The organism is Nesterenkonia sp. DZ6, from assembly GCF_022565835.1.
GTDB lineage: Bacteria > Actinomycetota > Actinomycetes > Actinomycetales > Micrococcaceae > Nesterenkonia.
Genome location: NZ_JAJOYW010000003.1, coordinates 1 through 56,433, shown reverse-complemented (window position 1 = coordinate 56,433; position 56,433 = coordinate 1). Strand labels below are relative to the sequence as shown.

The following is a 56,433-nucleotide window of genomic DNA, read 5'->3' as shown; positions in this document are numbered from 1 at the left end:
CCCACCACAGGTTCTGCTTCATCTTTCTGTAGCTGGCCTCGGAGAGCCTGAAGACGGAGAGCACGGAGCGAGGATCGGAGCTCGCCAGGATCACCCCGGCGGATCCGATGGCCACGTCGGTGCCCGCGCCGATGGCGATGCCGACATCGGCCTGCGCCAGGGCAGGAGCGTCGTTGACGCCGTCACCCACCATGGCCACCTTCTTTCCCTCTGCCTGGAGCTCGGCGACCTTTGCCGCCTTGTCCTCGGGTCGGACCCCGGCGAAGACTCTGTCGATGCCCAGATCTCGGGCGACGGTGTCGGCAACTGCCTGGGCGTCCCCGGTGATCATCACAACCTCGACGCGTCGGGCATGGAGCGCCTCGATGGCAGCGTGGGACTCGGGTCGGACCTCATCAGCGAGCCGCAGCGCTCCGATCACCTCACCGTCCATCAGCACGTGGAGGATGATCGCGCCTTCTTCGCGCCACTGCTCGGTGACCGTGAGCGCGTCCTGTCTGCGCTGGTCCAGAAGATGCGGACCCCCGACCTCCACGACGCTGCCGTCAACGGTGGCGCTGACCCCCACGGCGGGAGATGAGGAGAAGTCTCTGGCCCGCGGCACGTTCAGGTCCCGGCCCCGTGCAGCGCCGATGATCGCCCGGGCCAACGGGTGTTCGCTGTCTGACTCTGCGGCGGCGGCGAGGGCAAGGACGTCGTCGTCCCGGTGATTCCCCACGGGGTGGACCCCTGTGACGGTGGGCTCCCCCTTGGTGAGCGTGCCGGTCTTGTCGAAGAGCACCGCGTTGACCGTGCGCATGGACTCCAGGGCCAGCCGGTCCTTCACGAGAACGCCGCCCCGGGCGGCCCTCTCGGTGGCGATCGAGACCACCAGCGGGATCGCAAGACCCAGCGCGTGGGGACAGGCGATCACCAGCACGGTGATCGTGCGGACAACCGCAGCCTCGGGCATGCCCAGCGCGGCCCAGCTGAGTGCAGTCAGGACCGCAGCCCCCAGAGCGAACCAGAACAGCCAGCCTGCAGCCCTGTCCGCGATGCGCTGAGCCCGGGAGGAGGAAGCCTGAGCATCCGCCACGAGCTTCTGGATCCCGGCCAGAGCGGTGTCTTCCCCGATAGCCGCGACTTCGACGCGCAGCCCGGAGTCTGTCGCCACGGTGCCGGCGACGACGTGCTCGCCGGTCCCGCGGCGGACCGGCTTCGATTCACCGGTGACCATGGATTCATCCATCGAGGCGCTTCCGTCGATGATCCTCCCGTCGGCCGGGACCGAAGAGCCAGGCCTGACGATCACCACATCGCCGACGGCCAGAGCGGCCGGAGCGACCTTCACGACGTCGTCGCCCTGGACCTTCTCAGCCTCATCGGGCAGCAGCGCTGCCAGGGAGTCCAAGGCAGAGGTGGTCTGAGCCAGTGAGCGCATCTCGATCCAATGTCCGAGCAGCATGATGACCACCAGCAGGGCCAGCTCCCACCAGAAGTTCAGCTCATGGTCCAGGATCCCCAGCGTCGCACCCCAGGACGCGATGAAGGCCACGGTGATGGCGAGCCCGATGAGCAGCATCATCCCGGGCTGCCTGGCGCGGACCTCCGAGGCTGCTCCGGTCAGGAATGGGCGACCGCCCCAGAGGTAGACGATGGTGCCCAGCACAGGAGACACCCACCACACCCAGGGGGCGTCTGGGAGCGTATAGCCGAGAAGGTGCGCGAACATCTCGTTGAAGCCCACCACCGGCACGGCCACCACCACCATGATCAAGAACAGCCGGCGGAACTGACCGACATGATCCCCATGGTCGTGGCTGTGACCTTCGTGTCCGGTGTGACTCGACGGAGCCTCATGGCCGTCATGACTCGGATGATGACCATGATCATGGCCATGGTGCGGGGTGTCCGCGGCGGGACCAGGTCCAGCCTGCTCGGGTGCTCGCGACGAATTGTCCATGTCTGCATTTATACCCCTGGGGGGTATATGAGTCAAGGTGTGGCTGTCGGGTAGAACGAGTCCACGGGGCGCGCGTGACCCCACCTGACGCGTGGACCACGCCTGGCTCGAGCTTCATGGAATCTTCATGAGATCCAGCGCGCTGCGTCGATGCGGCGCAGATAGGGTTGAGGGCTGGTCATTCCACGAGGGAAGGAGATGTACGGATGAAGCTCGTGAACCGCAGACGCCTCATCGGCGGAGGTCTGGGAGTGCTCGGGGCGGGAGCCCTGGCGGCCTGCTCGCGGGAGGCTCCGCCGGCAGCCCCAGACCAGAACACAACCTCCCCCATCTCCCACATCCACGCGATCGTCCGCGATCCGGCCGATTCGGCAGTGGTGCTGCTAGCCGCTCACGAAGGCCTGTTTCGGCTCCGGGAGCAGGAGTCGATTGCAGTCGGCCCCGAGATCGATCTGATGGGCTTCACCGTGACCCCCGACGGCCGCTACCTGGCGTCTGGCCACCCGGGGCCGGGGGTCGATCTCCCGGAGCCGCTCGGACTCATCGAGTCCACCGACCGGGGCGAGACGTGGAAGGTGCTCTCCCGGGGAGGTGAATCTGACTTCCACGCACTGGCGGCCAGTTCTGACCGTGTGCTCGGCTTCGACGGCGAACTGCGACTCAGCGCGGATGGTCGGACATGGGAGACCCTGCCTATCGATTCCATGCCCGCATCGGTCGCGATCGCCGAGGGCTCAGGAGCGATGTTGGCGGCCACCGAAGCGGGCGTCCTGCGATCAGATGACGGCGCCGCATGGGATCTGCTGGACACACCGCAGCTCATCCGGCTTCTGACCTGGGTCGATGACACCACGATCGTGGGTGCAAGCGTCGAGGGACACCTGCTGATCAGTCAGGACGTGGGAGACAGTTGGACCGTCAGTCAGCAATCCCTCGGTGAGGTCTCTGCCCTGGGGGCGAGTTCGACTGCCGACGGCGCCGTCGAGGTGCTGCTGGTCGTGGGCGAGTCAGTGCTTCGCACCCTCGACGGCGGGGAGACCACCGAACGTCTTCTCTGAGCTGGACTCCTAGGACCCGGTTCAGAGGTCTTTCAGGAGCTCTTCCATCTGCTCGATCTCGGCCTGCTGAGAGTCGATGATGTCCTCTGACAGCTCCAGGGCTTCGGGGTTCGCCCCGTCCTGGAGATGCTGCTCCGCCGAGGAGACGGCGCCCTCATGGTGGACGATCATCTGCTCCAAGAACATCTCAGAAGCGGCCGAGCCGGTCGATTCTTCGAGCTGGTCGAGGTCTTCCTCGCTCATCATGCCCTCGTGCTGCATAGTGCCCCCGTCCATGCCGTCGCCCATGTCGCCGTGGTCCATGTCCCCCATGTCCCCCTGGTCCGGGCCCGCTTCCTCCTGACCCCAGGCGTCCAGCCAAGATTCCATCTGCTCGATCTCGGGACCTTGGGCCTCGCGGATGTCTTCGGCGAGGGCCTCCACCTCCGGCTCCACATCGTCCTTGTCCAGCAGCATCTCCGACATGTGGACTGCCTGTCGGTGGTGCGGGATCATTCCGGAGATGTAGTCGACATCGGCCTCGTTGTACTCCGCTGCGGTCTCCTCTGCAGCCTCTCCCTGATCGGATGGGGTCTCGTCGGACTGATCCTCGGCGGTGGCGCAGCCGGTCAGCGCGACCGTGAGTGCGAACGCGCCGATGAATGCTGCGGATGTCTTGGTCTTCATGGGTTCCTCCTATGTTGAGATCACCAGTGGCTTGCTGTGGAGTCAACCGCATGGCTGGACCCGGCATTGCCCGAAAGCGTGATCTTGAAGAAACCTTCATCAAGTGCAGACCCGTTCTTGACCGGATGTTCTGCCTTCCACCTCGCCGGCATCCTCAGCGAGGACGCCGGGACAGTCTCGGCGCCCGCAGCAGAACCTCGAGGGGCCCTCGGCTGAAGCGCTTCCGCCAGAGCCAGGCGAACGCCATCAGCGCGGCCACGGTCCAGGTGCTCGCGATCATCCCCTGGACCAGCGTGTCCGGTCCCGGGCGGACGACGAATGCGAGGATCAGCAGGTGCCCGACGTAGGCAGTCAGGGCCAACTGACCCAGGAAGATCAGCGGAGACACCATGGGGTGGGACCACGCGTGGATCTTCAGGCACAGGCCGAGGACGAAGACTGCGGACCCGGTGCCGCCGATCAGCCACAGCGGCATCTGTGAATGGGCCACCGCGCTGAAGAGTCGCTCCCATGCCATATGGGTCGTCGGCTCGCCGAATGCGGCCACCAGAAGCGCAGAGAGCAGGCGAGCCGCCACTGCAGCAGCTGCGCCCCAGATGATCAGTCGAGTGCTGATTCTTGAGTCTGTGAGCTCCAGTCGACCCAGCCAGAGGCCGAGGACGAAGGGCGCCGCCCAGACGATCAACGGGTATGGGCCCGTGAGCACGATGCCGGTGAAGATCTCCCAGGGCGGGCCTGAAGCTGAGACGGGGTCTCGATCGAAGCGTCCGTCGGTCTGAGCCTGAACCGCAATCCAGATCACCGGGCCGAGGAGGGCGCTGATCCCCGTGGTCAGGAGCAGGAGGCCACCGGAGACCCGGAGAAGTGGGAGAGAGAAGAGGATCAGCAGCGCATAGATCTGCAGAATCACCGAGACGTCGTGGGCGAGTTCCTGGAGCGCCAGGCCGCCCAGGAGCAGCAGTACACAGCGCCAGAGCAGCGACACCCAGGGGAGCGGAGCGTGTTGTTCGCGAGAGCGGCGCGTCATCAAGGAGACGCCGATTCCGCCGAGCAGGACGAAGAGCAGGGACGCCCGACCATACGGAACTCGGTAGATCATCTCCAGAAGCTCGTCGTCGCCGCGGGGACCAGTGTTGACAGCAATCATGCCGATGATCGCCAGCCCGCGTGCAGCGTCCAGCGCGAGCATCCGCTGTGCGCCCGAGCGAGGCGGCCCCTTCGTGGAGGTCTTTCGCTGAGACGACACTCCGGCTCCCTGTCTGATCTGCTGGTGAGTCCCGTGACGGTGACCACGCAACTCTTGACTATATCGAGTCGCCTGCGAGGGGGCGGCAGATAATCAGATCCTTTATGGAACCTTCATCAAGTCTTGGGTGCCCTGAGGCAGCTCGACCGTGAAGACGGCTCCCTTTCCGGTCCCCTCGCTGAACGCCCAGACGGATCCTCCATGAGCGGTGACTATGGAACGCACGATCGCGAGTCCGATCCCAGATCCACCGTGGGTGCGGTCGCGTGCGCTGTCCACGCGGTAGAAGCGCTCAAAGAGGTGGGCAAGGTGTGCCGGGTCGATTCCGTGGCCGGTGTCGACGACGTCGACGGTCACATGGGATCTGGATGCCCGTGCACTGAGGGTCACCTCGTCGCCGCGCTCGGTGTGGTGCAGTGCGTTGTCCAGCAGATTGGTCAGGACCTGACCGATGCGGTCGCGATCCGCGGTGATCGTCGCGGCTCTTGCGCGGTTGCCGATCTTGATCTCGAGGTTCACCCCGGCGGCCTGATAGCGAGCGCGGATCTGGGCAGACGCGGCATCCAGGAGCTCACCGAGCTGGACCGGGGCGAGCCGCAGGTCCAGGCACCCCTCTTCTGCGGCGCTGACCAGAGAGATGTCCTCAGCAAGGCGTGTGAGGCGCTCGGTCTGTTCTCTGAGCATGACCAGGGTTTCGTCGTCGGCGTGGGCGATCCCGTCCTGCATCGCTTCGAGATATCCGTCAACCGTGGACACCGGTGTGCGCATCTCGTGGGCCAGATCTGAGAGCAGGCGCTTGCGCGTGAGCTCCGTGCGGTCCAGCTCTGCGGCCATGCTGTTGAACGCGACCATCAGCTCAGTGAACTCTGCTCCGATGCTGCTCTCCGGGACCCTCGCGGAGTAGTCGCCGTCCGTGATCTCGACGACCGCAGAGCGGATCTTGCGGATCGGCCGGACCAGCCGGCGCACGAGGATCACGGTGACGACGACGGAAGTCCCGAAGGCTGTCAGGAGGGCCAGCAGGAGGGACAGTCTCCATGCCGCATCGAATGCTTCCTCGGCGTGGGCGACGATGCCTGGATCGGGGTTGGAGGTTTCGACCATCTCCATATGGTCATCGAAGATTGCCGGTCCCACGATGAGAGCAACGACCCAGGCAGTCACCACCGCCACACCCAGCACAAGGATGAGCGCCGCCAGGATCCGGGTGCCCAGCCCGGTGAATCGCCTCTGTCCGATCAACGTGGCGGTCCCGTCTTGTACCCGATGCCACGGACCGTGTGGATGAACCGGGGGTTCGCGGAATCATCCCCCAGCTTTCGGCGGAGGTGCCCGATATGGACATCGACCAGGTGTTTGTCTCCGAACCACTCATCACCCCACACCTTGGTGATCAGTGCGCTCCGGCTCTGTGCCACTCCGGGTTCCGCGAGAAGCGTCGCCAGGAGCTCGAACTCGGTCAAGGTGAGATCCACGAGCTGACCCCGCAGTTGAACTTCACGTCCCGCCAGATCGACGCGGAGGTCCCCCAGCTGGTAGGTGACGAGGTCCGAGCCGGAGGCGTTTCGTGGCCTGCGCAGCATCGCCTTCACGCGCAGCACCAGTTCTCGTGGGCTGAAGGGCTTGGTCACATAGTCATCGGCGCCGACGGACAGTCCGATCAGACGGTCCACCTCCTCGGCGCGGGCCGTGAGCATGATGATGTAGCAGTCCGAGAACGTCCGGATCTGTCGGCAGGCTTCCACGCCGTCCAGGCCAGGCAGGCCGAGGTCAAGGATGACGACGGCGGGGCTCTGTTCGCGAACGATATCCACGGCGTGGGATCCATCTCCGGTCGCCACGACGCGGAACCCATCGCGGATGAGGTATTGCTCGATCAGGTGGACCAGTGGCGCCTCGTCGTCCACCACCAGGATCTTCATGGGACCTTCCCCGACAGCTGACATGGTCCCGATACTAGATCAGCCTGCGCGGCCCATGTCGTCGAGCCAGCTGGCGTGCCAGGCCAGGGCGGCGTTCCAGTTGATCGTCGTCTCATTGGTGGACCAGGAGTCAGACGCGTCGATGTAGCAGAACTGCGGCGCGCAGCCGGAGAGATCGCCCTGTGCCGTGGGATCGCCGAGGACGGAGTTGGCCCCGCCGGCAAGCTTGCCGGCGGGGAACGGCGGCAGCCGCTCGTGATCGGCCGCGTACCAGCGGCTGTGCATGTTTTCAGAGAAGTACGTGCCGTAGCCGGAGACGTAGGAGTTGTTGATCGCGTTGCGGCCCAGGACATAGTCGATGGCCTCGATCCCGGCTTCGCGGTACCGGGTCTCGCCGGTGAGGTCGAAGGCGGTGGCGATCACCGCGGCGTTGTTGAGCACCATATGGTTCGACCCCCAGTCGTATTCCTCCGGGGCATAGGGGTGGCCGAAGGGCTGATCCTGCTGGACCGCCAGATAGGCGTCGGCGGCGTCGACCACGGAATCGATCACCGCCTCACGGTCCTCCAGGTCGCTGTCCACGGTCGCTAGATCCAGGCGGGCGGCAGCGGCGGTGTTCTTCCAGTCGAAGGCCGGGGTGCCGAAGACCTGGTCCTCGGCGCCGCCCACATGATGCACGTTGGTGCGCACCGCGTCCTCATAGCTGGCTGACCCCGTGGTCAGGTACAGCTGCGCGGCCGCCCAATAGAACTCGTCGCTGAACTCGTGATCGTTATAGGGACCACCGCCGGGATTCGGGTCAACACCGTCGGGGCCCCGGAAGATGCTGGAGTGCTCGGCGGCGGCAGCCCAGGCAGATTCCGCAGCGTCGAGCAGCTCATCGGCGAACTCTTCGTCGTACTGGTCATAGAGGCGGGCGCCGTGAGCTGCGGCGGCTGCCAGGTTTAGCGTCGCGGCGGTGGAGGGCCGGTGCAGATACCGCGGCATCGGGTCCTCGTGCGGGAGGGTGTCCATTCCGGTCCAGGCGATGTCGTGCAGCTTGTGGTGCGCCATCCCGCCGGCATCGATCTCGACCCCGTCGATCGTCATCCAGGTGTCGGCGGGCACCTGCATGGAGAGCATCCATTCAAGGTTCCAGCGAGCCTCGTCAAGGATGTCCGGCACCCCGTTGCCCCGCTCGGGGATCAGCAGGGTCTCGTCACCCAAGGCCTCGTCCACGGCTACCTCGGCGTTCTGGCTGCGCTCATAGGTGGCCAGCAGCTGCCACACCGAGATGCCCGAGTTGACCACGTATTTGCCATGGTCGCCCGCGTCATACCAGCCACCTGCAGCATCCAGGGCGTAGCCCTCCGGGCAGCGCCACGCCTCGGGGTCGCCATAGACGTCCGCGCTGGCGTGCTGCTCCGCCCCGTTCCACACGAAGCGCTCCGCCGGCAGGCAGGGCACCTGCAGATCCCCCCGGTTGGGGACGTCGGCGTCGGGCAGGTCTTCCCATGGGGGCACGAATTCCGTGACGTGCCCGGCAGGGCGCTCGTACTCCTGCCTCTCGAGGCTCCCGTCGACCTCGATCGGTTCAATCGCGATGCCGGATCGATGCGTGTAGTAGACGTTCAGGGCATCATGGCGCAGTGAGGTGTATAAGTCCTCGGTGATGTCGAAGGGGTAGCTCTGCTCGCCCTCGGCGGTCAGCGTGTAACCCGCCCCGGAGTCGCCGTGATCGCTGAAGTCGATGGTGTGGACGTCGAGTCCCGCCGACGGGTCGAACCCTTGCGGGGTCGACTCTCCTTGCGCGGCGAGCCCGCCGTCGTCGTCGAGCAGCTGCCAGCTCACCGCTTCCGTCTGGTCGCTGACCAGCGTTGCGCGCTTTGGGCCGTCGGGCAGGTAGCCGAGCTGGTTGACGCGCACGCGTGGCCCGGTCTCATGCCCGAAATCGGCGACTGCCGATGCAGCTGAGTCGTTGCCTGCGGCGCCCGAGCCTCCCTCCGCCTGAGCACTGTCATCGGCGCAGCCCGACAGGGCGAGGACGACGGCGGCGACTGTCGCCGCCCTCATGACCGGGCGGGAGCCGGCGCTCCGAGGTGCGCTGGAGGGCATCGAGGATCCTTGGTTCGGCGGGGGACGGCCCGCATTGGTGAACGCTCAGCAGCAACACTGGTCCTGAGGCTTCTGAAGAGCAGTTTTCGGCACAAGTCGTACAGATGTCAAAGGATCCGGGCCGGGGCTGACCCGGTGGGCGGCGTACCGGCCCGATTCGCCTGCGCTCGCGCATGCGAGACCGAGTTTCTTAGAAGACTCTTATCAAGCTCCTAAGTTCACTTTATGAATACCCTTCATCCTAGAAAAGTAAGTTCCCGAAACGGTGAAACCCGTCCCCTCGAGAGAGGTCTTCGAGCATGAACATCCTCCATCACGCCGGGCCCCCCGCGTCGCTCCTCACCGAGACGAGCGCCTCGGCAGACGAGGACCGCGGAAGCGCGGCCGGTCAGCCCCGCTCCGCAGACGTGGACGGGCACGTGCGCAACGACCGGAACGAAGTGGCCAAAGCTCTGTACGAAGACCGTAGGAAGCTGTTGGCTGGCTTGATGGCGCCTGCGGCGGAGCCGTGGGAGGACCTTCCCGATGACGTGAAAGAACGGTGGCGACGCACGAGCGAAAGCGCTGGCCCAGCCGAGGAGACCGCCGGGCCCGGGCCGTGTTCCCATCATTGAAGGCGATCTCTCTGCCATGGTGAAGCTGCAGTTCCGCGCTCGCAGTTTCACAGGTTGAACCAGGAGAATCCGGTCTATGCGAATCCTTCTCGTCGATGACGAACCTGCTCTCCTGCGTTCGGTGGCCCGCTCACTGCGGTTCGAGGGATATACGGTCCACACTGCGATCGACGGACCCGAAGCGTTGGAGGCCTTAGCGGCTCACCGGCCAGATGCCGTAATCCTTGACCTGATGCTTCCGACGCTGGGAGGCCTTGAGGTCTGCCGGCGCATCCGTGCCGCGGGGGAGGTGGTCCCGGTGTTGATGCTGACGGCCCGTGACGCCGTGACCGATCGAGTCGCCGGCCTGGACGCCGGGGCCGATGACTACCTTCCGAAGCCCTTCGCCTATGAGGAGCTGCTCGCACGTCTGCGGGCTCTGCTGCGCCGATCGGTGCCCGCCAGTTCTGAGGCGCTGCTGCGCCTCGGGCAGGTGGTGGTCGACCCTGGGGCATGGCGGGTCACCGCCGGGGGAGAAGAGGTGGCGGTCACCCGGACCGAGTTCCTTCTGCTTCAGGTGCTGCTGCGCCATCCCGGACAGGTGCTGACCCGACGGGCGCTCTATGACCATGTGTGGGAGGGAGACCTCGACGAGACCTCCAATTCGCTGGAGGTCTATGTCGGATACCTGCGACGCAAACTGTCCACCGCAGGTGTCCATGGACTGATCCACACCGTGCGCGGAGTCGGCTACTCCATCCGGGGTGACGCATGAGTCTCCGGTCGCGGATCACCATACTGGTCGCGTCCGCCGTGGCGCTCGCGTTCGTCGTCGCGGCACTGCTCGCCTGGACGATGATCCGCTCGGTCATGATGACGCAGTTGGACGACACCCTTCTGGGCAGAGTGCCAGACGCCGGAGAGATCCAGTCGGTCTCCGAAGAACTTCCCTCCGGAGCCATGGCCCGCGACCGCATGCTGCGATTCAACTCGCTGACCCAGGACGATCAAGTGGCCGTCCAGTTCATCGGTCCAGATGGCTCGATCGATCGCCAACTGGCCCCTCGGTCCCTGAGCCTGGAGACCCCGGAGGTCCAGGACCTCCCTGCCCCCACTTCCGAGGAGCCGCGCCTGGACACCGTGGCGATAGACGGCGTCAGTTACCGCGTCTTGACGACCGCCGTGGGGGGCACGGGGTCCCTGATGCGTCTGTTCCAGCCGCTCACCGCCCTGGAACAGACCCTCTCGGCTGTCGCGTGGGCGTTGACCGGGATCGCGCTGGTGGGAGTCACCGTGGCTGCCGGTCTCGGCTGGTTGGTGGCGCGGACCGCCGTCCGCCCGGTCCAACGGCTGGTCGCTGCTTCGGAGGCGGTCACAGCAACCGGGAATCTCAGCCGGCGAGTTCCGGTCAGGGCGGGAGCACGGGATGAGCTGGCGCGGCTCAGCACCTCGTTCAACTCGATGCTCTCCGCGCTGGAATCCAGCCGCACGCAGCAGCGTGAACTGCTGGAGAACGCCAGCCACGAGCTGCGCACTCCGCTGACTGTGCTCCGAAACGACTTCGGCCTCCTCGCCCGCCTGGAGCGCACCGAGACTGGGAATGGGGGCGACCGGGAACAGCTGATCCAGGATCTGGATTCGCAGGTCACGGCTCTTGCCGATGAGGTCGACCAGATCGTCACCCTCGCACGCGGTGACACCACGGCGGAGCCGCCCGTCTCGGTTCCGCTCAGGGAGCTGCTCGAGCAGGCAGCGAAGCGAGTTCGCCGCTTGAACCCCCAGGTGACAGTGCACGTTGACGCGCCCCTCGATCAGGCGGTCGTCTTCCCGAACGCACTGGAACGCGCCGTGACCAACCTGGCGCGCAACGCGGTGCAGGTGAGCCCTGACGGTGCGACCGTGACGATCGCCTTGAAAGTGACGCCGGAGACCTGCTCCATCGAGGTGTGCGACGAAGGACCGGGGCTCGCCGACCTTGAGATTCCGCTGCTGTTCCAACGGTTCTTCCGCGGCACTGGTTCCCGCGAGCGACACGGATCCGGGCTGGGGCTGGCCATTGTGGAACAGGCCGCGCAGCTGCACGGCGGCCGGGTGGTGACCGGGAACAGGCCCGGGGGAGGGGCGCGGTTCACGTTCAGCTGGCCCACAGCCCACCTTCGATCCTCAACTCTTAGGAGTCCCTTAGCAAGTTCCTAGTCTGGCTTTATCGAGGCCTCACATCCTTAGAACTGAAGTTCCCGCAACGGCGAACCCAGTCACCAAGGAGAGAGGTCACCGACGGATGTATATCCTCCGCAACGCCGCGCTGAACGTCTGGCGCAACAGGGGCAGGAACATGCTGCTCGGAGTGATCATGCTGGTCGTCATCGCCACCAGTGTGATCGCCATGATGATCACATCCACCTCGTCCGGCATCATCGCGGACTATAAGGACAGATTCAGCTCCGAAGTCACCTTCGAGCCGGACATCGAACAGATTCGTGCCGAGGCGAGCGCGGAAGGTGGTGATCCCGAGGACGGCGCTCCGATGACGGCGATGCCCAGCATCGACGCCGATCAGTATCTGGCCTTCGGTGAGTCCGAGCTCCTCAGCTACGCGAGCTACACCGCCACCACCGGCATCGTGCTCGATGACCTCACGGTGGTGGACGAGGAGCTCGGCGGCGGCACAGGGATGATGGCGATGGGCGGTCCGCCCGGCGAAGAGGCTGACCCGGACCGGCTCGAGTACATGGCCTCGCTCAACGGGGGGACCTTCACCGAGTTCGACGACGGCACCCGGGCCGTCGCGGAGGGCGAGATGCCCGATGGGCTCGACGAAGCGATGGTGAGCTCCTCTCTCGCTGAGCTCAACGACCTCACCGTCGGCGACACGATCACCGCCACCGGGCAGCTGCAGAACCCGGACCAGGACCAGGACAGCCTCGAAGAGATCAGCTATGAATTGGTTGTCGTCGGCATCTATGACGACTTGACCGAGTCTTCCGGAGACTCACCGATGCAGAATGCTTACACGAACACCCGCAACCAGGTTCTCACGACCTACGAGACCGTTCTGCAGAACTACGACTCGCAGTTCCAGGGAATCCAGGTCAGCGGGTCCTACTTCCTCACCTCCCCTGACGTGCTGGAGGAGTTCGAAGGTGAGGTCCGCGCCAAGGGTCTCAGCGACAGTTACAACGTCACCACTGATGAGGCCGCCTATGAGCGGATCGTCGGGCCCGTCGAAGGACTCAGCTCGATATCGAAGGCCTTCATGATCGTGGTCCTCGTCCTGGGCGGCGCCATCATCGCGCTGCTGAGTTCGATCGCCATCAGAGAACGAAAGTACGAAATCGGCGTGCTCAGGGCGATGGGCATGAAGAAGTCGCTGGTCTCCCTCGGCCTGTGGATCGAATCGCTGATGTTGACCGCGGTCTGTCTGGCCGCAGGCCTGGGCATCGGCGCGCTGATCGCTCAACCGGTGACGGATTACCTGCTCGAGGGGCAGGTCGCAGCGGCAGAGAAATCTGCTCAGGCCGATGGCATGGGACCCGGAATGGGAGGCATGCCCGCAGGGATGGCGGGTGCACCGGGTGCCACGGGCGCAGAACCCCTGACCGCGCTGGCAGTGGGCCTCACCGCGGGCTCGATCGGGCAGATCGTCGTCGTCGCACTGCTGCTCGCGACGATCGCCGGTGGCATCGCCATCGCATGCATCACCAAGTACGAGCCCATGAAGATCTTGGCAGAGAGGAACTGACCATGACTGTCACCACGGTGAGCGCACTGACGCTCAAAGACGTCACCTATCGATACCCAGGCGCCGGCCACGATGTGCTGCGGGGCATCAACGCCGAGTTCAACAATGGGCAGGTCCATACGATCGTGGGCAAGTCCGGCTCAGGAAAATCCACCCTGCTCTCCCTCATGGCGGGCCTGGACGTCTGCGGTGGGGGTGAGATCACCTTCGAAGGAGGATCCCTCGCCTCAACCGACAGGGACAGGTACCGGGCCAAAGACATCGGCGTCGTGTTCCAGGGCTTCAATCTCGTCACGAACGCCACCGCGGTCGAAAACATCGTGCTCAGCATGAACATCGCAGGCAGCACGATCCGAGATAAATCAGCACACACGTACGCCGTGCTGGAACAGCTCGGCATCTCCGCCGAAGATGCGGGCAGACCGGTCCTGAAGCTCTCAGGAGGGCAGCAGCAGCGGGTCGGAATCGCGCGCGCACTGTCTCATGATCCAGCGGTCATCATCGCTGATGAACCCACCGGAAACCTTGACCAGAAGACCGAAGAAGAGATCCTCGGCATCTTCATCCATCTCGCTCACGTAGAAAACAGGTGCGTCATCATCGTCACACATTCCACCAGGGTCACGCAGATCGCTGACGTCATCCTCGGGATCAAGTCCGGCAAAATGGACGTCGTAGGGGGTCTGCGATGACCTTGACGCCATCAAGGATGCGGCCCCGCCTGCTGCTGCAGATCGGGGGTTGGGCCCTGCTTGCCAGCGGTCTCCTCACAATGGGGTATGCCACCTGGGCCTATAGGGAGGTCAGGTCGTACCTCGAGGAGGTCGAGGCCAGCGGCCAGGTCGTCGAGACCTTCGACGCGGTGAACTACCTGATGTCGGGCAGCGGGTTGTACCTGCTGCTCGGGGTGCTTCTCGCCGCTCACGGTGGTGTCTGCCTGGCGCTCCGGAGGGTCGTGCCGGAGAAGCCTGAGCTCCCGGTCACTGGAGATCGACCTGTCCCGGACACCGATCCGGGAGCCACACCTCCGGTGCAGAGACGTGAGGACGGCTCGGCACCGACCGAGGAGGAAGAACTCGAGGCGCTGCTCCGGCGCGTGGACGACACCCCCTGAGTGCCGAACTCCTTGCGGCAAGAAATAAACCACCGCGCACGTGGTGTTCTCCCGGACAAGACCACCCACAAGCTTGAGGATTTCTGATCGTATGGGCGACATCCACCACCTGCTGAACAACACCATCGGCTTCGGCACGGCACCCCTGGGCAACATGTTCCGGGAGATCCCCGAGGACGAGGCGCTGAGCACAATCGAGGCTGCCTGGGACGCCGGCATCCGCTACTTCGACACCGCCCCGTTCTATGGCGCCGGTCTTGCCGAGAAGCGCCTCGGCGCCACCCTCGGAAAGAAGCCGCGCGATGAGTTCCTGCTCAGCACCAAGGTCGGGCGCTACATGTCCGATGAGACCGAGGAGAAGGAGGGACTCTTCGCCGACGGGCGCAGCAACAAGGTCATCACCGACTACACCGCCGAGGCCACGCGGAAGTCGCTGGAGCAGTCCATGGAGCGCCTGGGCACCGACCGGCTCGACTTCGTGTTCGTCCACGACATCTCCCGGGACTTCCACGGCGACGAATGGATCGCGAAGTTCGAAGAGGCCCGCACCGGCGCGTTCCGCGTCCTCACCGAGATGCGCGAGCAGGGTCTGATCAAGGGCTGGGGACTGGGCGTCAACACCACGGAACCCATCGAGCTGGCCATGCAGCTGGAGGAGACTCCTCCCGATCTGAGCCTCTCGGCCACCCAGTACACGATCCTCCAGCACGAGAAGGCGCTGCAGCGGATGATGCCTCGCGCCAAGGCGCAGGGTGTCGGGATCATCGTCGGCGGACCGTACAACTCCGGAGCGCTGCTGGGCGGGGACCACTTCGACTACACCGAGGCGCCGCAGTCGGTGAAGGATCAGGTGGCCTCGCTGTCAGCCGTGGCCGCCCGCCACGACGTCGACCTCAAGGCGGCCGCGCTGCAGTTCTCCACCGCCCACCCCGCGACCGTCGCAGTGATCCCCGGTTCAAGCCGGCCGGGCCGGATCTCTGAGGACATCGCCGCGCTGTCCGCGACGATCCCCGGCGACTTCTGGGATGAGCTGGTCCAGGAAGGCCTGATCTCAGCCAAGGCACCGCTGCCGCAGGCCTGATAGCCACGGCGGTGTCTTGAGTTCGTAGTCCCAGCGTCGCCGCCGGAGGCAGTGTCGCATCGCCTCTAGCGGTCCCTCGGGGTCAGTTCTATCGTGGGTGCAATGCGTCCCGTGCGCATGGGGGCGTGTTTCAGATGAGAGCTGTCTACCGGGAGCGGAGGCGTGCAGCTGATGGAAGGACCGATCGAGAACCTGACCAACTCTGTGCCGTCATGGGGTGCGAAGATGGCGTTCGGCGAGAGCATCACGATCGGCGGTCGCGAGCTGGTTCCTGCGGCCCTGGTCATCTTCGGCTTCGGCGGTGGCGGGGGTTCGGGCAGAGTCCCGCCGAGCGGGGAGGACCCGGAAAGAGAAGGCGAAGGCAGCGGTGGCGGGGGCGGCGGCTGCGTCTTGCCGATCGGTGCGTATGTCGATGGTCCCCACGGGCCGAAGTTTCAGCCCAACCCGGTTGCCACGGTGATCGTGAGCGCGCCGCTCGTGACTGCCCTCGGCTGGGCGGTGGCCCGGATCATCACCGCCGCAGGCGGGACCGCAGGAACGCCTGCAGCCAGAGGCCACCGGCTCGTGAACCAGCAGACGCGTTCACGGAACCGCAGGACTGGCTTGGTGAGTCTGCTGAGTGCCGGAGCTCCTCGACGTCGAACCGTGGGTCTTCTCCGTGGTCGTGCACGCGGAGCGTCAGGGCCGCACGGACCTCTTCGGGGGCATCGTTCCCGATGAGAAGCCTGAGCCGGGCGTCGTCGACGGGGAACACGATCGCTGTTCCGCTCAGACGCACCTCGACCCCGAACCTGCAGTGCGGGTTGCGGTCTTCAGCTGACCTTCATCTCCCCCATCTCATCCCAGCCTGAGCCTTCGACCTGGCGAGAGATGATCTCCGGCGTCGCGACCAGAGCCTCGTGCATCGGGCTGCCCGGGGCAGTGGCAGTCCTGAAGTGCTCAGACTCCACGTGAGGTTCCGCGCCGTCGTCCTCGAAGGCCTCTACCAGCACGTACTGGTTGGTGTCGTCGAGGCTTCTGGACCATTCGAACCACTTGTTCCTCGGCTCTGCGCGCGTGGCTTCGGTGAACGCGCGGGTGATCTCCGGCCACTGCTCAGCGAGCTCCGGCTTGACTTGGAATTTCACGACGATCAGGATCATGTCTTCTCGCTCCTTCTTGGGTTTTTGGTCGGCGTCACCCGCTGCCGTTGGTGCGGGGTCCAGTCTCAGGAGAACTGCATCCCTCCGTCGACCAGCATCGTCTGGCCGGTGATGTAATCGGAGTCCTCCGAGGACAGGAAGGACACGAGGCTGGCGACATCGCTGGGTACTGAGACGCGACCAAGCAGAATGTCGCCCGCGTACTTCTTGATCGCCTCGCCCTTCTGGAGGCCCTCTTCGGCGGCGAGCTTTTCATCGATGAGGTCCCACATGGCTGTTCCCACGATCCCTGGACCGTAGGCGTTGACCGTGATTCCGTACTGGGCCCACTCCATGGCCGCGGCCTGGGTCAACCCTCGCACCGCCCACTTGCTCGCTGAGTAGGGCGACAGGAGGGCGAAGGGACGGAATGCCACGATGGAGGCGGCGCCGATGATCTTTCCACCGGTGTTCTGCCCCATCATCTGCCTGGCGGCTGCGCGGTAGGAGTGAAACACCCCCGTGACGTTGACGTCCATCACCTTCTGGAAGTCCTCAGTCTTGTAGTCCAACAGCGACTGGACCTGGGCGATGCCTGCATTGGCCACGAAGACATCCAGGGATCCCCCGGTCTCCACTGCCGTGCGGACCAGCGCATCGACCGAGGACTCCACGGTCACGTCCACCTCGGCGGCGCTCGCATGTCCGCCTGCGCCGGTGATCGTCTCCACGGTCTCGGCTGCTTCTTCCTGCATGCCTGGCAGATCCGCGACGACCACGTGCAAACCGTCCTGGCCGAGTCTCTCCGCAATGCCACGCCCGATTCCGCGTCCGGCTCCCGTGACGACGGCGACCCTCAGTTGTGCACTCATGCGCTGTTCTCCTCAGGTGTGATGGTCAGCACAGTCTGTGGTGCGTCAGTCGAGACGAGCCAGAAGCTCTCTCATCCGGTGAGAACGGTCTTCGATCCGGCGCGCATATACCGACTGCATCGGCCGGCATATTCGCGCAGAGCAGCTTCGATCTGTGGTTCCAGTCCAGCGGCTCGGCGTGCGGACATGCTGACAGCGATCGCGCCGACGTTGACTCCGCTGGCGCCGCGAACGGGTACGGCTGCGCAGGTTGTCCTAGGCAGAAACTCCTCGTGCTCCCACGCGATCCCCCGGATCGAGACGGTGTCGAGGTGTTCATCCAGCAGGTCAGGGCGGGCGATCGTGTGAGGAGTCAGGATCGGCATTCCTCGTGCATCGAGATAGGACCTCCTCTCCTCCTGCGGCATCGAAGCGAGGAGGATCTTGCCGAAGGCCGTTGCATGCGCGGCCTCATGGAATCCGAATCGCAGAGGGCGCAGCCGTGGATGCTTCTCGCAGTCGGAGAGGTGTGTGAGCACTATGTCCGAGCCGCGGTAGACCGCGAAGTAGGCAGCCGTCTCCATGGTGCGGTGAAGCTCATCCGTAGCCTGTCGGATGGGGGAGGGTGCCACCAGGCGCTGGCGGAAGGACAGCCCGAGGTCGAAGCACTTGGGCCCCAGCTCGAAACGTCCGTCCTCTTTGAGATGCACGAGGTATTGAGTCGCCACGAGCTCGCTGAGGAGGCGATAGACGCTGGGGAGCGGGATCTCCAAGCGCTGGGCGACTTCCTTGGCTGTGGCGCTCCCAGACGCCGCGACGGCCTCCAGGACAGCGAAGGTTCGGTGGATCACGGCAATGGCTGGCATGGGACCTCGTCTCGTCAGGACTCAGGAATCGTGGGCTCGAAGGGCTTGCTCGGGGTGTTCTCGCCCGGTGAGAACCTACCTGTCGAACAGTGTCCCAGATCACATACCGTTAGAGAACAATCACGAGACGATCGCGTGCAGGTCTCCACAGAAACCCCATCGTGACGGGGCCCCGGGCGGACCTGTCGGCGAGGCTGATCTACAAAGGAGCATCCGATGGTTTTCCCCGCGAAGTACCCCTCGCTCAACGCGACCGAGATGACGGAGGAGGCCCGCCAGACCCTTATCCGCGTGCTGCGCGTCGCTTTTCCTCACCAGTGCGTGCCGGACGGACCCTATGAGCGCACTGCCGACACCATCCTGACAGAGGCGCAGAACGAGACCTGGTTCCGCGTGGCGCTGACTCAAGGGCTGCTCTCGTTGAATCAGCTGTCCGATGGGGACTTCCGCAGCCTGGACGATGCCGCTGCGCTGCGGGTCCTGCGCCGCGTAGACGGCACGGAGTTCTTCGGCTTCGTCCGTCGCACCGCAGTGCTGAACCTCTATGACGATGCGGAGGTCTGGACAGCCCTCGGCTATGAGGGGGCATCGTTCGACCAGGGCGGATATATCAATCGAGGATTCAACGATCTCGGCTGGCTGCCAGATCCGCGCGTCGAGTTTCCCGAGGGGGAGACCATGCCGGAGATCGCCCCCGGTGCGACCGGGGCTCCGCGTCCGGCGGCCGGGGGACAGAAGACCGACAGCACGAATCAGCCGGGCGCGACCAGCTCGGATATGGAAGAGGTGAAGAAGTGATGTCATCCGTTCCCGAGAATCACACACCCGGAGAAAGCGTCACCGGCTACAGCGTCGCCCATGACGAGGAAGCAGTCGTCATCGTCGGGTCCGGTGCCGGCGGAGGCACCCTTGCCTACGAACTCACCTCGAAGGGGATACCTGTGGTCGTGCTCGAGGCGGGGCCCTACCTCACGCATGACGACTATTTGAACAACGAGTGGGAATCCTTCAACCAGATGGCATGGTTGGATCCCAGGACCACCTCAGGGTCCTGGCGAGTTGCTCGTGACTTCCCCAACCTCCCGGCATGGATCGTCAAAGCGGTGGGCGGGACCACCACCCACTGGTCTGGCGCGACTCCACGCTTCAAGGATCACGAGTTCAAAGCCCGCAGCGTGTACGGCCGGGTCGATGGCGCCAATCTGTTGGACTGGCCGATCGGACTCTCAGATCTGGCTCCTTTCTATGACCGCGCAGAGAAAGCGATGGGTTCCACCCACGTCCATGGCCGTCCGCCGCTGCCGGCGAACAACAACTACAAGGTCTTCGCCAACGGTGCCGAGCGTGTGGGCTATAAGTTCTACGCCACAGGCCCCTACGCCACCAACGCCGAGGAGTACGACGGGCGTCCGGCGTCGATCCAGGACGGCTTCAACTTCCAGGGAGACAAGAATCGGTCCAAGTGGTCCACCCTGGTCCGTGAGATACCGCGCGCCGAAGCAACCGGGCTTCTGGACCTGCGCCCCAACTCCCAAGCCGTGCAGATCACCCATGACGCCGAAGGCCGAGCTGACGCCGTGCTGTACCTCGACGAGGAGGGAAGCCTGCATCGCCAGGCGGCGAAGATCGTGTGCGTGGCGGGCAACTCCATCGAGACCCCTCGCCTGCTGCTGCTCTCCGCGACGCCGAGTTTCCCAGACGGGCTCGGCAACTCGTCCGGGCAGCTGGGTCGCAACTACATGCGGCATCTGACAGGCACGGTCTGGGGCCATTTCGAGGAACCGGTGCGCATGTACCGCGGAGAGACGATGGCGGGCATGATCGGAGACGAGTCGCTGCACGACCCTGATCGAGGCTTCGCGGGGGGCTACTATCTCGAAACCATCTCGCTGGGCCCGGCCTTCATGGCCGCGTTCGTCGAGCCCGGCACCTGGGGTCCAGACTTCGCGAAGCTTTTGGACGCCTACACGAACTCTGCCGGCATGTGGATCGTCGGGGAGGACATGCCACAGGAGACCAACCGGATCACGTTGAACACCACCCTCAAGGACAAGAACGGCCTCCCGGTCCCCAATGTCCATTACGACGATCATGTGAACGACGTGGCGATGCGCGAGCATGCCTACGCCGCGGGCGAGAAGGTCTATGCAGCAGTAGGGGCACGCTCTACGCACCGGACACCGCCGTACCCCTCCACGCACAATCTCGGGACCGCGCGGATGAGTGAGCGTCCCGAGGACGGGGTGGTGGACCGTTGGGGACGTTCCCACGACGTGAAGAACCTGTTCGTCTCGGACGGTTCCGTCTTCACCAGTGGAGCGGCCGCGAATCCCACCCTCACGATCGTTGCGCTCGCCATTCGTCAGGCCGACTACATCGCCGAAGAGCTCAGAGCGCAGCGGATTTGAGCCCCAGCAGGAGCAAGTCCGCTGACCATCGGGGAGGCAGCTCCACGTTGACGGAGGTCCCCGCCGATCTCGTCGACGCGCTGCGAAGCGTCGTGGGCGAGGTCGGGGTGCGTGCGACAGACCGCCTGGGGGCCGCCCATGATGCCTCGCACTACCTGCTCACTCCCCAAGCCGTGGTGCGGCCGAACTCCATCGAGGAGGTCGCCGGACTGTTCCAGACAGCTCGACACCTGGGTCTCGGGGTGACCTTCCGCTCGGGGGGAACCAGCCTGTCCGGACAGGCCGTCACGGAGAACCTGCTGGTGGATGTGCGAAGGCACTTCGGCTCCATAGAGGTGCTCGACGGCGGCGCCAAGGTGCGCTGCGGCCCCGGGGCTGTGCTGAGCCAGGTCAACGCTCGACTGCGGCGATATGGGCGCAAACTGGGCCCGGACCCCGCCAGTGAGATCGCGTGCACGATCGGGGGAGTGGTGGCGAACAACTCCTCCGGCATGGCGTGCGGGATCGAATTCAACACCTACCGGACCCTCGACTCCTGTGTGCTCGTGCTGCCCAGCGGCACCGTGGTCGACACTTCGATTGCCGACGCTGATCTGCAGCTCGCCCGCGCTGAGCCTGAGCTGCATGAGGGCCTGGGTGCGCTGCGCGACCAGCTGCGAGCCGACCCGCTCGCCGTCGAGCGGATCCGGACGCTGCATGCGATCAAGAACACCATGGGCTACGGTCTGAACTCCTTCCTGGACCACACCGACCCGGTCCGAATCCTCGAGCATCTGATCGTCGGCAGCGAGGGCACGCTGGCGTTCCTTGCGCAGGCGACCTTCCGCACGGTGGAGATCAGACCGCACGTGGCCACGGGGCTGCTCATCTACCCCGACCTTGCCGCCGCGACCGCCAGCCTGCCCGATTTGGTGGCGGCGCAGCTTGCCACGGTGGAACTCCTGGATGCGACCAGTCTGCGAGTCTCCCAGCGTGATCCGAAGTCGCCGGAGGAGATCCGGGGCCTCATGGTCGAAGATCACTGTGCGCTGCTGGTGGAGTTCCAAGAGCCCGATGAGCAGGCGCTTCAAGACCGGCTCGAGGCTGCGGCGCTGCTCTGGGAACGGCTTCCCCTGAGTCGCCCCGCCCAGCTGACCACCGACGCCGGTCGACGGGCCGCCTTCTGGCACACCCGAAAAGGTCTGTTCGCTGCTGTCGCGGGCAACCGGCCCTCGGGCACCACGGCGCTTCTGGAGGACATCGCGGTTCCAGTCGCTCGGCTCGGGGAGACCTGTACGGCTTTGACCGAACTCTTCGACACATACGGCTACGCCGACGCCGTGATCTTCGGTCACGCCAAGGACGGCAACATCCACTTCATGGTGACCGAGACCTTCGACGGGGAATCACCGGAGGAACTGGACCGATACGAGGCGTTCACCGAGGACATGGTCGAGTGTGTCTTGGCGCGCGGTGGAACACTGAAGGCCGAGCACGGAACGGGCCGGATCATGGCCCCCTTCGTGCGGCGCCAGGTCGGAGACGACCTGTATGCCGTGATGGAGAAGCTCAAGGCCCTCGTGGATCCGCACCAGATGCTCAACCCTGGAGTGCTCCTGACGCAGGATCCTCGAACCCACCTGAAACATCTCAAGACCTCGCCGAGGGTCGAAGAAGAGGTCGATCGGTGCGTCGAATGTGGGTACTGCGAACCCGTCTGTCCCAGCCGCCGGCTGACCACCACACCGCGTGAACGGATTGTGCTTCGTCGGGAGATCGCAAGGGCCGAGGCAGCCGGAGACGCAGCGCTGGCGCAGACTCTCCGCCGGGAGTATGAGTACGAGGCCGTCCAGTCCTGCGCCGTCGATGGCATGTGTGAGACGGCCTGCCCGGTATTCATCAACACCGGAGACCTGGTGCGGCGCCTGCGCGCTGAGACCCGGTCTGCGCCCGACCAGAAGGTCTGGAAGGCGGCGGCGAGGCAGTGGACGAGCGTGAGTCGGGCAGGGTCTTGGGCTCTGACGGCGGCTGACCACATGCCGTCGGTTCTGCCGCGTGCGGCGTCTGATCTCGCGCGACGTGTCCTCGGCGAGGAGGCGTTTCCACAGTGGACCGATGACCTGCCGCGCGGAGGGCGGGCTCGTCCTGTGCGGCAGGACGCCCAGGCGGAGGTGCTCTGGTTTCCCAGCTGCACGCAGACGTTGTTCGGTGCGGCTGCAGGTGCTGACCCGGATGGGCGACGCAGCGGTGTGGGCGAGGCGTTTCAGCGGCTCTGTGATGTGGCCGGAGTGCGGGTGCGCACACCCGAATCGATGCCGTCGCTGTGCTGCGGGACACCGTGGAAGTCCAAAGGCCTGTCTGAGGGGTACGAGCTCATGCGCAGCAAGGTCGCCGCCGCGGTGTGGGAGGCCTCTGACGCTGGAAGGCTGCCGGTCGTCAGCGACGCGAGCTCTTGCACCGAGGGTCTCGAGGCGCTCCTGCTGGCGTCTGGTGAGCCGGTCGCAGACATCGAGGTCGTGGACGTGGTCACCTTCGCCGCACAACGGCTTCTGCCCGCGCTGCAGGCCCGGAAGCTGCTGCCCGCGCCGATGAAGCCCTCTGTGATGCTGCACCCCACCTGCTCGTCTACACGGCTTGGACTGAACTCTGATCTCGATGTACTGGCAGCCGCTGTGGCGGGTCAGGTGTATACCCCGCAGGACTGGGGATGCTGCGCATTCGCCGGAGACCGAGGCATGCTGCACCCCGAGCTCACAGCCTCAGCGGTCGAGGCGCAGGCTGCGGAGGTGCGCAGCGTGCGTGCCGCGGTGCACGCGTCCACGAATCGCACGTGTGAGATCGGGATGACCCGCGCGACCGGTGAGCCATACAGACATATTCTTGAGCTGCTCGACGACGCGGTGCTGCCGCAAGGCCGGGGCCGAACACCGGAGGAGCCTTCGTAGACCTGTAGCGAGGTGAGGGTCGAGTGGCTCAGTCGCAAGTTCACGATTCCAGAACTGGACTGGACACCGACGAAGCGGAGGGTTTCATGCCAGCAGGTCAGTACGGTGACTCTGCTCTGTGCTGATGAAACGACGTTGAACCCGTTTCGTCACATCCTCACGCCAGGTTTCTCGCCGATATATCGTTAAGTCTGATCGGGCCCACAATGGGTGCGGCGCTTAGGAGGCTGTTATGACTGGATCATTTTCAGGCGACTCACATGGCCGGGGCATCTTCGGGGACCGTCGGCCACCGGTGGGAGGGCCACCCGCTGACCTTTGGGACGCGATGGACCAGCTGCGTGGTGCATTCAAGGACAAATCGGCTCCCCGAGCGAACCGCGGCGATGTCCGAGCGGCGGTCCTTGCTCTGCTGGCCGAGCGCTCCATGCACGGCTACCAGATCATCCACGAGATCGAACAGCGCAGCGGCGGGGCCTGGAAGCCCAGCCCAGGCTCGGTCTATCCCACCCTGCAGCTCTTGGCGGATGAAGGGCTGATCCACGCCGAGACAGAGGGTGGACGCAAGACCTACTCACTGACCGAAGAAGGCCGTGAGGCCGCAGAGGCCGCTGATCAGTGGCCTGCGCAGTGGCAGGGCCCTGGGCACCGCGGCCACGCAGTTCGCGCCCTGTCCAAGGCCGGCATGGAGCTTGCTCAGGCAGCCGCACAGGTCGGCCGTTCCGGAACCCCCGAACAGATCCACCAGGCGGAGCAGGAGCTGGACCAGGTGCGCCGGAAGCTCTACGCCATCCTTGCTCAGGACTGAACGGCGTGACTGCAGCACGTGACGCCTGGGGCCGCGGCTTCCAGGGAATCGAGTGAACCCAACGACCAGGACGCTGCGCGCCCGGTACCGTCGGATTCTCCGGTTTGCCGCACTTCATCTGATCCAGGTGTGGTGGTTCGAGCTGTTCCTGCCGCGAATCGGTCTTGCCCGACTCGCAGCAGTCGGGCGATCTCGACGAATGCGGCGTCTCGCGCAGCGGTTCCATGTCTTGGCTGTGGACCTCGGCGGGCTGATGATCAAGGTCGGCCAGTTCCTCTCCTCGCGACTAGACGTGCTGCCTCCCGAGATCACCAAAGAGCTGGAGGGGCTGCAGGACGAGGTGAGTCCGGTCGCCTTCTCTGCCATTCAGAACGCCGCCGAGAAGGAACTCGGCGTCCCGCTGGAGCAGGCGTTCGCCTACGTCGACCCGACCCCGCTTGCCGCTGCCTCGTTGGGCCAGGCGCATCGCGCCGCACCTTCGGCGCAGGACGCCGAGTTGGCCGGTTTCGAAGCCGCGGTCGTGAAGATCCAACGTCCCGGCATCGGTGAGATCGTCGACGTCGATCTGGCCGCACTGCGACGGGTGAGCCGATGGCTGTCGCGGATCCGGCTGGTGAGCAACCGGGTGGATGCGCCTGCACTGGTCGAGGAGTTCGCCGCGACCAGCATGGAGGAGATCGACTACCTCCACGAGGCTGCCAACGCTGAACGGTTCGCCGCGAACTTCGCCGAGGATCCGCGCGTCTCCGTTCCTGACGTCATGTGGGAACGCACCACGCGACGGGTCCTCGCCCTGCAGGACGTGACCGCGATCAAGATCAATGATGTGGAGAGGCTCAAGGCCGCGGGAATCGACCCAGCAGAGGTCGCCACACAATTCGCGAACGTGATGTTCGACCAGATCTTCGTCCACGGGTTCTTCCATGCCGACCCGCATCCCGGGAACATCTTCGTCACGCCGACCCCCTCGGAGGGGAATCCCCTCGCAGAGGGGGGACAGTCACCTCACTGGCACTTGACCTTCATCGACTTCGGCATGATGGGCGAGATTCCGGAGACTCTGCGGGACGGGCTGCGCCGGGTGTTCATCGCCGCAGCCTCGCGTGACGGCAAAGGGCTGGTCGACGCCATTCAAGAGGTGGGTGTGCTGCTTCCCTCGGCCGACACTGCCGAGCTTGAACGAGCGATGACACAGCTCTTCGCCCGATTCGGCGGCATGGGGTTCGCAGAGCTGAAGGAGGTCGACCCGCGCGAATTTCGGGACTTCGCCAAAGAGTTCGGTGACCTGGTTCGCTCCCTGCCATTCCAACTGCCAGAGAATTTTCTGCTGATGCTGCGGACGGTGTCTCTCATCTCGGGAGTCTGCAGCACACTGGATTCCAGATTCAACCTCTGGGACGCCATCGAGCCCTATGCCGAGCAGCTGATCCGCGATCAACGCAGACCTGCGGTCCAGGACGCCGCCCAACAGGCAGTGGCGACGGTGGCTACGGCGCTCCGGCTGCCGGGACGGCTCTCGGAAGCAGTCGACGGCATCGAGGCCGGGCGCATCGCGGTGCGCACCCCGGATCTTGATCGGCGGATCACAGCTCTGGAACGCGTAGGTCGGCGGATCATCTCAGCAGTTCTGTTCACCGGGCTGCTGGTCACAGGGACATTGCTGCGAAGCGACGACAGCCTCGTCGGCTCCGCCCTCATCGCGGCATCCCTCATCCCGCTACTGCACGCGGTCTTCCCGTCGCGCAGAGGCGGGAACTGAACGAGAGGTTCACATGCATGCCGGGCCTCGAGGGTTCGTTCGTGGCGGGAAGGGAATTCAGGTCCCACAGAAGGTGCGGTAGGGGCCAAAGCTCGCGGGCGCTTCAGAGGCGTATCGAACGAACCTTTCACGCTCGTGGTAAGGATCGGTCACGGCCTCCAGGAGTTGGTGGAACGGTGCCAAGTCACCGTCGGTTGCCGCTTCAAGGGCTTCCTCTACCAGGTGGTTTCGCGGAATGTAGACAGGGTTGACCCTGTCCATCTGCTCTGCGTTCGGGTTGAGGCCGCGCCAACCATCTAGCCAAGCGTCGAGTGCCCCCAGATCCCGAGCCTTCTGTCGAACAGGCCTCACGTCGCCGCGGGCAGCGTGGTTGAGTGCTCGGAAGAACGAGGTGTAGTCGAGCGATTGCTCCTGCAGCAGAGTCATCACGTCGTCGACCACCGGGGTGCATACCTCGTCGTCCAGGTCTTGAGACAACCCGAGCTTGGTCTTCATGCCAAGAAACCAGGCAGCGCTGTACTCGCGGCGGAATGCGCCCAGGGCCTCCTGCGCCAGGGCGATGGCCTGCTCGTCGTCGTCGTTGAACAGGGGGAGCAGGGTCTCAGCAAATCGGGCGAGGTTCCATTCGGCGATCGCGGGCTGATTTCGGTACGCGTAGCGGCCGCTCTGATCGATGGAGCTGAAGACCGCAGCGGGATCGTAGGCGTCGACGAATGCGCAGGGGCCGTAGTCGATGGTTTCCCCAGAGATGGCCATATTGTCGGTGTTCATCACGCCGTGGACAAAGCCGACCAGCATCCATTGAGCCACCAGCTGGGCTTGAGCAGAGACCGCCGCTGTGAACAGTGCGAGATGAGGATTCTCAGCGTCCGCGGCGACAGGGGCATGCCGGGCAATGGCATGATCGGCCAGACGGCGGACCAACTCGCTGCCACCGATGGCACTGGCGTATTGGAAACTGCCTACGCGCAGGTGGCTGCTGGCCACGCGGGTGAGCACCGCTCCCGGCAGCGGCTTCTCGCGCCGCACGACGTCACCGGTGGCGAGGACCGCCAGAGAACGTGAGGTAGGAATGCCGAGGGCGTGCATGGCCTCGCTGATGACGTATTCGCGCAGCATCGGGCCCAGCGCAGCTCGACCATCGGCACCGCCGCGGGCGAAGGGAGTCCGGCCTGATCCTTTGAGATGTATATCGCACAGCTGGCCTCCGACGTCGGTGAGCTCGCCCAACAGCAGCGCGCGGCCGTCACCCAGGCGCGGCGAGTATGACCCGAACTGGTGGCCAGAGTACCCCTGAGCTACTGGCGCAGCGCCGCGGGGCACTCGGTTGCCGATCAGCAGACGGACGCCATCGGGGCTCTCTAAGTCTGCGGGATCGAGCCCCAGGTGATCAGCCAGGGGTCTGTTGAGCACAATCAGCCGCGGGGCGGTGGCCACCTCGGCCGACCACGGGATCGACAGCTCCGGAAACTCCTCCGCGAAGCGGCGATCCAGTGAGATATCGGGTTGTGCTGGGGCGCTCATCGGGGGCGACTCCTCGCGTTCTTCCACATGAGAGAACTGGTCTTCCAGGGCCGGCACCGCTGTCGCAGAGCGATGTCGTGCGCATCATCGAAGTCGTGCGCTCTGAAACTCATCACGTGCATGTCTGAGAGTTGTGCAGTGTCCCGGGCATGGGCCCAGACTAGACCACGAGGTGGTGCAGGACCCTGCGGCTGGGCCCTGCCCTTCCGCTAACTCTCGCGGGGATCTTGAGGGCGGGCGCCAGGGTTGTTTCTTTCGCCGCCACACGTACACCGAGCGACGGGGTTGCCCCATACATCTCCTCGCACGCCCCCGTGAGAAGTCTGCCACGGCCAGCGTCCGGTCATTTCGAGCTGGAGGGTGAAACTCAGGAACGTACGAATAAGGACTATGAGACCGAGCGCGAGTATTGCGTCCACGGAGAACCCGATAGCTACTGTCCGGATGATGTCCGCAGCGATGAGGATCTCCAGTCCCAGGAGAATAGATCGTCCGACCCAGCGGCGGTACTCCTCGAAGACGAGGCTCTTCCGGCGAAGGTATCTCCAGCCAGCGAGTCCAGAGGCGATGCTGATTCCGACCACCATCACAACCACTCCAGCGGCATCTACGGCTTTGCCGATGGAATCAATGATCGTGTCGAAATCCATAGTTCCTCCGTAGCCCAGAATGCCGCTTGTGACCCACAGTATCTTCGGCGCATACGAACGCGCGGCTGCTCCCGACTGAGATCTGGATCTGAGAAACGCCAGCTGCGCGGAAACAACGTCGCGCGTCGCCTGAGGGAGGAAGGTGGATGCGGTCCTGGGTCAGGCAACCATCATGATCGATGGGCAGGGGACCGGGAAGCAGTTCGGTGGTCGGGTGCAACCAGCGCACGCGTGATGCCAGCTCAGCGGACAGATGGAGCAGGGGGGGACTTTGGGCCCTAGGCGGCGATGGATCCATTGGATACGCTTCGGCCATAGCTCAAGCAGCCGGGCTCTTGTTACTTCAGACAAGGGTGCCCCATGGAGCACATTTCCCGAGTAGTCATCAGCACCTCCGGGGCGTCTGGACCGATCATCGTGGGGCTGGCGGCGTTGGAGATGTACTTCGCTGGCCACCGTGTTCCCAAAGGTCTTCCAGAGATATCTCTGGCGACACCGCGTTTTCCGCGGCCGTGCGTGGCCGATGAGTCTGCCGCCATGAGAACTCGGGACCCGCAGTGGGACTCCGGCTCGCGCTCGGAACCGCGGTCGGAGAACACCTACGAACGGCGCCCGTTCCTTCGCTGGAGTTCGCTGACGGGTGCGGCCCCGAGCAGAGAGAAGAATCTCCATCCCGTCTGAAAGAACCAGAAGTTCCCGTTCCCATGACCTACCCGCGAGCAAGACCCCACGCTGACTTGTGGGGATCCTGCTGACCTGAGGATTGCGTCACTTCTTATCGGTGCTGCCAGTTGTGGGCTCCATCGGTGCCGCCAGAAGGAGATCTTGATGCCGACTGAACTACCGCGTGATGAACTGTTTCTAGTGTTCGCCCGCGTCGATGGCATGCTGCTCAGCGAGGAAACCGTTGAACACGCGGTTGAACTCCTCGCCCAGGCAGCCAAGAGAACTGTTCCGAGGGCCATCGGAGCCGGCGTGTCATTGATCAGCAGCGCCGGCAGCAGGGTGAGTGCCGGAAGCACTGACCGGGTGGTGCGCGAGGCCGATGATCTCCAGTACGCGACCGGCGAGGGCCCCTGCCTGAGTGCTTGGGCGTCGCGCATGATCGTCAACGTCAATGACGTCGAGTCCGATCGCCGCTGGCCGAACTGGTCTGCCGCCGTCGTCGGGCTGCCGGTCCGGTCGGTGCTGAGCACGCCGCTGCAGCACCAGGAGACCATTGTGGGTGCGATGAAGGTCTATTCCGCCGCGGAACATGCTTTCACACTGGAGAGTGCACGGCTGTTGACGATGTTCGCCGGGCCGGCTGCCGCGCTGCTTGCGCATGTGCAGGCGAAAGACCTCCCGGTGAAGCTCAGCGAATCCATCAGCAATGCCATGGGCCAGCGCGACATGATCAACATCGCCAAAGGCGTCGTGATGGACCAGCATGGGTTCGACAGAAACGCCGCCACCCGTCATCTGATCCAGGTGGCCCGAGCCGAATGCGTGACGATGGGGGAGACTGCGCAACGCATCATCGCCGCCGGTTGGCGGCAAGGCGGCAATCGGTCGTGAAGGATTCCAATTCACCAAAGCCGTCACGGCCTGACGGTGATCCGTCCTCGGCTGGGAGGGATGAGTCGCAGCGACAAAACCTGGGCAGAGCGGTGCGCCATTCCGCCCTTCCGCTGAAGAGGCTGTGGCTGCATTATTTCAGTATGGGCGGCACTGCCGGTGAGTACGAGCTCAATGCTTACATCCACAGCTTGTACTCGTTGCCCGAGTTCCAGCAGGACATTCTGGCCCAGGCCGCCAACGAGATGATCGATATGCTCCCCTCGCCTCCCCGAGCGTCGTACAGCGATGAAGCAGATCACGACTGGGCGCCAAACGCAGAAATCCAGAGGTAGGAACCATGCATGACGGAGAAGGAATCCCGACTCCGAACGAGGCAAAACAGGGACAACCATCCGGGCACGACCAGGGGAGTGCCGCTGGTGAGCATCAGCTGGCCTCACAGCTCGGTGATCTGGTCCGTTCTCTCAACCAGGAGAGCCCGGAGGCGATCCTGGAGCTCGTGGTGGCCGCCGCCATCGAGCTGATTCCCGGTGCCGAAGAGGCCTCCCTGAGCGTCGTCACCGGGCGAGAGGAAGTCGAAACCGTGGCTCCCTCCAGCGAGCTGCTCAGAAGGTTGGACGATCTGCAGGTGGAATTGACCGAAGGTCCTTGCCTCGAGGCGATCTATTCGGAACAAACCATCCGCGTGCGGGAGATGGCGACCGAGGCGCGGTGGCCCGTCTTCGCTGAAAAGGCGACCGAAGCCGGAGTGGGCAGCATGTTGGCCTTCCAGCTCTATGTGGTCGGAGACAACCTGGGTGCGCTGAACCTCTACTCCAGTCAGGTCGACGCGTTCGACGATGACTCTGAGCATGTCGGGCTGATCGTCGCCTCACATGCCGCGGTTGCCCTCGCCGACGCCCAGCAGGTCAGCCAGCTCCACGAGGCGGTGCAGAGCCGGGACGTGATCGGACAGGCCAAGGGAATCCTGATGGAGCGCTATAGGATCACCGGCCATCAGGCTTTCCTCCTGCTGGCCAAGGCCAGTCAGCACACCAACAAGAAGCTGCAAGTTCTTGCCGAAGACCTGGTCAACAGCGGCGAACTCAGCAGCGGGACCAAATGAGTCTAGAAGCCAGACTTGGGCGGGTCCGAGCAGTCGGGGACCGGAGACTGGTCAGGTGCAAGCACCCGTTCCGGGTCCTGTGGTGACACGACGAGGGCGATCCCGCCCATTGGTCACCAGTAGTGACGCCGTCCTCCGACAGCGCGGCCGAGAGAGCCCAAGATCCAGAGGATGGCACCGGCCACAACCAGGATGATGCCGATCGTCCAGAGGATGGAGATGTCAATGACGGCTCCCACGATCAATAGGATGATGCCCAGAATAATCACGAGGTAATTCCTTTCCGTGGGGCGCGGAATTGGCCCCTCATTCGTTGAGGTTACCGCTGGAGATCAAACGTCGGAAGAGGCAAATGGCGAAAGTTTCCCCTCATAGGGCGGGAGAACAGCGTTGAGCCCCCGATACGGCGCCGAAGCGGGGCCCGCCGCGTGGACACCCGGTTTGAATGCTGGGCAGTCTTCTGTGATGCCGAGTTCCGCGAGACTAAGACCAGTCCGATCGACCCGCGGGCACCTGAGTGGGTATCCATCGCAGAGCCCTATAAGCTGCGCATTCTCTGAGCACCGTCATGCCCGGACTTTCCACAACGTCGTCGTCGCAGTGGCTGGATCACTGTCCATCTTCTGGATCAAGGCGGTGGCGCTTCTGGTTTCCTCGTCTGGTGATCAGCCCTCAAGGGTGCCGATCTCGAACTCCGCGAGTTGTCCTTCGGGGCGCTCGGCGCCGCCGTGCTGAGCTTCGAAGGCTTCTGCTGCGTCGGTGCCGCACAGTCCTTCGATCCGGTCGGCTCCTCCTGGATGATCTTCGATCCAGTCTGTGAGGTCGTAGACGGTCCCGTCCATGACTGCCCAGCACGAGTCGGGGGAATCATTCTCCTCTACTTGATCCATGGTCAGGACATCGTCAGAAGGTTCCGGCTGCTCTTCCGCTTCGCTGTCCTCAGTTGGGTCCTCATCTGTGTCGGTGTTCTCGTTCTCTGCCTGATCGGTGTCGGTCTCCTGAGTGCTCTCGGTCTCCTCTGCCGATTCAGTCTCGGGGGCTTCTTGATCTTGGTCTGCGCCTTGCCCGCATGCGGAGAGGAGCAGCAAGCTTCCGGCTGCGACGGGCGCCAGGAGAGATCGTCTCCAGTTGGTCTTTCGCGCGAGGGTGTTCATGAGTGTGCTCCTTCTGGATAGTGATTACGAAGTTCGGGCGAACGTCGGGCGTCGCCGCTACGTTCGCGGGAGAAGGCCCAAGCGATGAGCCACGTGGCCATCGCAGCGAGCACCAAGGCTCCGCTGAAGTGGAGAGTCAGTGTCATGGCGCTGCCGACGAGAGCCTGGAGGAATGTCAGAACGAACAGCAACACCGCGGTGACCGCAGGAATCAGCCCGGTCTTGGTCCCCCACGCACGGAGAACGAGGGCCAGCGCCAGCGCACCAGAGGTGATGTGGAGTCCGACGGCTGCCACGCCATGGACATCGAGTCCGCGAAAGTCTTGGACGTAGAGACCTGCCGAAGCGAAAAGAAGGCCTAGGGCGACGAAATTAGCCAGGGCCAGGCCCCGAGCCGCGCGGAGAAGAGCTGGGGAGGAGAACATGGGATCTACAGCTCACATTCTGTTCTGGTCTGGGACTCGCGCAGGGAGTTCGGAGCCTCGGGTGGGGATCCCCGCCGGGGAGAGCAATTGAGCGGGGCATCCGTGGAATAGCTGAGTACCGCTTGATTTCGTCTGAGGAAGGGGTGTTCTGCAGCGGGTGCCGGAAAGGGGGCGGTATTTGATGGCCCGTTATGACGGTGGCCCCACAGAACCTGGAGGGATCTGTAGGGCCACCACTCTGTCTTCACCATGATCTGCGCCGTTGAAGCAATATGGGTCACGACCCGCGAGGGAGGTCGATCACCCTGCTGGTTAGGCGCGAAGGATCAGGACTCGACGGTGCGCTGGCGCATGAAGAAGGCACCGGCACCGATGGCTCCGAGGGCGAGTGCGCCGCCGCCGGCGGCCATGGCGATATCTGCACCCTGTGAGCCGCCGGAGACGCCGGTGTCGGCGCCGCCTTCAGGCATTCCATCCATCTGTGAGGCGGTCAGGGTGCCACAGGCAGCGGGAAGAGTCGCAGCGTTGGGCAGGGACTCATCGAGCTCGCTCTGCTTGTTCGCGGCTTCCTCGGTCAGCACGGCCGGGTCCACGCCGTGGACCACGACGACGCCGGTGCCATCAACGATGGAGGCCAGCACGTCATCGGGGATCTCCAGGCTGCGCTCGTAGGTGTAGCTGCTGCCCCCGGGGAACCGCTCCACCGCAAGACCGGAGTCGGGTGAGGTGTCGCCTTCGGTGGTCAGTGAGGTGCCGATGCCGCCGTAGAAGGGTGCGCCTTCTTCGACGTTGATGGCGCCGTCGCCGTCGACGTCAGCCTCGGGGCCGGGGCAGGTGCCCTGGGCGCCGAAGTGGATGTGCTGGGCGTGGGGGAAGGGTCCGTCCATGAAGGTCTCGGCTGCGCCGTCGACGGTCATGTAGACCGTGGCCTGGTTGCCCTGGCCCTCGATGAGCACGTCACCGACGGTGCCGCTGTTGTTCAGCGGGTCCAGGTTGGCCTGGAAGGACCAGGACCCGCTGGAGGTCGAGGTGGCGGCGCCATCGGTTGCTCCGCCGTGCTCGGAGTGGGCCATGGCTGGGCCTGCGCCCAGAAGCATTGCGCCGAGCGCGAGGGTGGGAACGGCGAACAGTTTGGATTTAAACATTTGAGGGACTCCTCGTCACAGTGGTGTTGTCGCACGGCCTCTGATCGTGGTCGCGTCCAGGCCATGTACGCGGAGTTCGGAGCGACGGCAGGATCGGATGGTGAAAATCCAAAAAAAGTTTCTCAGCTCACCGATCCGCTTCACCCGGAGGTTCCCGCCTGCTCGGCATTGGCAAAGATTCGGACCGTCATCCTTTTGAAGATGATGGTGTGAAACGGGACCATACGTCCCGGGGCCCCAGAGGCGACGATCTAAGAGCAACCCAGATCACCCATACTGCGAAGATCTTTCTCTGGCCTAACTTTCAAGTAATAAATGTGTAAATCAGCGCCTCTTTAAAACTGTATCGATATCGAAAGACTGCCTTTCTTTGGCGCGGGGTGTGCGGGTGGTGGCTTCGTGGTGTTGCTGAGGCAGAGGAGACATGGAGGTTCCCTTTCGGGTTGGACCTTCTGGGCGGCAGCGATGTCATTCGGCTTGTCACTGTCCGCTCCGGGGTGAGGGTCCGAATACGGCAGGCCAAGGGCGAACCGCAGCATGGAGCTCGCACAATCTCTTTGTTAATGAGGAAAGGCCGCTGGAGATGCATGGAGCCTAGGAGCCACGAACCGTTGCCCCAGGCTCCATCTCGGAAGAGTCCGTGAACGGTTGGGTGGGGTTCGGATCGGGAGACCCGCGACGGTCAGGTCGGCACGTGCCTGTTCCCAAGTCGTCGCGACGTCGTCACCGACGACTGTGCAGCATCGGAGGGACGCATCGTGTCCGCCCACACCCCTAGAGCGCCGGTATGACCGGTCTCTGAGAAATCTGACACGCGGTGGCCAATTCATTGGGACAAGTCCGCCCTAAGCGGGAACCTCTACCTGACGGATCTCGCGGTCCTGTCACATGCAGCCGGAGCTGCCATGGGATGGGACATCTCGATGGAACGCGGTCTGTCTCACTAACGTGTCGAAATCCTCAGAGTTGTCCTACTCGAGCCCTCTGGGTCTGGCCCCAGACTGGCAACCCCGAAAGTCGTAGGGTGAGTCCAGGGGTACCCCTGATTATGGTCCCGACCTGCGTGAAGACGTAGGGCACAAGGAACTCTTCCTGCCCTGCGTGACTTGCGTGGTGATTCGGCGCCCTCGGCCAGGAGGAGAAGTGGGTACGCAGGAGCTGACCCTATGGGTAACGCCCGAGAGGCAGCAGTCCTCCGGCAGGTCGTGCATTGCTGCCCGACTTGCTAGAGGGCTATTGCGAGGCCAATAATGCCGGCGTCAGACGGTTTCCCGCGCGGGAACACCGTGGGACAGCTCACGGTCCGCGAACGCGGGGTCGTCGGCGAAGGACTTGATCCGGGCCACCCGGTAGATGATCAGCGCATATACCGCCTTGGCAGTGATGTCAGCCACCGAGTAGCCGATCTGCTGGCCGACCCAGGCATCCGCCCCGGAGACGTTGAGCATCGGCAGTAGGTAGGCGACAGGGTAGACCGCCCAGCTGCCCAGCAGAAGCCAGCGCAGGTTGCTCAGCGAACGACGTACGCCCGCCGGTTGCAGGTCGAGAGAGGCGGTCAGCTGGACGAACAGCACGTAGAGGATGTAGAGGAACGGGATCATCGAGAGCCCGAAGAAGACTCCCCGGACAGTGTTGTCGTCGCTGATCTCGCCTGGATATCCGAGGGCGATCATCAGTACTGCTGCAGGGACCAGTCGCCACAGCAACTTGGACTGCAACGCGCTGGCCAGTGCTAGCACCGCGATCAGCTCGACCAGCAGCAGTGGCACCGTCAAGAGCCAGTCCACGTACCGGTAGCCCTCGTTGAACGAGGCGCCTGCCGCCTGGGTGTAGATGCCGTCGCCACCGACGGCGTCAGAGACGAAGGCCTCCTTGAAGGAGTCGAAGATGCGGAAGTAGTGGTATGCCGCGATGCCGCAGACCACGATGGCCACGGTGATGGCCTGCCGGTAGCGGGGCAGGATCCGGGGCAGGCAGATGAGCAGGAACACGGCGGTGAAGAGCTGCGAGGCGATGACCAGCGACAGGAAGTTGTAGACGGTGTCGAACTGTCCTTGCGTCAGGGTTTCGGGTATCACGAGTCCTCCATCGGGAAGGCCGCGCTCCACCTTGCAAGCTGCGGCGATACTTTAGTGGATATTTGACATACTAAACTATATGCCGACGATCGATCAACCAGCTGTCGTAGGATCAGGCGAAACACGATGGCCGAGCGGGTAGCGCACATGTCCTAGCCTCGACAGGAGGAAAGATGCCCCAGAACCAGCACGACAGGCACATACTGACAGGCTTCCCCAACGCGGCCATCCACCTCCTGAGGGCCCTTGAGGAAGAGCGGCAACGCCTCGCAGAGGCGCATTCCCTCTCCACCACGGACCTCCGAGGCCTCTTTCGCATCGCCGAATCGGGAGACCTGACCCCCAAGGAGCTGGCTGGCCATCTCGCCTTGACCGGCGGGGCGGTCACCGGCATCTCAAGACGCCTCGTCGCCGCAGGGTTGCTGCGACGCGTCACCCACCCGGAGGACCGGCGCAGTGTGCGACTGCAGCTGACCAGCGAAGGACATCGGACCATCTCTGCGATCCACGCCGACTTCATCGCTATGGTGGCTCGAGCGACCCACGGGCTCTCGCAGGAGGATGTGAAGACTGCGAACGATGTCCTGTGGCGGGTCACCGGCGCATTGGGGGAACGGCAGTCCGCGCTCCGTGCCGGGCGCTCCCTCCCGGCCGACACCCCCTGAGGCGTGCTGGTCGCGGCCGCTGATTCTGGTAGCTACGGATAGTTCGAACAGGCAGGCCTCGTGAGAGTCGTGACTCGTGCACTTGCCCCAGAGTCGTAAGTGTCCGAACGCCGACAGAATCGACGTATTCGAGGGTGGTCTCAAGAAGTGCGCCAGAGCGACTCGTGTGACAAGGGTCATTCTTCGCCAGATGAGTGGGACGACCGACACGTTGTGCGACTTCCTGCGCAAGTGTTGGATCCCGCGGATCTTGTCACATGGGCCAGGCGCTGACGTGGGAAGTGACATTTCTCGCGGGCATGGGCAGTCTCTTCAACTTGTGGCAATCCTCAGGTTCGTTTGCGGTTACGTCCCGACTACCCCAGGTGAGGGTGCAGCAGTGTCTCTATTGCCTGAGGGTCCCAAAGTATGGAGATAGGTGTAGCGGATAGGGCACCCCTGCGGGCATCTTTGTCGGGCGGGGTAAACGGGCATCCCAGCGATGACAGGGGCGCAAGACGTCGATTAGGTGGATCACGCGCGGTTACCGACCGACTTGCGGGCAGCGTGAAGGATTCTCCTTAGGCTAGATCGGACCTGCTGCGCGATCACGTGTCAACTGCTCCACGCCCTAGGCGGGGTCCGCGTTTCAGCTGGTCGTGGAGCGTGTCCGCGCCGGCTAGCGAAGCTCCGGCCCGTTCGTTGCTGACATCATCGTGTTCATGGTTGTCCTCGCTTCAGTGGTGCTCCACGCTCTCGCCGTCTGACTCAGCGCTCCGCGCAGCCACTGCCATCAGAGATTCGTCCATCAAGGAGAGAGACCATGCTCGAAAAAACCATCATCCTCACTGGGGCCAGCGACGGGATCGGAGCTGCAGCTGCCCGCCAGCTCGTCGCAGACGGCCATAAGGTCGCCCTTGTGGGTCGCTCGAAGCACAAGACCGAAACCCTGGCGCTCGAGCTCGACACCGAGTTCTTCCTCGCTGACTTCACCAGGCTCTCCGAGGTCAGGACACTTGCTGCGCGTTTGAAGCACCAATATCCCCGGATAGACGTTCTTGTCAACAACGCCGGCGGCATCTTCGGGGATCAGACTCGCACTGAAGATGGGTTCGAGAAGACGCTGCAGGTGAACCACCTCGCGCCGTTCCTGCTCACCAACCTCCTGATGGACACGCTCACGGCGAGCAAAGCGTCGGTCATCAACACGTCCAGTGTGGGCGCGCGTTTCTTCGGCAGGATCGACCTCGATGACCTCAATAACGAGCGGAGGTACTCCGCGAACAAGGCCTATGGCGACGCGAAGTTGGCCAATATCCTCTTCGCCAAGGAACTCGACCGCAGGTTCTCCGACCAGGGAATCTCCGCGGTCGCCTTCCACCCCGGAAACGTGATGACAAGCTTCGCTTCAGATACCACCAGCGTGATGCGGTTCATCTATCAGACCCCCCTGGGACGAATGACTGGTCTCATCAGCCCCGAGCAGGGCGCGCTACCCCTGGTGTGGCTTGCTGCGGGCGCGCCGGGCCGGGAGTGGGTCGCGGGTGAGTATTACGAGAAGCAGAAGACCGCCAAGACCAACCCTCAAGCCGCGGACGTGCAACTGGCAGCCGGACTGTGGGACAAGAGCGCTGAGCTCGTAGGGCTCTCCACCGCCGCGCAGTAGCCGTCTGGTCGGGTAGCAGGGCGTCTTGTCTGGGTTCGGCGGTGTTCAGGACGCGCTGGCCTCTGCGAGACCAGAACGCCGCGCACTCCGGGGTGAACCAGAGGCGCCACGAAACCCTCCACGAGACGAGAAGCTTTCCTCCGACGCACGGGCGCCCGTAGACCGGTCGCCTTGAGGACACTCATGGTCCACTCCAGGACTCGATGCCCGCATAGGGGTCTGAACCGTACTGGGATTGATGGAGAGTCTGGTCTGCCCCGGGTTTGATGGCGTCAGCGAATCCACATTGGTTGCGCTGCAATCCACGAGACGAGTGGGTCAAAGTCTGCTACCCAAAGTCGGTCGAGTTCGAGGAGGCTTTCGTATGGCACGTGGCCTCGTGTGGTGCTCGACCAGAACAAGCCCGAGTAGTGGCGCTGATTGCGATAGGTGCGTGGTTCGCGGATCGGCAGGGCTCTTGACAGCCGGTGTTGATCTACAGCGCCCACAGTGGTTTCAACCAGGGTTCCCTCTTGGGAGAGGTGCTCCAGCTTGGTTCTCAAAAGAAGTTGAGCGTCCATGCCTTCACTATTCTCGCGGTGACACGATATCGGGAGGGTGACACGCACGTGACACGAAACTGAGACAGTGACACGAAAAACGGGATCCTAATGTGGGGTCCTGCGGATCTTGTCACACGGGTCGGCCGCTGACATGGGGAATGACATTGCGCTGAGACGCGGTCTGTCTCACTTACTTGTCGTAATCCCCAGGCGCGAACGCAGGGGAGCTCAAACAGTCGTCGCGAGGGGCTCGCTGAGATGTTCTGTGGAGAAGCTGGCTCGCCCGGGACCGTTTGGTGAGCCACATGCGCAACTGAGGTGAAGGCTCGATGCGACGGGCGGGAAGCCGAACATGTGAAGTGTCCGATAAAGAGCGGCTAGTTGTTCCCGGCGAGAACTGCGACGTATTCAAGCTGGCTCCTATAGCGCGATGATTGCTCCTGGTCCAGGCCATAGCCAAGCTCGCCGAGCGCTACGACGATCCGGAACTGCACTACGGACTCCTCGAAGCGCTCAGCGTACATAAGCGACTAGCCAACCTGTGTCGAAACGCGATGATCATCGAGCCAGCAATATCTGGAATCTGGGTCTGCTGGCTGGGTCGACTGGTCTAACAATCGGCAACTCCGCGGGACTCTTGGGATGCTCACCCCGATAGAGTTCGAGAAGCTCCACAATCAGGCCCTCACTCGAGAGCCCGAACCCGCAAAGTAGCGGCATCGAACCTGGGCCGGTTCAGTTTGAATCCGAAAACGATGCGCTGTCCAGAAGGATTCACACCAGAAAGAGGGACGTCATGACCAATTGGCGGATCAGGGACTTCTACTCAGCGGACCTTGACGGGATCCTGCACCTCTGGGAAACGCTCAAGTCCCACAATCTCGAACCGGTATACGCGATCTCTGAAGTAGTGGCCTCGTGCGAGAAGGACCATGCTGTGGTGGCGGTGCAGGGTGAGCAGGTGGTGGGCGCCGCCGTCGGCCGCGCGGCACATGATCAGGGCTGGATCGTATTCCTGGCCACCCTGCCCGAATACTCCGACCTGGGAGTCGGCACCGCGCTGTTGGCCGCTGTCGAAAACCGGATGGCACCGCACGGGCTGAACAAGCTCTCGGCGCTGATCCCGGAATCCGAAACCCGCGTGGAGGCCTTCCTGGGCCGCGGCTTCGCCCTGAAGCAGAACCTGCGATACTTCGAACGGACCATACCCGTCCAACGCCAGGAACTCGGCGCACTCGGCCAGCTCGGCGGACGCGTCCTCGCCCGGGACCTATGGGATAACGTCGCGGGAATGCGCAAGGAGAAGGAACTGCTCGAGCGCCGGCTCGTCCTGCCTCTTGCCGAAGCGGACCTCGCGGACGAATTCGGCGTGGTGCCGCCGCGCGCCGTGGTTCTCTTCGGCCCGCCCGGCACCGGGAAGACCACTTTCGCCAAAGCCATCGCCTCCCGCCTCGAGTGGCCCTTCGTCGAAGTGTTTCCCTCCCGCCTCGCCGCCGACCCGCAGGGCCTGGCGGGAGCGTTGCGCGAAACGTTCCTCGAGATCGCCGACCTGGAGCACGCCGTGGTGTTCATCGACGAGGTGGAAGAAATCGCCTCCCAGCGCTCCGGCGAACCGCCCTCGCCGCTGCAGGGAGTCACCAACGAGCTCCTCAAGATCATCCCGGCCTTCCGCGAACAGCCCGGGCGCCTACTGGTCTGCGCTACCAACTTCATTCGCGCGCTGGACACCGCCTTCCTTCGCCACGGCCGTTTCGACTACGTCATCCCCATCGGACTGCCGGACCGGCAGGCCCGCGAAGCCATGTGGCAGCGCTTTGTCCCGTCACCCGTAGTGGACGCCGTGAACGTGGAACTGCTCGTGGCACGCACCGAAGGATTCTCCCCTGCGGATATCGAATACGCGGCACGCAGTGCCTCCCAGCAGGCACTGGAAAAAGCAGTGTACGACGACGGCCGGCTGGCTTCAGTCGGTACGGCTTCGGCCCGGGAGGCGCTGCGGAAGGGACCCTCTACACAGGACTACCTCGACGCAATCTCTGAAACCCGCACCACCGTCAGCGCCGAAGTGCAGCAGGACTTCTTGGAAGATATCGACGCCCTAGGCCGTGTGTAGTGGCTGGGGAGACTTGGCCGGTGCTTCTGAACTGCGGGCTGACGGCGTCAAAGCCGATAGCTAAACTCGCTGACCCTAGTCTTTTTGTTTCGGTGGTAAGTGATCGCGGGACCGCCTGCCGGCGATGGAATACTTCCGCCCAACTCAAAGTTGAGTACTATTGACTCAAGTTTATTCGGCGCCGTCGTGCAACCGGCGTCACCACGCACTGGGAGGGGCAGACATGGACGTCAAACTCACGACCAAATCGCAGGAGGTCGTCTCCGCGGCCGCAATGAACGCGAACACCGCGAGCAACCCGCAGGTGGAGCCGGCCCACATCCTCAAGGCACTGGTGGATCAGCGCGAATCCATGGCCGTCGCGCTGCTCAAGGCAGCCGGAGTCGATCCCGACGCCGTGAGCACCCGCGCCTCCGCCATCATCAAGGCGTTGCCCGCCACTCGCGGGGACTCCGTCGCCGCTCCGCAGTTCTCGCCCGCCGGGCTCAACGTCATCAAGGCTGCCCAGGCGCAGGCCGAGGACTTCGGCGATGACTTCGTCTCCACGGAACACCTGCTGATCGGCGCGGCCACCGACGGCGGCGCGGTGGGCCGGGCCCTCGCGGATGCCGGCGCGACCCTGCAGGCGCTCAAGGCCGAGCTGCCAGGGCTGCGTGGAGACCGCAAGGTCACCACTCCTGACCCGGAGAACACCTTCCAGGCCTTGGAGAAGTACGGCACGGACATGACCGAGATCGCGCGCTCGGGCAAGCTGGACCCCGTGATCGGGCGTGACTCGGAGATCCGCCGGGTGGTCCAGGTGCTCTCGCGCCGGACCAAGAACAACCCGGTCCTGATCGGCGAGCCCGGCGTCGGCAAGACCGCCGTCGTCGAAGGCCTGGCCCAGCGCATGGTCGCCGGTGACGTGCCGGAGTCGCTGCGTGAGAAGACGCTGATCTCGCTGGACCTGGGCGCGATGATCGCCGGTGCGAAGTACCGCGGGGAGTTCGAGGAGCGGCTGAAAGCCGTGCTCGAGGAGATCAAGGCCGCGGAAGGCAGGATCGTCACCTTCATCGACGAGATCCATACCGTGGTCGGAGCCGGCGCCTCGCAGGGCTCCATGGACGCTTCCAACATGCTCAAGCCGATGCTCGCCCGTGGGGAGCTGCGCCTGATCGGTGCGACCACGCTGGATGAGTACCGCGAGAACATCGAGGCCGACGCCGCCCTGGAGCGCCGCTTCCAGCAGGTCTACGTGGGAGAGCCCTCGGTGCCCGACGCGATCGCGATCCTGCGCGGGATCAAGGAGCGCTACGAGGCGCACCACAAGGTGGGCATCGCCGACAACGCCCTGGTCGCCGCCGTCACCCTCTCCGACCGCTACATCAGCGGCCGTCAGCTGCCGGACAAGGCCATCGACCTCATCGATGAGGCCGCCTCCCGGCTGCGCATGGAGATCGACTCCGCCCCGGTGGAGATCGACGAGCTGCGTCGAGTGGTGGACCGGCTCACCATGGAGGAGCTCGCGCTGCAGAACGAGACCGACGCCGGCTCCGCCGAGCGACTGATCACCCTGCGCGAGGACCTGGCCGACCGCAAGGAGGAGCTCGCCGAGCTCACCGCGCGCTGGGAGGCCGAGAAGGGCGAGCTCAACCGCGCCGGTGAGCTGCGCGTGACCCTGGACGAGCTGAAGTCCGCCGCCGAACGCGCCCAGCGCGACGGCGACCTCGCCGAGGCCTCCCGGCTGCTCTACGGCGAGATCCCGCAGGTCGAGAAGGACCTGGCCGCCGCTGAGGAGGAGGACGCCTCCACCCCGGCCCCGGAGAAGAAGATGGTCGCCGACGAGGTCGACGCCGACGGGATCGCCGGGGTCATCTCGGCCTGGACCGGCATCCCTGCCGGGCGGCTGCTGCAGGGCGAGACCGCGAAGCTGCTCCAGATGGAGGAGCTCATCGGCTCGCGGCTGATCGGGCAGACCAAGGCTGTCGGGGCGGTCTCCGACGCCGTTCGCCGCGCGCGCACCGGCGTCTCCGACCCCGACCGACCCACCGGCTCCTTCCTCTTTCTGGGCCCCACCGGCGTGGGCAAGACCGAGCTGGCCAAGGCGCTCGCGGAGTTCCTCTTCGATGACGAGCGCTCCATGATCCGCATCGACATGTCCGAATACTCGGAGAAGCACTCCGTGGCCCGGCTGGTCGGTGCGCCCCCAGGCTATGTGGGCTTCGACCAGGGCGGCCAGCTCACTGAAGCAGTCCGGCGTCGTCCTTATTCGGTGGTGCTCCTGGATGAGGTGGAGAAGGCCCACCCCGAGGTCTTCGACATCCTGCTCCAGGTCCTCGATGACGGCCGGCTCACCGACGGCCAGGGCCGCACCGTGGACTTCCGCAATACGGTGCTGATCCTGACCTCCAACATGGGCTCCCAGTTCCTGGTGGACCAGACCCTGGAGACCAAGATCAAGCATCAGCGGGTCATGGACGTCGTCCATGCCTCCTTCAAGCCCGAATTCCTCAACCGACTCGATGACATCGTGATGTTCGATCCGCTGAGCATGGAACAGCTCAGCGGCATCGTGGAGCTGCAGATCGGGCTGCTGCAGGAGCGCATGGCCGCACGGCGTCTGGTCCTGGAGGTCACCGAGTCCGCCCGGGACTGGCTGGCGTTCACCGGCTACGACCCCGCCTACGGCGCTCGGCCGCTGCGCCGACTGGTGCAGCGCGAGATCGGCGACCAGCTGGCGCGCGCGCTGCTCTCCGGGGAGGTCGAGGACGGAGACACCGTCCTGGTAGACCGGCAGGAGCTCACCCTGGAAGGGGAGTCCGTGCACGGGCTCACCGTGACCAAGAAGTCCTGACCCTCATCCTTCCTGGGTGGTTGAGTTCTCTGGTCGGTACGTAACCGCCGGAGAACTCAGCCACCTGGGAGTAGAGGCAAGGCTTCAGCGGTGGACGTCGTAGACCGCCTTGAGGACTCCGTTGGGGTAGTGGGCAGATTCGCGCAGGGTCAGCTTCGTCGCCGGACGCTCCTCGGCGGTGAAGAGTCGCTTTCCTGCGCCGAGCAGCACCGGGAAGATCAGCAGGTTGTAGCGATCGATCAGGCGCGCGTGCATCAGGCTTCGCGCCAGTGCGGCGCTGCCGTGGATGAAGACTGCACCGCCGTCCTCCTGTTTGACGGCGGCCACGTCCTTGGTGGAGCGCAGCAGTGTGATCGGTCCCCAGCCCTCGATGGTCGCGTCCTCCTCCAGGCGGGTCGAGACCACGTACTTCGGCAGATCCCTGTACGCCGCGTGATCCTCGGATCCTGGCCAGATCGGGGCGAAGGCCTCGTAGCTGTGGCGGCCGAACATCAGCGCCGTCGTCTCCTCCAGCTCCTCGTCCTTGAGCGAGAACGCCTCGGGCAGAAACTCTGTGCGGGGCACCCACCCGCCGCTGGGGTGCCCTTCGCTGGTGGCGCCCGGGGAGTCAACCACGCCATCAAGGGACACGAAGCCTGTCCATACCAATTCCCTGGCCATGCGTCCTCCAGTGCCGAAAAGCCCGAGTCTGCACCAGCGATCTGCAAGCTGTCACGGCCCGGAGGCCTCGTGCCCGCGCCGATCCTCATGGCTGGTTGAGTTCTCCGGTCGGTACGTAACCGCCGGAGAACTCAACTGCGCAGGTTGGGCAGCCAGGAAGGTTAGCGGCTCAGGAGGAGGCCTTCGCGGGCCAGCAGCGCCCGCTTGGTCTCGATGCCGCCGAAGCCGTAGCCGCCGAGGCCGCCGTCGGAGCGGATCACGCGGTGACACGGCACCGCGAAGGCGACCAGATTGTTCGCACAGGCGCTTGCCGCGGCTCGGTGTGCCAGCGGGCGGCCGGCCATCTGGGCGAGCTCCGCGTAGGAGACCGTCTCCCCGGCCGGAACGTCGCGCAGCGCCGCCCAGACCTCCTGGCGGTAGCCCGAGCCGGGCTGCACCACGGCCAGCTCATCCAGGGCCGCATGGTCGCCCGCGGCATAGGCCGCCACCGCTTCAGCAACCTGTCCGGTGCCCGCAGGCAGCGGCTTCATCTCCCGGGCCGCGGTGGCCGGGGCCAACACCTCAAGCTGGTCCATCAGCTGCTCCAACACCCGCCCGATCGCAGCCACCTCCGGCTCGTCACCGGCAGCCTGGGCCAGCGAAGCGGCCCGGATCGTGTCGTCCTCGGGGGAGTAGATCGCCACGATGGCGCCGAGCCCGTCCAGGGAGGCCGAGCACCAGCGCAGCTCGGGCAGGTCGGACTCCGGCAGAAGCGGTAGATCAGTCATAGACCGAATTCTCCACCGCCCGCCGAGTAAGGTCCACCTCCCCGACCTCCGCGAGGGCCGCTAGGCCGAGACTTCGGCCGATACCCCGTGCCCTGCAGCCGTCGCCCCTGGCGCCTTCGCTGCCGCAGCCGCGTCCATCACGGCTCGAGCCACGGCGGGAGCCACGCGTGCATCCAACGGAGAGGGCACGATGTGCTCCGGACTGAGCTCATCTCCCACGAGGTCCGCCAGCGCGGTCGCCGCCGCGATCTTCATCTCCTGGGTGATCCGGCGTGCTCCTGCGTCCAGCGCCCCGCGGAAGATTCCCGGGAATGCCAGCACATTGTTGATCTGATTGGGGTAGTCCGAGCGGCCGGTGGCCACCACAGCTGCGTGGCGCTTGGCGACCTCGGGCATCACCTCGGGGTCCGGATTGGACAGGGCGAAGACGATCGCACGATCGTTCATCCGGGCCAGCTCCTCCTCGGGGACCCTGGAGGAGGAGACGCCGATGAACACATCGGCCCCGTCCAGCGCCTCAGCGAGCTGACCGCTGACCTGTCTGCGGTTGGTGCGCTGCGCATACTGGGTCTTGATCTCGCTGAGCCCCTCGCGGCCCTCATGGATCACTCCGCGCGAGTCGGTCAGGATCACCTCGCCGACGCCGGCGCCGAGCAGGATCTCGGTGACCGCGATCCCAGCGGCTCCCGCCCCCGCGATCACGACGCGCATCGAAGCGAACTCGCGTTCGGTGACGCGTGCGGCGTTGGTCAGAGCGGCCAGGACGACGACGGCGGTGCCGTGCTGGTCGTCGTGCATCACCGGACAGTCCAGCGCCTCAATCAGGCGAGCTTCGAGCTCGAAGCAGCGTGGAGCCGCCACATCCTCGAGATTCACCGCCCCGAAGCTGGGGCGCAGCCGCACCATGGTCTCTACAATCTCATCCACATCGTTGGTATCGATCACCAGGGGAATCGAGTTGAGGCCGCCGAAAGCCTTGAACAGCGCCGACTTGCCCTCCATGACGGGCAGCGAGGCGGCCGGGCCGATGTCGCCCAGCCCGAGGACGGCGGTGCCGTCGGAGAGCACCACCACCAGGCGGTCGGCCCAGGTGTGGGTGGCCTGCAGCTGCGGCGTCTCGTGGATGGCGCGCGAGACCTGCGCCACGCCCGGGGTGTATGCGATTGAGAGTGCGCGCGTGGAGTCCAGCGGCATGGTGGTCTCGACACTGAGCTTGCCGCCCTCGTGGGCAGCGAAGATCTCATCAGTGGTGGGGGCCGTGGGCGCCGTCGCCGCGCGGTCATTTGTGGACATGGAGGTGTCTCCTGGAAGAAGTGTGATGGGGCTGCACGCGCAGAGCTGGCCCATCGCGGCCGCACCCGCGGTTCACGGCGGGGGCCAGGGGCTCAGCTAAGGTGCATCGTCTGCCGCGCCACCGAGATCGTCGGATGGCGTTGTCGCAGCGGTCGGTACTTTCTTTGGACCGTGCGGAACAGAGTACGCCATCTTGGCGTTGAAAGGTGTGATCGTGCTCGCTCGAAGGACAGTTCGGACGACGGCGCAGCGCCAGTCATGTTAACCTAGGATCACGAACTACTTCATACACAGATAATCCCGCGATAGCCCCTGCCCGGCATCGCACCAGGGATACGAGAAGACAGAGGGGGTCTCGCTTATGGGGCGTGGCCGTCAGAAGGCGAAAGCTACGAAGCAGGCTCGGGAGATCAAGTACTACACTCCGGACACCGACCTGACCGCTCTTGAGAGAGAGCTCGCCAAAACCCGTGGTGACAGGGATTCGTCCAGCCGCCCAGCGCGCGCGGACGCCGAAGAGCGCAGCAGCGGCTTTGACCCGTACGAGGACAAGTACGGGCGCTGACCCGTGGAAGAGCCCACTCCAGCGGCCTTCACCAAACCCGTCGAGAACGCCCATAGGGCAGCGCTCCGATCCATAGCCCGGGTGGTGAAGGACACCGCCGAGCCCCAGCCCGACGAGATCGCCCGTGAGGGCATCCGGCGGATGCTCGAGCTGGGCGACGTCCTCTGCGTCACCGGGGCGGGCGTCTCCACGGATTCCGGCATCCCGGATTATCGCGGCCCCCAGGGGTCCCTGCATCGTCACCGTCCGATGACCTACCAGGAGTTCCAGCACGACGCCGCCTCGCGCCGTCGCTACTGGGCCCGTGGCTTCGTCGGATGGCGCCAGATGCACCAGGCCGAGCCCAACTCGGCCCACCAGCTGCTCGCCGACTGGCAGTCTGAAGGGCTGCTCAGCGGACTGATCACCCAGAACGTGGACGGTCTCCACCGCGCCGCCGGGGCCGATCCGGTGGTCCACCTGCACGGCGACATGGACTCCGTGATCTGCCTGACCTGCGGCAACCGCGAGGCCCGCTCCTCGCTGGACGCGCGGCTGCAGGAGGCCAACCCCGGCTACGCCGAGGCCGCCTTCGCCGCCGCCGAGAACGTGAACCCCGACGGCGACGTCACCCTGGATCAGTCCTGGGTGGAGAAGTTTCACATGGTCACCTGCCTGGTCTGCGGCTCCGAGAATCTCAAGCCCGACGTCGTCTACTTCGGCGAATCGGTGCCCGCCGAGCGCAAGGCCGCGGTCGAGGAACTCGTCGCCGCGTCCTCGGCGCTGCTGGTGGTGGGCAGCTCGATGGCGGTGATGAGCGGATTCAAGATCGCGCTGACCATGCACCAGTCGGATCGGCCCATCGGTGTGATCAACGGCGGTCCCTCCCGTGCCGACCCCAAGGCGGACTGGCGCTGGAGGACCCGGATCACCCCGGCACTGCAGACGCTGGACACCCTGCTGGGTGATCAACCTCACCAGTAACTATACCGGACGTATAGTATAGTAACTCGGGTGATGACCCTTCCTTCTCCTGTGCATGTCGATCGCCATGCCCTCAGCGCGTGGCAGCGCTGGACCCTGCTCGCCATCGTCTCCTCGGCGCTGTTCCTGATCGCCCTGGACAACACGATCCTCTACACCGCCCTGCCCACCCTGACCGCAGAGCTCGGCGCCTCCTCCTCTCAGCAGCTGTGGATCATCAATGCCTACCCGCTGGTGATCGCCGGGCTGCTGCCCGGATCCGGCGCGCTGGGCGACCGGTTCGGGCACAAACGGATCTTCCAGGTCGGCCTCGGCATCTTCGGAGTGGCCTCGATCCTGGCCGCTTTCTCCGGCAGCTCCGAGATGCTCATCGCCTCCCGCGCGCTCCTCGCCGTGGGTGCCGCCGCAATGATGCCCGCCACGCTCGCGCTGATCCGACTGACGTTCTCAGTGGAGCGTGAGCGCAATATGGCCATCGCCATCTGGGCCGCCGTGGCCACCGTGGGCATGGCCCTGGGCCCGATCGTGTCCGGAGTGCTGCTGGAGTTCTTCTGGTGGGGCTCGGTGTTCCTGGTCAACGTCCCGATCGTCGCCGCCGCCCTGGTGCTGATGCTGTTGGTGGGCCCGCCGAACCTGGCCAACCCCGGCCGGCACTGGGACTGGCTCTCCTCCGCCCAGGTGATGCTTGGGCTCACCGCCGCGGTGCTGGCGATCAAGACCATCGCCGAGACCCCGGTGGACTGGCTGCGCTTCATCGTCTCCATCGTGGTCGCCGCCGTCATGCTCACCGTCTTCGCCCGGCGCCAGATGCGACTCAACCGCACCGCCGAGCCGCTGGTGGACTTCACGATCTTCCGCAACCGCGGATTCAGCGGCGGTGTCATCGCCGCAGGCGCCAGCATCTTCGCCATCGTCGGGGTCCAGCTGGGCACCACCCAGCGCTTCCAGCTGGTCGAGGGCTTCTCCCCGCTGGAGGCCGGGCTGATCGTCTCCGCGCTGGCCCTGGGCTCACTGCCCTTCGCGCTCTTCGGCGGGGCGATCCTGCACCGCGCCGGCCTGCTCACGCTGATCGGCGGCGGCATGGTCCTCGCCGCGATCGGCGCACTGGTCTCCATCTACGCCGTCATCGATGACTCGCTGGTGCTGCTGGTGGTCAGCTTCGGCGTGCTCGGCGCCGGCCTGGGCGCCTCGATGTCGGTGGCCTCGACCGCGATCATGGGCAACGTCCCACCGCGCCGCGCCGGCATGGCGGCCTCCATCGAGGAGGTCTCCTACGAGTTCGGCGGTCTGGTCGGGGTGGCCATGCTGGGAAGCCTGCTCACCTTCGTCTACACCCGGGTCCTGGTGCTGCCCGCAGGTGCCGAGCAGTACGCGGGCCAGGCCCCGGCCGCGGTGCTCGAATCCGGGGACGCCCCGGCGATGGCGGCAGCGGCCGAGGCCTTCGACGTCGCCTACCTGGGCGTGCTGATCGGCGTCGCCGTGGTGATGGTGCTCGCCGCCGTCGCGTCGTCCTGGATGCTGCGCCGCTACACCCCGGGCACCGAATCCCAGGCCTATCCCGACAACCACTGAGAATCCCCGACGACCACTGCGGACCCTCGAGAAGACCGAGAAGCACATGAGCATCCACCGATCGGAGATCCAACCCTGTGCGACCTTCCAAACGCCGCGAGATCCTCGACGCCGCCACCCGGGTGGTCCAGCGTGAAGGCGTGACCACGCTGACCTACGAGTCGGTGGCTGCCGAGGCCGGCATGACCAAGGGCGGGCTGCTCTACCACTTCCCCTCACGGGAGGAGCTGCTGCTGGGCCTGCACCGGCATGTGGCGCAGAACTGGGAGCTGGCGCTGGAGGCCCAGGCCGGCGGCACGGCCCAGGAGCTCAGCCGCGACGAACGCTTCCGGGCCTTCGTGCGGCTCTCCCAGAACCCCGAGCGCGCGGAGCTGCTGCTGATGCTCGAGGCCTCCGAGGATCCGGTGGCCAACGCCGCCTGGGACGAGGTCTTCGCCCGCTGGGCGCCGCAGCCGCCGGGAGTCCCCCGGCCCGCTGAAGCTCCGCTGTCCACGGGCACCCAAGAGACCCAGGCCCTCGACGACGACGCCGCGGAGGCCGCTGCGGTCCAGCGCTTCATCGCGCGGCTCGCCGCCGACGGGCTGTGGTTCTACGAGGCGCTCTCCACCGAGCGGCTGGACCCGCGACTGCGCGAACGGGTGACCGAGGAGATCATCGCGCTCGCGCAGAGCGCCGAGGTGCTGGCAGAGTAGTCTCGTCCAGTGGCGATTCTCTCTCTGATGCTCTTCGTGGTGGCCGGCGCCGGCACCCCCGGGCCGAACAACACCATCGTGATGGCCTCCGGAGCCGCCTACGGCTTCAAGCGGACGCTGCCGGCGATCCTGGGAGTGAACCTCGGCTTCCCGTCCATGGTGCTGCTGGTGGGGATCGGCCTCGGCCAGGCGCTCGAGCAGTGGCCGGTGATCCTCGACATCCTGCGCCCCGTCGGGATCCTCTACCTGCTCTGGCTCGCCTTCAAGATCGCCAACGGACCCACCACGCTGACCCCGAACCCCGGAGCCAAGCCGCCGGGGTTCGTGCAGATGGCGCTGTTCCAGTTCGTCAACCCCAAGGCGTGGACCCTCTCAGTGGCCGCGCTGAGCACCTTCACCGGCTTCTGGGACTCCTTCATGCTGGAGGTTGCGGTGATCGCGCTGGTGGCCTGCACCTTCGGCGCCCCCTTCACCGTGGCGTGGACGCTGCTGGGCGTGGGCGCAGGCCGGATCATCTCGCAGCCCGCGCACATGCTGATCTTCAACCTGGTCATGGCCGGGCTGCTGGTCGTCTCGGTGGTGCCCGCCATGGTGGACACCTGGGAATCACTGCCTCTCTAGCTGCTCGCGTCCAGGCGCAGCTGGTGATCGCTGATCTCGGACGCCCAGCGCTGATCGTGGGTCGCCACCAGCACCGCACCTCCCGCGGCGGTGAACCCGCGGACCAGAGAGCTCAATCGGTGCATCCCGGCGGCATCCCGGCCCAGCGTGGGTTCATCTAACAGGAGCACCGCGGGCTTCAGCAGCAGCGCGGACGCGATCACGCAGTCCTTGCGCTGGGCGGGCACCAGATCATAGGGATGCTCCTCGGCGTCAGTGCTGAGCCCTGCGGTCTCCATCACCTGTTCCACGTCCAGCTCTCGCTGCGCCCGTGCGCGCTGCCGGTCTTCGCGTCTGAGCCGGCGTCCCCCCGGGCCCAGCGGGGCCGCGCGCATCAGCTCCGCGCGCACCGTGGAGGCGGAGAGCTGGTCTCCGGGATCCTGGCCCACCCAGGCCAGGTGGTCCGCGCGGCGATGCGCCGGTGCCGCGGCGAGCTCGACGCCGCCTGGTCCGATGATCCTGGTCCCAGGCTCTGCGGGAAGAAGTCCCGCCAGGGCGCTGAGCAGCGTGGACTTCCCCGACCCGTTGGCGCCGAACAGGACGGCCACCTCCCCGGCGCGCAGGTCCAGCGCGACGCCGTCCAGCACCCGGATGGCGTCGCGCTGGACGGAGAGCTCCCGCACGCGCAGCAACACCTCCTGGCCAGGGTCGGGCGTCGGCGCGGATGGCTCGCTCTGCGCAGCCGGGGTGCGGCGAACGTCCCAGATCTCGTGCTCGTCCAACTGCGCCCGGGTCAGCTCCGCCACCGGCAGCAGACCCCCCGGGGTCATCGTGGCAGGGCGCCCCTGGTCGAGGAACAGCACCTCGTCGCAGGCGGCGGTGAGGTCATCGTGCTGATGCCCCGTCAGCAGCACTGCGCCCCCGGCGTCACGGAACTCGCGCAGGGACCGGGCCAGGCGCCGTCGTGCGCTGGCATCGAGGGCCTGGGAGGGCTGATCGAGCACCAGGACGCTCGGGCGCAGGGTGAGCAGCCCGGCGAGGGCGGTGAGCTGCCGTTCCCCGCCGGAGAGCGTGGAGAGGTCTCGTTCAGCCAGGCCAGCGATGCCCAGCGCCTGCAGGCTGGCATCGGCGCGCTCCAGGCACTCGGGCAGGGGCAGCCCCAGCAGCCGCCCAGGAAGCGCGGCCTCGTCTCGGACGGTGCGGGTCAGCCCGGTGAGCTGGGCCTCCGGGTCGTCGCCGAGCATCCCCACCCCGCCGCGCACGTGAGCACCGTCGTGCTCGCCGCTGGAGGAGTGCCCTCCATCGGTCTGGTCACGCAGCTCGCGCACGCCGGTGCTGTGCCCGTGTTCGCCGAGCAGTCCGGCGGCGGCACGGGCCAGGGTGGAGGTGCCCGCTCCCTGCGGGCCCAGGACCGCGACGGCATCACCGGGGCGAAGACCCAAGTCCACGGCCTCCAGAGCGGGAGTCTCGGCGCCGCGGTAATGGAACCCGAAGTCGGTCAGACGCAGCAGCGGCCGCAGGGCGGAGGAGGACGGCGCGGGGTCAGGCATCGAAGACTCCGAGGATCTCGGTGGCAGAAGGCAGCGGCAGCAGTCCGGCCAGAGAGGCGACCACCAGCAGAGCTGAGCCGACGACGGCGCCCCAGCGCAGTCCGCGCTGGCCCGCGCCCTGGGGATAGAACCGGGCCGGGGTGGGGTGAGCGGCCTGGCCGAACCCGCGCTGAGAAAGGGCGTCATGGCGCTGATCGAGCTGTGTGATCGCGGTGACCAGCAGTCCGGTGAGCACCCCGGTGAGCAGGCGCAGCCGCACGAGCAGCCGGTCGGTGTCCCAGCCGCGGGCGGAGCGGGCTGTCAGGGCGGCGCGGACCCGGTGCTGGGCCAGCGGTATCAGGCTCATCGCGGCGGCGCACACATAGGCCAGGGACAGGGGCAGGCGCAGGGTCAGCAGGCCGTCGAAGGCACGCGTCGGGTCAGACCCGAAGGCGAACAGCGCGCAGACGGCCACCATCGCGGCGACCCGGAGCCAGAGCTGGATCGCCAGCGCGACGCCCTCCACGGTGACCGCGGCGGGTCCGAACTCGGCGAGGACCTCGGCCTGCTCGCCGGGGTAGAAGAGCCCCTGGATGATGCCGACCATGACCAGCATGGGTCCGGCCAGCACCACCAGGGTCAGCAGCCAGCTGCGGAAGCGGACCCGCGGGGAGGCCGCCGCTGTGACCACCGCGCAGATGAGCACGGCGGCCGGGATCAGCGGGGAGGGGACTCCGTAGACGAGCAGCAGCGCACAGCCGAGCAGGACCAGCTCAGTGGCTGGATGCAGCCGCATGCGACGATCCTGCGGTGTCCGGCGGCGTGCCCTGTGCCGCAGACCGCTTCGCGGCGGCGCGTTTCGCAGCCGAGCTCTTCACCTTGGAGTGCTCGGTGAAGGGGAACCTGCTGCGCAGCCGGCTCGGCAGCGCAGCGATCACCAGGAAGGCCAGCGCGAAGATGATCGCCTTATCGGCGATGTCGCTGCCCAGTCCCTGGATGGTGGCGGCGCCGAGCATCGAGGCGCCCGCGCCCTGCAGGGCGGCGACGACGCTGCCGGTGCCCACGCCGAGTCCGCCGCCGTAGATGAAGGCGGCCACCGGGGTGGCGATCAGGCCGGCGGGGATCCCTGCCAGGGCGCCGGCGATGACGGCCCACCAGATGCGGCGGAAGCCGCCGAGTCGAGCGGCCCAGCCAGCGGCGGCGCCGATGAACGCGGCGCCGGCGGTGAAGGCGATGACGGTCGGGTTGATCGTCACGCCCCAGATGACGTTGGTCAGGATGCCGGTCAGCGCGCCGGCGGCGGGGCCGGCGATGACACCGATGATGACGGTGCCCAGGGAGTCCAGGTAGAGCGGGATGGGGGTCATCGTGCCGACGATCTGTCCGGTGGCGATGTTCAGCGCGATCATCACCGGCATCAGGGCGAGCACGCTGCGCGGGATTCGCGGGAGCGTGCCGGCGGCGATGAGCACGGCGCCGAGCAGGTATCCGACCATCACACCGAGGGTGGTGTTGCCCAGGTCGGCGCCGAGAGTGGCGGGCTGGGTGGTGAGCACCCAGAGGTAGGTGCCGACGATCACGGCGGCACCGGCGGTGAGCGCCAGGACGGACCACAGCGGGGGAGCGGGCCTGATGTGGTTCCCGGCGCGATCTGTCGTGGACGCCTGGGGCGTGCGGGCCTTGGAGGCGCGGGAGCGGGTGGTGCGGGATTCAGCAGCGCGAGTCTTCGGGGTTTCTCCGGGATCCGCCGCGGTGACGGACCCCTGCCCAGAGTGCGGGTCAGTGTGAGCCATGATGTTGTGGTCCTCTTCTCAAGGTGATGGTCAGGTGATCCAGGAACGCCTCGGCGTCCAGGCTGCGGATGATCTCCGCATTGGGCGCACGGCCCCAGCGGCCGAGCCAGTCGGCCACGGTCTCGCCACGGGTCAGCGTGCCGATGAGTTCGACGTCGACCGCTGCCTTCTCGGTCTTGCGCGCCCAGGGAATTATCCCGTCTGTGGCGCGCGGGAACGAATCCCGCTCAGGTCCTGCCGCCGGGGAGGGGCTTTCGCCGTGGTTCTGGATCCGGGCCCAGGCCACCGCGGCGGCGGTGACATAGGGATCATGGACATGGGCGAGGTAGCCGTGGCCATCTGCCTCGTGGAACTCGAAGTAGAACCGAAGCGCCTCCGCGAGCTGGGCCAGCCAGGCCGACCAGACCTCCGAGCTGGTCCCGTCGAGGATCTGCTGCAGCCGCACCGGGGTCAGCGCCACCGCTTCGGTGGCCTCTATCGGGCCGATCACCGGCAGGTGGGTGGACTCGCCGAAGGCGTCGATCACGGCCTTGGTGGCTTCGGGGTCGTAGCTGACGTTCCACTCAGTGGTGGGTCGGGTGTTGCCCCGGTAGTTGAATGCTCCGCCCATGATGAAGAGCCGCCTCAGCAGCTGTGGAAGCTTCGGTTCCAGCCGCAGCGCCAGGGCCAGGTTGGTGGCCGGGCCGGTGAGCACCCCGATCAGCTCGCCCGGGTGTGCGTGGGCCGCTCGGACCCAGGCCTGCGCGGCGGGAAGCTCATCGGCGGTGATCCTGCCGGTGGGCAGCCGGGCGTAGCCGGCGCCCGTGTCCCCGTGGGTCTCCTCCGCGTATTCGGACACCCCGGCGAGCGGGTGTTCAGCCCCGACGTGGACCGACAGGTCGGTGCGGCCGGCCAGCTGCAGCCAGCCCAGCGTGTTCGCAAGCACCTGGGCGGTGGAGACATTGCCGCCGCTGGCGGCGAGACCGGTGATCTCGACGTCGTCCTGACAGAAGAGCCAGCCCAGCGCGAGGGCGTCATCGATGCCGGGGTCACAGTCCAGGAAGAGGGGGATCACCTGCACCATTGTGCCGGGTGCGCCTGGGTCTCCTCGCTCAACATAGAGCCTTATTCAATTAAGACACACCAACCTTGCGTATCTTAGGGTAGCCTTGTATCAGACCAGTCAGGGCCGCATCGGCGAGCCCCTCCCCCCGATGCGAGACGAAGGAACACCATCCATGCGCAGAACCTCCGTGGTGGTCACTCTGGGCGCACTTGTCGCCCTGACCGCGACCTCCTGTGGCGATACCACTGAGCCGGCGTCGAACGGTGACGAGACCTCCGCCGAGCAGGAGAGCCTGGTGCTCTATTCCGGGCGCAACGAGGAACTGATCCAGCCGCTCATCGACACCTTCTCGGAAGAGACCGGCATCGAGGTCGAGGTGCGCTATGGCGACACCGCCGAGCTGGCCGCCCAGCTGCTGGAGGAGGGAGAAGGCTCCCCAGCCGACGTCTTCCTCGCCCAGGATGCAGGCGCCCTCGGCGCCGTGGCCGAAGCGGGCCTCTTCGAGGAGCTCGACGCCGAGCTGCTCGAGCAGGTGCCGGAGGCCTACCGTGACGCCGAGAACCAGTGGGTGGGCGTCTCCGGACGAGCACGCACGCTGATCTATAACACCGACACGGTGGAGGAGGCCGACCTGCCCGAGAGTGTGGATGAGCTGACAGCGCCCGAGTACGCCGGTCGCGTCGGAGTGGCCCCCACCAATGCGTCCTTCCAGTCCTTCGTCACCGCCCACCGCGAGCTCGAAGGCGAAGAGGCCACCCAGACCTTCCTCGACGACCTGGCCGCGAACGACCCGCAGATCCGCGAGGGCAACGGCGAGATCGTCACCGACGTCGCCAACGGGGTCATCGAGATGGGCCTGGTGAACCACTACTACCTCTACGGCCGCGCCAAGGAGCTCGGCGAGGACCCGGCCGAGCTGAACGTGGCGAACCACCTCTTCAGCGGCGGTGACGTCGGGTCCCTGGTCAACGTGGCCGGAGTCGGGGTGCTGAACTCCGAGAACGAAGCCGCCGCCACACTGGCCGAGTTCATGCTCAGCACCGAGGGTCAGACCTACTTCGCTGAGGAGACCGCGGAGTACCCGATGATCGAAGGCGTGGACGGACCTGAGGGCATGCCGAGCCTCGAGGAGCTCGACGCGCCGGACATCGATCTCAACCGTCTCGATGACCTGGAGACCTCTGTGGAGATGATCGTCGAATCGGGTCTGGTGGGCTGACCCATCACCGCCCCGGCCAAAGCTCCAGCGCGCACCGCCGCCCGTTCCCGCTCCGCAGGGAACGGGCGTGTGGCGGTGCCGCTGTGGCTGCGCGCCGCCGC

Annotated in this window: 52 protein-coding genes (1 of these 52 only partly in view); 27 read left to right on the top strand and 25 right to left on the bottom strand. The window is 65.4% G+C overall.

The annotated features are described in order from the left end of the window. A protein-coding gene (locus LTH93_RS08745) for a heavy metal translocating P-type ATPase (RefSeq protein ID WP_370642731.1) crosses the window boundary here: on the bottom strand, window positions 1-1,942 show its 5' portion. It extends 197 nt beyond the left edge of the window; only the first 1,942 of its 2,139 coding nucleotides appear in the window; it begins with the start codon at window positions 1,940-1,942; the stop codon falls past the left edge of the window. 206 nt (window positions 1,943-2,148) lie between these two features. Between LTH93_RS08745 and LTH93_RS08740 the strand changes: the two genes are divergently transcribed. Continuing rightward, window positions 2,149-3,000, top strand: a complete 852-nt coding sequence (locus LTH93_RS08740) for a F510_1955 family glycosylhydrolase (RefSeq protein WP_241465847.1) — start codon at window positions 2,149-2,151, stop codon at window positions 2,998-3,000. Between the two features lie 21 nt (window positions 3,001-3,021). Here the strand turns inward: LTH93_RS08740 and LTH93_RS08735 are convergent, their stop codons facing one another. The 5 genes from LTH93_RS08735 to LTH93_RS08715 form a co-directional block, all read right to left on the bottom strand. Next, entirely contained in the window at window positions 3,022-3,666 is a 645-nt protein-coding gene (locus LTH93_RS08735; protein WP_241470718.1) for a DUF305 domain-containing protein, read from the bottom strand. A 154-nt stretch (window positions 3,667-3,820) separates the two neighbouring features. Beyond that, the gene (locus LTH93_RS08730) at window positions 3,821-4,912 is read right to left on the bottom strand and encodes a DUF418 domain-containing protein (RefSeq protein WP_241470717.1); all 1,092 of its coding nucleotides are present in this window, start codon (window positions 4,910-4,912) and stop codon (window positions 3,821-3,823) included. A gap of 102 nt (window positions 4,913-5,014) precedes the next feature. After that, complete coding sequence (locus tag LTH93_RS08725) at window positions 5,015-6,154, bottom strand: sensor histidine kinase (protein WP_241465852.1); 1,140 nt, start codon at window positions 6,152-6,154, stop codon at window positions 5,015-5,017. Continuing rightward, the gene (locus LTH93_RS08720) at window positions 6,151-6,858 is read right to left on the bottom strand and encodes a response regulator transcription factor (protein WP_241465853.1); all 708 of its coding nucleotides are present in this window, start codon (window positions 6,856-6,858) and stop codon (window positions 6,151-6,153) included. Before LTH93_RS08720 ends, LTH93_RS08725 begins: the two co-directional genes overlap by 4 nt. A 15-nt stretch (window positions 6,859-6,873) precedes the next feature. Then, the gene (locus LTH93_RS08715; protein ID WP_241470716.1) at window positions 6,874-8,928 is read right to left on the bottom strand and encodes a glycoside hydrolase family 9 protein; all 2,055 of its coding nucleotides are present in this window, start codon (window positions 8,926-8,928) and stop codon (window positions 6,874-6,876) included. 690 nt (window positions 8,929-9,618) lie between these two features. On the opposite strand from LTH93_RS08715, the gene LTH93_RS08710 reads away from it, so the two are divergent. The 6 genes from LTH93_RS08710 (at window position 9,619) to LTH93_RS08685 (ending at window position 15,458) form a co-directional block, all read left to right on the top strand. Beyond that, window positions 9,619-10,296, top strand: a complete 678-nt coding sequence (locus LTH93_RS08710) for a response regulator transcription factor (protein WP_241470715.1) — start codon at window positions 9,619-9,621, stop codon at window positions 10,294-10,296. Then, window positions 10,293-11,717 carry a HAMP domain-containing sensor histidine kinase gene (locus LTH93_RS08705; RefSeq protein ID WP_241470714.1) on the top strand — a complete coding sequence of 475 codons (1,425 nt, stop codon included), beginning with the start codon at window positions 10,293-10,295 and terminating at the stop codon, window positions 11,715-11,717. Before LTH93_RS08710 ends, LTH93_RS08705 begins: the two co-directional genes overlap by 4 nt. 85 nt (window positions 11,718-11,802) lie before the next feature. After that, window positions 11,803-13,263, top strand: a complete 1,461-nt coding sequence (locus LTH93_RS08700; protein ID WP_241470713.1) for an ABC transporter permease — start codon at window positions 11,803-11,805, stop codon at window positions 13,261-13,263. A gap of 2 nt (window positions 13,264-13,265) precedes the next feature. Next, window positions 13,266-13,955, top strand: coding sequence for an ABC transporter ATP-binding protein (locus tag LTH93_RS08695; RefSeq protein WP_241470712.1), 690 nt, complete (start codon window positions 13,266-13,268; stop codon window positions 13,953-13,955). Further along, window positions 13,952-14,377 carry a hypothetical protein gene (locus LTH93_RS08690; protein ID WP_241470711.1) on the top strand — a complete coding sequence of 142 codons (426 nt, stop codon included), beginning with the start codon at window positions 13,952-13,954 and terminating at the stop codon, window positions 14,375-14,377. Before LTH93_RS08695 ends, LTH93_RS08690 begins: the two co-directional genes overlap by 4 nt. Window positions 14,378-14,468: 91 nt before the next feature. Then, window positions 14,469-15,458, top strand: coding sequence for an aldo/keto reductase (locus LTH93_RS08685; RefSeq protein ID WP_241470710.1), 990 nt, complete (start codon window positions 14,469-14,471; stop codon window positions 15,456-15,458). Window positions 15,459-15,668: 210 nt separating this feature from the next. Here LTH93_RS08685 and LTH93_RS08680 read toward each other — a convergent pair whose 3' ends face one another. After that, window positions 15,669-15,881, bottom strand: a complete 213-nt coding sequence (locus LTH93_RS08680; RefSeq protein ID WP_241465858.1) for a hypothetical protein — start codon at window positions 15,879-15,881, stop codon at window positions 15,669-15,671. Window positions 15,882-16,077: 196 nt separating this feature from the next. On the opposite strand from LTH93_RS08680, the gene LTH93_RS08675 reads away from it, so the two are divergent. Further along, on the top strand, window positions 16,078-16,278 hold the full coding sequence (locus LTH93_RS08675) for a hypothetical protein (protein WP_241465859.1): 201 nt from the start codon (window positions 16,078-16,080) through the stop codon (window positions 16,276-16,278). Here the strand turns inward: LTH93_RS08675 and LTH93_RS08670 are convergent. The 3 genes from LTH93_RS08670 to LTH93_RS08660 form a co-directional block, all read right to left on the bottom strand. After that, window positions 16,271-16,600, bottom strand: a complete 330-nt coding sequence (locus LTH93_RS08670; RefSeq protein ID WP_241470709.1) for a putative quinol monooxygenase — start codon at window positions 16,598-16,600, stop codon at window positions 16,271-16,273. The genes LTH93_RS08675 and LTH93_RS08670 overlap by 8 nt on opposite strands. Before the next feature lie 65 nt (window positions 16,601-16,665). Next, window positions 16,666-17,451, bottom strand: a complete 786-nt coding sequence (locus tag LTH93_RS08665; RefSeq protein WP_241465862.1) for an acetoin reductase — start codon at window positions 17,449-17,451, stop codon at window positions 16,666-16,668. A 71-nt stretch (window positions 17,452-17,522) separates the two neighbouring features. Further along, on the bottom strand, window positions 17,523-18,296 hold the full coding sequence (locus tag LTH93_RS08660; protein ID WP_241470708.1) for an IclR family transcriptional regulator: 774 nt from the start codon (window positions 18,294-18,296) through the stop codon (window positions 17,523-17,525). A gap of 216 nt (window positions 18,297-18,512) precedes the next feature. On the opposite strand from LTH93_RS08660, the gene LTH93_RS08655 reads away from it, so the two are divergent. The 5 genes from LTH93_RS08655 (at window position 18,513) to LTH93_RS08635 (ending at window position 26,195) form a co-directional block, all read left to right on the top strand. Beyond that, on the top strand, window positions 18,513-19,094 hold the full coding sequence (locus tag LTH93_RS08655; protein WP_241465865.1) for a hypothetical protein: 582 nt from the start codon (window positions 18,513-18,515) through the stop codon (window positions 19,092-19,094). Beyond that, window positions 19,094-20,704, top strand: a complete 1,611-nt coding sequence (locus LTH93_RS08650) for a GMC family oxidoreductase (protein WP_241470707.1) — start codon at window positions 19,094-19,096, stop codon at window positions 20,702-20,704. The genes LTH93_RS08655 and LTH93_RS08650 overlap by 1 nt, the downstream gene beginning before the upstream one ends. A gap of 47 nt (window positions 20,705-20,751) precedes the next feature. Beyond that, window positions 20,752-23,628: an FAD-binding and (Fe-S)-binding domain-containing protein gene (locus LTH93_RS08645; protein WP_241470706.1), complete on the top strand. Its 2,877-nt coding sequence runs from the start codon at window positions 20,752-20,754 to the stop codon at window positions 23,626-23,628. A gap of 232 nt (window positions 23,629-23,860) precedes the next feature. Then, complete coding sequence (locus tag LTH93_RS08640) at window positions 23,861-24,436, top strand: PadR family transcriptional regulator (protein WP_241470705.1); 576 nt, start codon at window positions 23,861-23,863, stop codon at window positions 24,434-24,436. A gap of 52 nt (window positions 24,437-24,488) precedes the next feature. Beyond that, window positions 24,489-26,195, top strand: a complete 1,707-nt coding sequence (locus tag LTH93_RS08635; RefSeq protein WP_241470704.1) for an ABC1 kinase family protein — start codon at window positions 24,489-24,491, stop codon at window positions 26,193-26,195. A 57-nt stretch (window positions 26,196-26,252) separates the two neighbouring features. Here the strand turns inward: LTH93_RS08635 and LTH93_RS08630 are convergent, their stop codons facing one another. Together LTH93_RS08630 and LTH93_RS08625 are read right to left on the bottom strand one after the other, a co-directional pair. Next, entirely contained in the window at window positions 26,253-27,719 is a 1,467-nt protein-coding gene (locus LTH93_RS08630) for a protein adenylyltransferase SelO (RefSeq protein ID WP_241465873.1), read from the bottom strand. Window positions 27,720-27,928: 209 nt separating this feature from the next. After that, a complete protein-coding gene (locus tag LTH93_RS08625; protein WP_241470703.1) occupies window positions 27,929-28,369 on the bottom strand; it encodes a DUF1622 domain-containing protein in 441 nt (146 codons plus the stop codon). Window positions 28,370-29,197: 828 nt separating this feature from the next. Between LTH93_RS08625 and LTH93_RS08620 the strand changes: the two genes are divergently transcribed. The 3 genes from LTH93_RS08620 to LTH93_RS08610 are packed head-to-tail and all read left to right on the top strand — an operon-like array spanning window position 29,198 to window position 31,034. Then, window positions 29,198-29,926, top strand: coding sequence for a GAF and ANTAR domain-containing protein (locus LTH93_RS08620; RefSeq protein ID WP_241465876.1), 729 nt, complete (start codon window positions 29,198-29,200; stop codon window positions 29,924-29,926). Beyond that, entirely contained in the window at window positions 29,923-30,261 is a 339-nt protein-coding gene (locus tag LTH93_RS08615) for a hypothetical protein (RefSeq protein WP_241470702.1), read from the top strand. The genes LTH93_RS08620 and LTH93_RS08615 overlap by 4 nt, the downstream gene beginning before the upstream one ends. A 5-nt stretch (window positions 30,262-30,266) precedes the next feature. Next, window positions 30,267-31,034, top strand: coding sequence for a GAF and ANTAR domain-containing protein (locus tag LTH93_RS08610; RefSeq protein ID WP_370642730.1), 768 nt, complete (start codon window positions 30,267-30,269; stop codon window positions 31,032-31,034). Between the two features lie 113 nt (window positions 31,035-31,147). Here LTH93_RS08610 and LTH93_RS08605 read toward each other — a convergent pair whose 3' ends face one another. From LTH93_RS08605 to LTH93_RS08590, 4 genes are all read right to left on the bottom strand, one after another. Further along, entirely contained in the window at window positions 31,148-31,303 is a 156-nt protein-coding gene (locus LTH93_RS08605) for a DUF6131 family protein (protein ID WP_241470700.1), read from the bottom strand. A 396-nt stretch (window positions 31,304-31,699) separates the two neighbouring features. Next, window positions 31,700-32,188, bottom strand: coding sequence for a cytochrome b5 domain-containing protein (locus LTH93_RS08600; protein ID WP_241470699.1), 489 nt, complete (start codon window positions 32,186-32,188; stop codon window positions 31,700-31,702). Next, window positions 32,185-32,613: a hypothetical protein gene (locus LTH93_RS08595; RefSeq protein ID WP_241470698.1), complete on the bottom strand. Its 429-nt coding sequence runs from the start codon at window positions 32,611-32,613 to the stop codon at window positions 32,185-32,187. Before LTH93_RS08595 ends, LTH93_RS08600 begins: the two co-directional genes overlap by 4 nt. A 326-nt stretch (window positions 32,614-32,939) precedes the next feature. Then, window positions 32,940-33,758: a hypothetical protein gene (locus LTH93_RS08590; protein ID WP_241470697.1), complete on the bottom strand. Its 819-nt coding sequence runs from the start codon at window positions 33,756-33,758 to the stop codon at window positions 32,940-32,942. A 63-nt stretch (window positions 33,759-33,821) separates the two neighbouring features. On the opposite strand from LTH93_RS08590, the gene LTH93_RS08585 reads away from it, so the two are divergent. Next, window positions 33,822-33,971 carry a hypothetical protein gene (locus tag LTH93_RS08585; RefSeq protein WP_241470696.1) on the top strand — a complete coding sequence of 50 codons (150 nt, stop codon included), beginning with the start codon at window positions 33,822-33,824 and terminating at the stop codon, window positions 33,969-33,971. A 1,046-nt stretch (window positions 33,972-35,017) separates the two neighbouring features. On the opposite strand, the gene LTH93_RS08580 is transcribed toward LTH93_RS08585, so the two are convergent. Next, complete coding sequence (locus tag LTH93_RS08580) at window positions 35,018-35,836, bottom strand: bacteriorhodopsin-like (protein WP_241470695.1); 819 nt, start codon at window positions 35,834-35,836, stop codon at window positions 35,018-35,020. A 173-nt stretch (window positions 35,837-36,009) separates the two neighbouring features. Between LTH93_RS08580 and LTH93_RS08575 the strand changes: the two genes are divergently transcribed. Both LTH93_RS08575 and LTH93_RS08570 read left to right on the top strand, forming a co-directional pair. Further along, complete coding sequence (locus tag LTH93_RS08575; protein WP_241470694.1) at window positions 36,010-36,501, top strand: MarR family winged helix-turn-helix transcriptional regulator; 492 nt, start codon at window positions 36,010-36,012, stop codon at window positions 36,499-36,501. An 802-nt stretch (window positions 36,502-37,303) separates the two neighbouring features. Next, window positions 37,304-38,146 carry an SDR family NAD(P)-dependent oxidoreductase gene (locus LTH93_RS08570; protein WP_241470693.1) on the top strand — a complete coding sequence of 281 codons (843 nt, stop codon included), beginning with the start codon at window positions 37,304-37,306 and terminating at the stop codon, window positions 38,144-38,146. Window positions 38,147-38,418: 272 nt separating this feature from the next. Here LTH93_RS08570 and LTH93_RS08565 read toward each other — a convergent pair whose 3' ends face one another. Beyond that, window positions 38,419-38,706, bottom strand: coding sequence for a hypothetical protein (locus tag LTH93_RS08565; RefSeq protein WP_241465892.1), 288 nt, complete (start codon window positions 38,704-38,706; stop codon window positions 38,419-38,421). 778 nt (window positions 38,707-39,484) lie between these two features. Here LTH93_RS08565 and LTH93_RS08560 point away from each other — a divergent pair. Both LTH93_RS08560 and clpB read left to right on the top strand, forming a co-directional pair. After that, complete coding sequence (locus LTH93_RS08560; protein WP_241470692.1) at window positions 39,485-40,801, top strand: ATP-binding protein; 1,317 nt, start codon at window positions 39,485-39,487, stop codon at window positions 40,799-40,801. 223 nt (window positions 40,802-41,024) lie between these two features. Continuing rightward, window positions 41,025-43,634, top strand: coding sequence for an ATP-dependent chaperone ClpB (gene clpB, locus LTH93_RS08555; RefSeq protein ID WP_241465896.1), 2,610 nt, complete (start codon window positions 41,025-41,027; stop codon window positions 43,632-43,634). An 84-nt stretch (window positions 43,635-43,718) separates the two neighbouring features. On the opposite strand, the gene LTH93_RS08550 is transcribed toward clpB, so the two are convergent. The 3 genes from LTH93_RS08550 to LTH93_RS08540 form a co-directional block, all read right to left on the bottom strand. After that, entirely contained in the window at window positions 43,719-44,294 is a 576-nt protein-coding gene (locus tag LTH93_RS08550; protein WP_241470691.1) for a dihydrofolate reductase family protein, read from the bottom strand. A 161-nt stretch (window positions 44,295-44,455) separates the two neighbouring features. Beyond that, entirely contained in the window at window positions 44,456-45,061 is a 606-nt protein-coding gene (locus LTH93_RS08545; RefSeq protein WP_241470690.1) for a methylated-DNA--[protein]-cysteine S-methyltransferase, read from the bottom strand. A gap of 60 nt (window positions 45,062-45,121) precedes the next feature. Further along, entirely contained in the window at window positions 45,122-46,354 is a 1,233-nt protein-coding gene (locus LTH93_RS08540; RefSeq protein WP_241470689.1) for an NAD(P)-dependent malic enzyme, read from the bottom strand. Window positions 46,355-46,715: 361 nt separating this feature from the next. Between LTH93_RS08540 and LTH93_RS08535 the strand changes: the two genes are divergently transcribed. From LTH93_RS08535 to LTH93_RS08515, 5 genes are all read left to right on the top strand, one after another. Then, the gene (locus LTH93_RS08535; RefSeq protein WP_241465903.1) at window positions 46,716-46,919 is read left to right on the top strand and encodes a DUF3073 domain-containing protein; all 204 of its coding nucleotides are present in this window, start codon (window positions 46,716-46,718) and stop codon (window positions 46,917-46,919) included. Between the two features lie 81 nt (window positions 46,920-47,000). Then, a complete protein-coding gene (locus tag LTH93_RS08530; protein ID WP_241470688.1) occupies window positions 47,001-47,882 on the top strand; it encodes a Sir2 family NAD-dependent protein deacetylase in 882 nt (293 codons plus the stop codon). Between the two features lie 33 nt (window positions 47,883-47,915). Beyond that, window positions 47,916-49,454 carry an MFS transporter gene (locus tag LTH93_RS08525; RefSeq protein WP_241470687.1) on the top strand — a complete coding sequence of 513 codons (1,539 nt, stop codon included), beginning with the start codon at window positions 47,916-47,918 and terminating at the stop codon, window positions 49,452-49,454. A 77-nt stretch (window positions 49,455-49,531) separates the two neighbouring features. Further along, window positions 49,532-50,146, top strand: a complete 615-nt coding sequence (locus LTH93_RS13500) for a TetR/AcrR family transcriptional regulator (protein ID WP_241470686.1) — start codon at window positions 49,532-49,534, stop codon at window positions 50,144-50,146. A 9-nt stretch (window positions 50,147-50,155) separates the two neighbouring features. Beyond that, window positions 50,156-50,767, top strand: coding sequence for a LysE family translocator (locus LTH93_RS08515; RefSeq protein WP_241465910.1), 612 nt, complete (start codon window positions 50,156-50,158; stop codon window positions 50,765-50,767). On the opposite strand, the gene LTH93_RS08510 is transcribed toward LTH93_RS08515, so the two are convergent. From LTH93_RS08510 to LTH93_RS08495, 4 genes are read right to left on the bottom strand one after another with little or no spacing between them, the layout of a single operon-like run. Then, window positions 50,764-52,296, bottom strand: coding sequence for an ATP-binding cassette domain-containing protein (locus LTH93_RS08510; RefSeq protein ID WP_241470685.1), 1,533 nt, complete (start codon window positions 52,294-52,296; stop codon window positions 50,764-50,766). The two genes, LTH93_RS08515 and LTH93_RS08510, sit on opposite strands and share 4 nt — an antisense overlap. Beyond that, a complete protein-coding gene (locus tag LTH93_RS08505; protein ID WP_241470684.1) occupies window positions 52,289-53,071 on the bottom strand; it encodes an energy-coupling factor transporter transmembrane component T family protein in 783 nt (260 codons plus the stop codon). Before LTH93_RS08505 ends, LTH93_RS08510 begins: the two co-directional genes overlap by 8 nt. Next, the gene (locus LTH93_RS08500) at window positions 53,049-54,068 is read right to left on the bottom strand and encodes a histidine kinase (protein WP_241465916.1); all 1,020 of its coding nucleotides are present in this window, start codon (window positions 54,066-54,068) and stop codon (window positions 53,049-53,051) included. Before LTH93_RS08500 ends, LTH93_RS08505 begins: the two co-directional genes overlap by 23 nt. Further along, on the bottom strand, window positions 54,055-55,131 hold the full coding sequence (locus tag LTH93_RS08495; RefSeq protein WP_241470683.1) for a nucleoside hydrolase: 1,077 nt from the start codon (window positions 55,129-55,131) through the stop codon (window positions 54,055-54,057). The genes LTH93_RS08500 and LTH93_RS08495 overlap by 14 nt, the downstream gene beginning before the upstream one ends. Window positions 55,132-55,285: 154 nt before the next feature. On the opposite strand from LTH93_RS08495, the gene LTH93_RS08490 reads away from it, so the two are divergent. Beyond that, on the top strand, window positions 55,286-56,332 hold the full coding sequence (locus LTH93_RS08490) for an iron ABC transporter substrate-binding protein (protein WP_241470682.1): 1,047 nt from the start codon (window positions 55,286-55,288) through the stop codon (window positions 56,330-56,332). The last annotated feature ends 101 nt before the right edge of the window (window positions 56,333-56,433 follow it).

What these genes read in the sequence shown, in the direction of transcription:
- LTH93_RS08600 (WP_241470699.1), bottom strand. Translation starts at nt 32,188, where the DNA reads ATGAACACCCTCGCGCGAAAGACCAACTGGAGACGATCTCTCCTGGCG.
- LTH93_RS08500 (WP_241465916.1), bottom strand. Translation starts at nt 54,068, where the DNA reads ATGGCTCACACTGACCCGCACTCTGGGCAGGGGTCCGTCACCGCGGCG.
- LTH93_RS08650 (WP_241470707.1), top strand. Translation starts at nt 19,094, where the DNA reads ATGTCATCCGTTCCCGAGAATCACACACCCGGAGAAAGCGTCACCGGC.
- LTH93_RS08490 (WP_241470682.1), top strand. Translation starts at nt 55,286, where the DNA reads ATGCGCAGAACCTCCGTGGTGGTCACTCTGGGCGCACTTGTCGCCCTG.
- LTH93_RS08705 (WP_241470714.1), top strand. Translation starts at nt 10,293, where the DNA reads ATGAGTCTCCGGTCGCGGATCACCATACTGGTCGCGTCCGCCGTGGCG.
- LTH93_RS08685 (WP_241470710.1), top strand. Translation starts at nt 14,469, where the DNA reads ATGGGCGACATCCACCACCTGCTGAACAACACCATCGGCTTCGGCACG.
- LTH93_RS08625 (WP_241470703.1), bottom strand. Translation starts at nt 28,369, where the DNA reads ATGGATTTCGACACGATCATTGATTCCATCGGCAAAGCCGTAGATGCC.
- LTH93_RS08575 (WP_241470694.1), top strand. Translation starts at nt 36,010, where the DNA reads ATGCCCCAGAACCAGCACGACAGGCACATACTGACAGGCTTCCCCAAC.
- LTH93_RS08535 (WP_241465903.1), top strand. Translation starts at nt 46,716, where the DNA reads ATGGGGCGTGGCCGTCAGAAGGCGAAAGCTACGAAGCAGGCTCGGGAG.
- LTH93_RS08710 (WP_241470715.1), top strand. Translation starts at nt 9,619, where the DNA reads ATGCGAATCCTTCTCGTCGATGACGAACCTGCTCTCCTGCGTTCGGTG.
- LTH93_RS08540 (WP_241470689.1), bottom strand. Translation starts at nt 46,354, where the DNA reads ATGTCCACAAATGACCGCGCGGCGACGGCGCCCACGGCCCCCACCACT.
- LTH93_RS08595 (WP_241470698.1), bottom strand. Translation starts at nt 32,613, where the DNA reads ATGTTCTCCTCCCCAGCTCTTCTCCGCGCGGCTCGGGGCCTGGCCCTG.
- LTH93_RS08735 (WP_241470718.1), bottom strand. Translation starts at nt 3,666, where the DNA reads ATGAAGACCAAGACATCCGCAGCATTCATCGGCGCGTTCGCACTCACG.
- LTH93_RS08510 (WP_241470685.1), bottom strand. Translation starts at nt 52,296, where the DNA reads ATGCCTGACCCCGCGCCGTCCTCCTCCGCCCTGCGGCCGCTGCTGCGT.
- LTH93_RS08620 (WP_241465876.1), top strand. Translation starts at nt 29,198, where the DNA reads ATGCCGACTGAACTACCGCGTGATGAACTGTTTCTAGTGTTCGCCCGC.
- LTH93_RS08630 (WP_241465873.1), bottom strand. Translation starts at nt 27,719, where the DNA reads ATGAGCGCCCCAGCACAACCCGATATCTCACTGGATCGCCGCTTCGCG.
- LTH93_RS08525 (WP_241470687.1), top strand. Translation starts at nt 47,916, where the DNA reads ATGACCCTTCCTTCTCCTGTGCATGTCGATCGCCATGCCCTCAGCGCG.
- LTH93_RS08585 (WP_241470696.1), top strand. Translation starts at nt 33,822, where the DNA reads ATGTACGCGGAGTTCGGAGCGACGGCAGGATCGGATGGTGAAAATCCA.
- LTH93_RS08560 (WP_241470692.1), top strand. Translation starts at nt 39,485, where the DNA reads ATGACCAATTGGCGGATCAGGGACTTCTACTCAGCGGACCTTGACGGG.
- LTH93_RS08565 (WP_241465892.1), bottom strand. Translation starts at nt 38,706, where the DNA reads ATGGACGCTCAACTTCTTTTGAGAACCAAGCTGGAGCACCTCTCCCAA.
- LTH93_RS08700 (WP_241470713.1), top strand. Translation starts at nt 11,803, where the DNA reads ATGTATATCCTCCGCAACGCCGCGCTGAACGTCTGGCGCAACAGGGGC.
- LTH93_RS08640 (WP_241470705.1), top strand. Translation starts at nt 23,861, where the DNA reads ATGACTGGATCATTTTCAGGCGACTCACATGGCCGGGGCATCTTCGGG.
- LTH93_RS08715 (WP_241470716.1), bottom strand. Translation starts at nt 8,928, where the DNA reads ATGCCCTCCAGCGCACCTCGGAGCGCCGGCTCCCGCCCGGTCATGAGG.
- LTH93_RS08550 (WP_241470691.1), bottom strand. Translation starts at nt 44,294, where the DNA reads ATGGCCAGGGAATTGGTATGGACAGGCTTCGTGTCCCTTGATGGCGTG.
- LTH93_RS08545 (WP_241470690.1), bottom strand. Translation starts at nt 45,061, where the DNA reads ATGACTGATCTACCGCTTCTGCCGGAGTCCGACCTGCCCGAGCTGCGC.
- LTH93_RS08495 (WP_241470683.1), bottom strand. Translation starts at nt 55,131, where the DNA reads ATGGTGCAGGTGATCCCCCTCTTCCTGGACTGTGACCCCGGCATCGAT.
- LTH93_RS08690 (WP_241470711.1), top strand. Translation starts at nt 13,952, where the DNA reads ATGACCTTGACGCCATCAAGGATGCGGCCCCGCCTGCTGCTGCAGATC.
- LTH93_RS08570 (WP_241470693.1), top strand. Translation starts at nt 37,304, where the DNA reads ATGCTCGAAAAAACCATCATCCTCACTGGGGCCAGCGACGGGATCGGA.
- clpB (WP_241465896.1), top strand. Translation starts at nt 41,025, where the DNA reads ATGGACGTCAAACTCACGACCAAATCGCAGGAGGTCGTCTCCGCGGCC.
- LTH93_RS08695 (WP_241470712.1), top strand. Translation starts at nt 13,266, where the DNA reads ATGACTGTCACCACGGTGAGCGCACTGACGCTCAAAGACGTCACCTAT.
- LTH93_RS08740 (WP_241465847.1), top strand. Translation starts at nt 2,149, where the DNA reads ATGAAGCTCGTGAACCGCAGACGCCTCATCGGCGGAGGTCTGGGAGTG.
- LTH93_RS08590 (WP_241470697.1), bottom strand. Translation starts at nt 33,758, where the DNA reads ATGTTTAAATCCAAACTGTTCGCCGTTCCCACCCTCGCGCTCGGCGCA.
- LTH93_RS08610 (WP_370642730.1), top strand. Translation starts at nt 30,267, where the DNA reads ATGCATGACGGAGAAGGAATCCCGACTCCGAACGAGGCAAAACAGGGA.
- LTH93_RS08505 (WP_241470684.1), bottom strand. Translation starts at nt 53,071, where the DNA reads ATGCGGCTGCATCCAGCCACTGAGCTGGTCCTGCTCGGCTGTGCGCTG.
- LTH93_RS08660 (WP_241470708.1), bottom strand. Translation starts at nt 18,296, where the DNA reads ATGCCAGCCATTGCCGTGATCCACCGAACCTTCGCTGTCCTGGAGGCC.
- LTH93_RS08655 (WP_241465865.1), top strand. Translation starts at nt 18,513, where the DNA reads ATGGTTTTCCCCGCGAAGTACCCCTCGCTCAACGCGACCGAGATGACG.
- LTH93_RS08670 (WP_241470709.1), bottom strand. Translation starts at nt 16,600, where the DNA reads ATGATCCTGATCGTCGTGAAATTCCAAGTCAAGCCGGAGCTCGCTGAG.
- LTH93_RS08665 (WP_241465862.1), bottom strand. Translation starts at nt 17,451, where the DNA reads ATGAGTGCACAACTGAGGGTCGCCGTCGTCACGGGAGCCGGACGCGGA.
- LTH93_RS08720 (WP_241465853.1), bottom strand. Translation starts at nt 6,858, where the DNA reads ATGTCAGCTGTCGGGGAAGGTCCCATGAAGATCCTGGTGGTGGACGAC.